The organism is Companilactobacillus nantensis DSM 16982, from assembly GCF_001435815.1.
GTDB lineage: Bacteria > Bacillota > Bacilli > Lactobacillales > Lactobacillaceae > Companilactobacillus > Companilactobacillus nantensis.
This window is the reverse complement of sequence record NZ_AZFV01000001.1, coordinates 57,672-115,342: the sequence shown is the minus strand read 5'-3', so window position 1 is coordinate 115,342 and position 57,671 is coordinate 57,672. Positions and strand designations below refer to the sequence as shown.

The window sequence follows — 57,671 nt, the reverse complement described above, 5'->3', positions numbered from 1 at the left end:
TCACCGTTTTAAAAGATTCAATTGGTGATTATTATATTTCTATGCAACTCGGTTCTGATACCCCATTCATTGATAATCAACCTAAGACTGGCAAACAACTTGGTATTGATCTTAATATCGATAACTTTCTAACTGATTCCGAAAATAACATTATCGGTAATCCAAGATATTATCGTAGAATCAAAGGTAAATTAGCTAAAGCACAACGTAAGCTGTCACGTAGACAATTGAGAGCAAAGAAGGAACATCGTTCACTTCGTAACTCTTCTAATTATCAAAAGCAACGTTTGCTGGTAGCTAAGATACATAAATCAGTCATGAATCAACGTTCAAACTTTCTAAGTATTCTTTCAACTGCACTTATCAAGAACCACGATTTGGTAGTTGCGGAGGACTTAGCAAGTAAGAATATGTTGAAGAATCATGCTTTAGCTATGAGTATTTCAGATGTTGGTTGGAGAACGTTTCTACAACAACTAGAATACAAAGCTGAAATGTATGATAGGACATTTATTAAAGTTAATCCTAGGAATACAACTCAAATGTGTTCCGATTGTGGCTATCTGATGAAAGGTGAAGAACACCTAACACTTTCAGATAGGGAATGGACGTGTCCAAACTGTAATAAATATCACATTCGAGATCATAATGCTGCTAAGAATATTCTTGCAAAAGGATTGAAGAAAATAGTTTAGTACATACAGTCCGTTGGGCAACTTGTGGACTATAAAGACCTTGGTAATTGCTATGTAAGTCCTGGAATACTTAGGTATATCTAGGCGACGGTGTATCTAGGTAAATTGTGATGTACATTACCTTAGGGTAATGTACTCTCACAAGCTCGGTACTTTAGTGCCGAGTAGTTGACCTTTACTATGATGGCGGAAAGCTTTCTGCAGAATCACTCTACATTGATATTAAAAAAGCGTATTCGACTTATCAAAATCGGTGGTATTTTGGAGCTGATAATGATGATCATAATCAAAATTTACGCGGAACGGTTCGAACGCTTGACCGTGCTAATGGCGCAATTCCATTAGATAAGGGGATCATGTCACGTGATGGTTACAGCTATTTGGATGATTCTCAGTCGTTTGTCTATTTAAAAAATTCAGATTCATTTGTTGCTCGGGGAAACCAGGTTGTTGATGGTTATTTGTTCTGTTATGGGCGTGATTATCAGAAGACATTACGTGATTTTTATCAATTAACAGGACCAACACCGCTATTACCCCGGTATGCATTAGGCAATTGGTGGAGTCGTTATTATCGTTATACTCAAGCGGAGTATCAGGCATTGATGGAAAAATTTGATCAAAAGAAGGTTCCTATTAATGTTTCCGTCTTAGATATGGATTGGCATAAAGTACAAATACCGCAAAAATATGGTTCTGGCTGGACTGGTTATTCTTGGAATAAAGAGTTGTTTCCTAATCATCAAAAATTACTTCAATGGCTTCATGATGATGGCAAAAAGGTGACTGTCAATGTTCATCCAGCGGCCGGAATTAGGGCCTATGAAGACAGTTATCCAACCGTTGCAAAAGACTTGGACTTAAATACAACAGCTGAGGAGCCAGCAGCTTTTGATTTAGAAAATAAAAAATTCCGTCAAGCATATTTTAACGATGTTCACCATCGACTAGAAGCTGAAGGTATTGATTTCTGGTGGTTAGATTGGCAACAAGGTTTAGCTAAGTCGGCACAAAAAATGGATCCACTTTGGCTATTGAATTATTATCACTATACTGATAATGATCGACGAACTAATGGTAATGGATTGATTTTAAGCCGTTATGCGGGTCCGGGTTCACATCGTTATCCATTGGGCTTTTCGGGTGATTCGGTCATCTCGTGGGAATCCTTAGCTTTTCAGCCATACTTTACAGCTACGGCAGCTAATATTGGTTATACCTGGTGGAGTCATGATATTGGGGGACATATGCGTGGTAGTTTTGATGGAGAATTGGCAACACGTTGGTTACAGTTTGGAGTCTTTAGTCCAATCAATCGGCTACATTCTTCCAACAATACTTTTGCTGGAAAAGAACCATGGAATTATCGCTTGGATTTGGAGCAATCACAAGAAAAGTTTCTACGTTTAAGGGCAAAATTGATTCCATACATTGATACTGCCAATTATCAAACACACGAACATAGTGTGCCAATTGTAAAGCCACTTTATTACGATTATCCAAATCAAGTTGAGGCATATAGCTTTAAAAATGAATATTTCTTTGGTTCTGAAATGTTGGTTGCGCCAATTACACAACCTCATGATGAACAAACGCAAACAGCATACAGTACTACATGGTTACCAGAGGGCAAATGGGTTGATTACTTCAGTCACCTTAAGTACAACGGTAATTCTGTGATAAAAACTTATCGTGATACTGATAAAATACCGGCTTTTGTACGCCAAGGAAGTTTAATTGTGACAAATCCGCAATATATGGAAAATATTTCTCATTTACCAACTAGGTTAGAAGTAGAAATTTTTAATGGACAAGATGGACAATTTGAAATGGTGGAACATCTGGGGGATAAATTAGCAAGAACTTTATTTGTTTGGGATGATAAACAACAGTCATTGACATGGCAAGTTAATGATCCAAATCATATAATTCCAAGCACACGTCAAATTGCGCAACACTTAATTCAATCAAATTATTCAGATGTACTGAATGAATTTCAAGCTAGATTGCAAAGAGCATATATTAGTTTTGATTTGAAACAACAGCTATATAATGCCTTTGTGGCAGACGATTATAGTTATCCTGCATTTAATAATCTATTGAATACATTAACAGATAGTAATTTGAGAAGTAGTTTAAGTGAAATGACGTACATTAGGGAATCATATTAAAAAAATTCGATGGTCCTTTTTGGGGATTATCGGATTTTTTTATCCATGAAATAAATATATTTTTGTTTTAATAGACTAGGAATCAATCTATCATTGACTTCTTATGATGATATTAATTTAAACTAATGCTTTCCATAATTATATTCATATGATATTATATTAAAAAGAAATGAGGTGTAGGACTATGACAGTACAAACAAGTCGATATCGTATATTAGAAACAAATGTGCTCTTAGAAAGATTTGTCACTTATAACGAGGTGTTCACAGAATATTTTAAGACGATGAAAATTATCGAACGGGGGGAAGCGTTGAGATATGAAACATACTCACGTTTGGCCGATAATTATATTTCAAATATCCATCGTTTTATGAAACTGTGTATTTCCTACCTTGAGAAATACAATCTTCAAAACAGTGTACTTGCTGAAAAATTAAATAACTATTTTGTTGATTTGATTGATGCATTGAATTGTATGGATACTAATAAAAATTTAATTAACCATTTAGGTTTAGAAGAAGCTCGTTCCAAAATTAAAGCCAGCCAAGCTGAATTCCTCAATTCGCTTAATATTTTCATTAAATAAAGACGGTAACGTCTTTTTTTTATGGCCTTTTTCTAGTAATCTAATAAATAACTAGGGTGCCGCCTCCGGTTGCGAGAAATTGAGGTTGCTGTGGGGACCGACTGGAGCCAAGGTCTCCAGTCTCGATTTTGAGCTTCGCAAAGTACGCGAATCTCAAAACTCGTCCCGTAGTGTAAGGGCTAACGCTACCTGCACTGCTACCTCAATTTCTCGCGCCCTCCGGTTATTACATTAATTGTGACCATTGTCACTGATAGAAATAATTAATGAAAATAAAAAAACTAGTCGGAAAATTTGAAAAATATTCTCTGGAGACGGCATCATCATAGATACAAGTGGAGGAACAATATAAATGCTTTGGAAAAAAATATCGGTTGCTATTCCTAATGACTTCGATCCTGAAATCGTTTCGGACGTCTTCATGCGAGTTGGTGCTAATGGTACTGAAATGGTTGACGATGAAAATGATGCCGTTAAAACAAAAATCAATTCTTATTTTGATGAAAATAGTTTTGATGAGAAAATTGTCAATAATTTACAAATGGAAATTAATAAATTACCTGAATTTGGTTTTAATATTAAAGGTGTTGAAATTTCAGTTAGTGAGTTGGACGATAGTAGTTGGGAAAATGAATGGAAACAATATTATCATCCAGTTAAAATCAGTCGTTATTTGACGGTCGTTCCTAATTGGGTCGACTATCAACCTAAGTACGCTGATGAACATATCATCGTAATGGATCCAGGTAAATCTTTTGGTACTGGGACTCATCCAACGACATATTCATGTATGCAAGCGTTAGAATTAATTTTGGGTGATGCTGATTCACTTTATGATGTTGGTACTGGCTCAGGGATTCTTTCAATTCAAGCACGTTTACTTGGCGTTAAGGATATCAAGGCTTATGACCTTGATCCTGAAGCTGTTCGGGCCGCTAAGGAAAATATTCAATTGAATCCGGGCTGTGAAGACATTGAAGTGTTTGAGAACTCATTACTAGATGGTGTTGAAGGTAAGGTTGATGTGATTGTTGCCAATATGTTAGCCGATGTCATTCAACAATTTATTCCAGATATTAATAATCATTTGAATGATAATGGTTTTGTTGTATTATCAGGTATTATTAATGAGAAAGAACAACTAATTACTGATCAAATGGCTGAGCAAGGTTTCATTGTTTTGGAATCTTTCCATTTAAAAGGTTGGTCAACATTGATTTGTAGAAGAAAAGAAGAGTTTGAGGCAGAAGATGGAGCAATACTTCGTTAAAGAAATTATAAATAGTAATAAATTTACGATTGATGAGACAGAAACTTTTAAGCATGTAGCAAAAGTGATGCGACATAAGGCAGGTGATGTCGTCTATCTTGTTGACCCTAGTGAGAAGTTATACGCGGCAACGATTGAAAAAATTGATTTGGACAACAACAATATTTTGACTAAAGTGTCGTTAGTTGACCGTCCTAGCACTGAAATGCCAGTTAAAGTGACGATTGCTTGTTCACTATCTAAAAAAGATAAAATCGAATGGATTACGCAAAAGTCGACGGAATTAGGTGCTACAACGATTATTTTCTTTGACTCTAAGTATTCTATTATGAAATGGAAACAAAATGTTGTTGCTAAAAAGTTGGACCGTTTGCAAGAAATTGCTAAGAATGCGGCTCAACAATCGAAACGACGGATCATTCCACAAGTTATTTACGTCAATAAATTACAAGATTTGTTAAACTATAAGGTAGAAGCCAACTTGGTTGCTTATGAAGAATCAGCAAAACAAGGTGAGATCAGTCTCTTAGCACAAACATTGAATCAAGATCCTAAGTCAGTTTTATGTGCATTCGGGCCTGAAGGTGGCTTTGCGCCAGATGAAATTGATTTTCTTAATCAAGCTGATTTTGCATCAGTCGGATTAGGACCACGAATTATGCGAGCAGAAACAGCACCCATGTACTTCTTATCAGTGCTATCATATAAATACGAACTAACAGTAAAATGAGGAACAAATCGTGAAAAACATTTGGAAAAAAGTTGAAAAATCAAAAACAACTTACATTGCTTTAATCTCAATCATTTTGGTATTTATTATGCCAATCTTGTTTAATCTCTTTCATTTAGGAAGAACCAACCGAATTATTTGGTTATTCTTTATTATCAATATTTTATTTGCTAGTTTTATTGGCTGGTTTTCGAAAAAATATGGCTTGTCATTTTATAACTTAGTTATTTTTCCAGTTATATTTGTGATAAGTGTTTTCGTTAAATATGGTCGTTATGGGTACTTTTTAGCCGGGATTTACTTAGTTTTAAGTATTTTGATTTATTTCTTGTTTGATAAAGAAAATTAATTGATATTTAGCATTAAAGCAATCATAATAATATGTAAACTTAAAAGCACTCGCTGAGTGCTTTTTATTGTAACGGGGTGAATATTTCCATGAAAAAAATAAAAGATTATACACCAGAAGAAGTTTTAGATATTTGTCGTAGTTATATGAATGATGAACACGTTGAGTTTGTCAATAAGTCTTATCAGTTTGCTGCTTACGTTCACAAGGAACAAAAGCGTGCTACTGGTGAGCCATACATTATTCACCCAACTCAAGTAGCAGAAATTCTAGCTTCATTGCACATGGACCCTTATACGGTAGCTGCTGGCTATTTGCATGATGTTGTTGAAGATACTAATGTGACATTAGGGGATGTCAGAGAATTATTTGGTGAGCAAGTTGAGACCATTGTTGATGGCGTTACCAAAATTAGTAAATATAAATATCACTCCCACCAAGAATTATTAGCTGAAAATCACCGCAAGATGTTGTTAGCAACAGCTAAAGATTTACGTGTCATTATGGTTAAGTTGGCTGATCGTTTGCACAATATGAGAACGTTGAAAGCTTTGCGCCCTGATAAACAACGTCGAATTGCAAATGAAACTTTGGAAATTTACGCTCCATTAGCTGATCGTTTAGGTATTAGTAAGATTAAATGGGAACTAGAGGATTTGTCCTTGCATTACATTAATCCTCAACAGTACTACCGAATTGTTCATTTAATGAATAGTAAACGTGATCAACGAGAGGCTTATATTGCTGAAGCCATTGACTATATCAAGACTAATGTTGACGCCCTAGGCATCAAATACGATATTTACGGTCGCCCTAAGCATATTTATTCCATCTATAAAAAGATGCGTGATAAGCACAAGCAATTTTCTGAACTATACGATTTGTTAGCTATCCGAATTGTCGTTGATTCAGTTAAAGATTGTTATGCTGTCCTAGGTTCAATTCACTCCAAGTGGAAGCCAATCCCTGGTCGTTTTAAGGATTATATTGCGGTTCCAAAAGCCAATGGTTATCAATCGTTACACACAACAATTATCGGACCCGGTGGCCAACCACTTGAGGTTCAAATTAGAACTTTTGAAATGCATCAAGTTGCTGAATATGGTGTTGCTGCTCACTGGGCTTATAAGGAAGGTAACTTTGAGGGTGTTAACTTAGACGATAACGAACAAAAAATCGATGTCTTCCGTGAAATTCTTGAATTACAGGAAAACTCTGACAACGCATCTGATTTTATGAAGTCAGTTAAGGGTGAAATTTTTAACGATCGTGTCTATGTTTTCACACCAGAAGGCGAAGTTATTGAATTGCCAAAGGGCGCTGTCACGTTGGATTTTGCCTATCAAGTTCATACCGAAGTTGGTAATCATTCCATCGGTGCCAAAATCAGTGGCAGAATGGTGCCATTAAATTATCAATTGAAGAATGGTGACATTGTTGAAATGTTGACGAACTCCAATTCTTCACCAAGTCGAGACTGGGTCAATGTCGTGTACACATCTCGGGCTCGGAACAAGATCAAACGTTATTTCAGAACCAAAGACCGTGAGGAAAATATTGTTCTTGGCCGGGAATCAATTGAAAACGAATTAAAGAATCGTTCTTTATCAAGTAAGAAGTATCTTGATAAAAAACATTTGGAAATTGCAATGAAAATTTTCAATTATACTGAGCCGGATGAACTCTTCAATGCGGTTGGTTATGGTGAACTTTCTCCAATTAACGTTGTTCACAAACTCGTTAGTGAAGATCCTGATCGGAAAAAAGAAGCTGAGAAAAAAGAGCTTGAAGAACAGGTCATCACTAATACTGATGATAAAGTTACGCAACCACAGACTGATAGTCCCAAACTCCAGAAGGAACGTAATAATGCCAATACTAGTATTTCTGTCCAAGGAATCGATAATTTATTGATTCGTTTGGCTAAATGTTGTAATCCAATTCCTGGGGATGAAATTGTTGGTTATATTACTAAAGGCCGTGGGTTGACGATTCATCGCGCTGACTGTCCAAATGTTCAGAGCGAGGAAGCTAAGAAACGCTTTATTGATGTCAGTTGGGATAATGTGACGAAAGAGAAGCGTTATACAGCCGAATTGGATGTTTATGCGTTCAATCGGAATGGTTTGATCAACGAAGTTTTACAAGTAATCAATTCCAATACTAATACCTTGAATAATGTGATTGGTCGTTTGGACAAAGAAAAAATGGCAATTATTCACGTAAGTATCGGTGTTAATAATAAGGAACATTTGGATAATATTATTTCGAAATTGAAGAATATCCCAAATGTCTATGAAATCAAGAGGACGGTAGCTTAATGAAAGTTGTAATTCAACGAGTATCTCAGGCAAAAGTAACTGTTGATGACAAAATCCTTGGTCAAATTGATCAAGGATTTTGTTTGTTAGTTGCCTTTGCTGATGAGGATACAGAAGAAACACTCGAATATATGGCACGAAAAGTAGCAAATATGCGTGTCTTTTCGGATGCTGATGATAAAATGAACTTAGCAATTAATGATGTCGATGGAAAAATTTTATCCATTTCCCAATTTACACTCTATGCGGATACGAAACATGGTAATCGCCCTAGTTTCACTGGGGCGGGGAATTTTGAAGCGTCAACGAAGAAATATGACCGCTTTAATGATTTATTGAGGGGATACGGTTTAACTGTTGAAACTGGTGAATTTGGGGCCGACATGCAAGTGTCACTAACTAATGATGGACCAGTAACTATTTTAATGGAGAGATAAATATGAAAAGCATTGTTTGGGACTTTGATGATACTATTGCCAATAGTTATCCCGGGATTGTCTCAGCGACACAAAAATCTCTGCGCGAAAACTTTGGTATTAGTCTATCGAAAGATACAATTTTTAAAGAAGCCAAGAAGAATTCCGTTCGCAAGTTTGTAACGGAACTATTGCAGGATCAAGATGACGTTGAACAAGCTGTGAAAGTCTTTTATGTCAGTTATTTTAGATATGAGAAAGATTATCATGATAAAATCACCTTGATTCCTCATATCAAAAATATTTTAAAATACTGTGATGAGAAACATTACATTCAGTTTATCGTTACACATCGTGACCAATCGATTTTTCCACTAGCTAAATCACTTGGAATTGAACATTACTTCAAAGAGATTATTAGTGTAGCTGACGGTTTCAAGCGTAAACCGAACCCAGATATGTTAAATTACTTGATTAACAAGTATGACTTGAAGAAGGAAGATCTTTGGGTCGTTGGTGATCGCCAAATTGACGTTGACTTCGGTAAAAATGCTGGTGCTAATACAATTTTATTGAACGCTGATAAAGTTGACTTTGATCGTGATTATCAAGTGAGCGACTTGCTTGAAATCGAAAAAATAATTTAATGGATGTAACTATGGAAAACAAACTTGAAAAATTAACTTACGACCAAATTGTAGCGATACATTTGGCAATTGAAGATAGTGAAGAAATCACCTTCAGTGAGAAACGACTTCAAAGTAACATCGAGTTTTTAAATCAATTTGATAATTTGAATGTTTATTTGACGCATTTATTCTGTACAATCATTTGTGATGATATTTTTGAAAAATACAATACACAAACAGCGATTGCCGCCATGGACTTCTTCTTACGTCGCAATGGTTACAGTTTGAATTTAGCTGATGAGTCTGAAAAAGAAACGATTATGGGATTAGTTCAAACAATTAAGGATACACGTGAATTGAAGAAGACTGAATTGAACTATATTCAATCTCGTTTGGCTGATTGTATTCATCCTTATAGTGAGTAATAAGAATGCCACCTCCAGGAACAAGAAAATTAGGTCGCTATGGGGACCGATTTGAGCCGAAGAGCGGTCTCAAATCTCGATTTTGAACCTCGCAAAATACGCGAGTTTCAAAACTCGTCCCGTGGTGTAAGGACTAAAGTCCTAACGCCACCTGCACAGCGACCTAATTTCTTGTTCCTTCCGGCTAGTTTATTCGTTACCTTTTTATGAGTTTAACGTTCAGCTTTAATCTAAATACGACAAAAACACCTATTTTATAGGTGCTTTTTAGTTTATCGGAGGAACCGAGCAATATGACGTACCGTTTAGTTAAGCAAGTCCGTGACAATGAAGTTTTACGACAAAGTTTTATTGAATTAGCAATTGAAACCTTCGATTTATCATTTGAGCAGTGGTTCCAAGATGGTTATTGGTCTGATAATTATATCCCATACTGTTTTGTTGCCGATGAAAGGGTAATTGCCAATGCTTCAGTTAATATTATGGATGTTAATTTTGCTGATGAAAAACGTCGTTATATTCAAATCGGAACAGTAATGACGGCTGAAAATTATCGCCATCAAGGTTTGTCACAACAATTAATTAATGAGATTTTACAAGATTATCAAGATGCTAGTGCTGTTTACTTGTTTGCTAATGAAACCGTTTTGGATTTTTATCCTAAATTTGGTTTTACGGCAATGTCTGAGTATCAAACGAGCCTGTCAATAGAACCGGTGGCGGGAGATTTTCAGAAGTTACCGATGGATCAAGCAAAAAATCGGCAACTCTTAAAGCAGCTATATCAAGTTTCTAATCCGTTTTCAAAGTTAAGCGTAACTGACAATTATGGATTATTGATGTTTTACTGTGGCAACTTTATGGAAGATTGCGTTTATTATTCCGCCAAACGTAATTTAGCCGTCGTTGCGATTCAAAGTTCGACTAACTTAGAATGTTTAGATATTTTTGGTGAAACCGAATTAACGTTAACGGAAGTTTTAAGTGAAGTTGCTAGTGAGACAACAGAGATGGTGCACTTAGGATTCACTCCGCCAAAGACTGTTGGGATGAGTTTGAAAAAAATTAATAGTGATGAACAATTATTTGTTTATTCTGCTAAAGAAAACATCTTTATTAATAATCAATTGATGTTTCCATTATTGTCACATGCCTAAAAAAGTCAGGTAATTCTGAATAATTGCAATGAATCCTAAATAGGGATGCAGTTATCAGAGTACCTGACTTTTTTATTAGTAAACTTTTTAGCTACGTTTGTATTTAGCAAATAATCGTTCGTTATATGCATCTCCACCATCGATATTGCTGCTACGAAAGACAGGAACATCTTGGCCAGTTTGAACTTCATTTTCGACAAAATCACTAACGATTAATTGCGCAATGAAACAACTCATAATCGTTGATGTGGGACCAGTTTTGATTTCCTTAGAATGGCTAATGCTAGCATCACCGTAAACTGAACGGTTATCTAAAACAACATCAGCAATTTCAAACAATCTTAGACCACTTTCGTGGCGACTAGTACTGTCTTTCGATGCTTCTAAAGCAGTGATTCCAATGATATGAACACCAATTTTTTTCAAGCGTAATCCAAGTTCGATTAATAGGGCATTACGACCGGAGTTAGAAGTCATTACGATAACATCATCTTTTTGGAAAGTATAAAGTCCCATCAAGACATCCGCATAAGCAGTAGTCCGCTCAATCAAAGTACTCTTGAACGCATGGTTCATACCTAATTCGTTTTCCAAAATAGGAATAAAGTCAGCGTAACCACCGGCACGGGCAAATACTTCTTGTCCGACGATGTAAGAATGACCAGTTCCAAAGAAATAGACTTTGTGACCGTGATGGATACTGTTACTAATCATTTGTGATGCTTGTTGGATAGCTGTTTTCTCTTTTGTAATGACATGGTTCATATCGTTATTGATTGTTTGATAATAGGATTCCATTAAATTTTTCATGATAATTCCTTCCATCCTTAAGATTGTATATACAATATTTATACATTGATTGTACTATATTTTTCGATTTATACAATAATCATGGACAAATTAATATATAATTGTCTTATCAAATGGTTAGGAAGTGTCTTAATTTGAATGCAAAACTCTCAACTAAACAAATTACACAGCTTTTACATGATGAAATTACTCAACTCAAGAATGCTGATAATAAAAAATTTGCGACTGAAAAGGAAATTAAGGAACGCTTTAACATTAGTCGCATGAGTGCACGTCAAGTTCTAGATAATTTGGTCGGTGATGGGTTGCTTTATCGTGAAAAGGACAAGGGTGTCTTTATTAACAAACGGATTCTACAACGAAGTCAGTACATTCACAGTTTTACTGAACTGATGAATGAGCGGGGATTACGACCAAGTAGTCAAGTATTGGACTTTCAAAAAATTCTACCTCCAGAAATTGTTCGATTGACATTAGGGATGGCTGAAGAAACTGAGTGTTACTGCATTACACGTTTACGTTTAGCTGATGAGCAGCCATTTGCAGTTGAAAAAATTTATACACCAGTTAAGTTGTTTCCTAATCTGGAACAATATGATTTTGCTAAGGATTCATTTTATCGGATTTTAGAACAAGAATATCAGCAAAATTTTTCTTACGACAAAGAGGTAGTTAGTGCCACTAAAGTTGACGGTGATATAGCTGAAAAACTATATGGTAAGAAGTCAGGTGTGGCGTTAAAAGTTATTGATACGCTATATGATACTGATCAAAATCCACTTGAGTACACTGAGTCTTGGTATCATGCCGAACGGTATTCTTATGTGTCAATTACTCAGAAACGATAGCAAAAAAAGGGGGGCTGTGGTATAACTGCTTTATTTCTAAACATGCAGCATAAACGTGCAACAAAACATAGCTTTTTCCGCTTAAAACAAATAGCGCTAGCAATCCAAAATCGGATTACTAGCGCTATTTGCCTTAATGCTCGAAAGCTAACCATGTTTTGTCACACTCTGCATTTTATATAGTTTTCGATAGTGCGTCCATTCATTACGTTCCATAAGAAAAGTTTCACCGGTCTGCATGTTTCTGACTTTGTAAACAGTTGAGAAGAAATACAGATCCATAAGTGAAGCAATTAAAAGTAAAACACCAATGCCTCGGAAAAAGAGAGTTGCTAAGCCAATCAACAATTCAATAAATTGCCGACGGTTATAAGTTCGAAAGAGTTTTGGTAATCGTTGTTGTTGGTCATAGAGCTGACGTGTATTTTTAGTTGGTAAAGATTTTTCGAAATTTTTGATAATGATTCCCCCAATCGAGCTAAAACTATATTAATAATCTAATTCATAAATACCGCAGTATGGAATTTGTGTCCGCATATCTAGTCCCATCATTCGACGAATAACTTGACCGTGAGTAACACAACCGATGCAATCATAATCATTTTTATATTTGTCCAAAACTGACTTAACACGAGTAACAATTTGTTCAGCAGTTTCATAATCCATACCTGAATTATGTGTATTGTGTAAATAATCATTGTAGGCAGCCTTAACTTGCGGATAACCAGTTAATTTTCGACCAGTTAAGTCAGGGCGCCATTCATGGAGCATCAATTCAACTTGTGTTGGTAATTCGGGATGTTGCTTGGTGATTTCCAAAGCGGTTTGCATGGTTCGTGTGTATGGTGAAATTAAGAGTAACTGCATTTGGTTAAAAATGGGATTTAAGGCCGTTTTTTGGGCCACTTTGATTCCGTATGGTGTTAAACGAGTTAAATCACGTCCGTATCCGACGTAACCGGCTTGGTCAACTTGCTTGAAATCTGGTTGAGAATGACGAATCAAATATACTTTCATTAGCTGAACCTCCGTTGGTTGGTCTAACTATAACAAAAAAGAGCTACCATTTAATAATTAAATAGTAGTTCTTTTGATTTACTTAAAGTATTCTTTTAAGCCATTAGCTACATCTTTAGCAACTTCAGCTTTATAGTTAGCAGAATTGATGTATTTATAATCTGACTTGGAATTAATGTATCCAAGTTCAATTAAGACTGATGGTTGACTGTTGTAATGTAAAACGTAAAGATCTTTTTGAGCAGTGCCACGATTACCAATTGAGAGATTCTTGAGTTGACTATTCAAATCGTCAGCTAAGGAACCATCTTTATCTTTATTGTAGTAGTAAGTTGTCACACCAGATCCAGCATTATCCTCGGCACTAGAGTCGAAGTGAAGACTGATAAAGGCATCAGCTTGAATTTTACTTGATAAGCGTGCACGTTCACCAAGTGACTTACTGTCATCACCAGAACGAGTTAATACTACTCTTGCACCAGTTTTCTCAAGTTCTTGTTTGATAGCTTTTGCATAGGCAAGGGTGAAGTTCTTTTCATAAGTGCTCTTCTTTGACTCAGCACCAGAATCATTTCCACCGTGACCAGGATCAATTACAATGGTAGCTTCAGAAATATTTGTGGCTGCTGATTTAACGGCACTCTTTGTTCCAGAAATAGTTACGACCCAGCTAGCAACGTAGCCGACAGATCCGTCAGAATCACGCACTTTGTACCATTTACCATCTTTACTCAAGTAGTCAAATTGTTTACCAACTTTGGCGGTTTTAACAACACGACCATTTTGATCAGGTTCAATTCGTAGTTTGGTATTTGGTTGCGTAACAGTGACCTTTTTGATGTCATTGTCAGAGGTATTTGAAGAATTGGATGAACCGGATGTTTCTTGAGTTCCTTGAATGAAACTTGATTTGACCCAACCGGCAGTGCCGTTATAAAGAATTTGAGTCCAATCTTGTTCCTGATACATGATTGTAACTTTTTGAGACTGTTCAATAGTTCCTAAAACATTACTGCCGGCATCAGCATTTTTGAATACCGTTGTGTTAGGTACTTTAACGATTCCAACTTTATTGGTTGCCGAACTAACATCAGTGTTATCGATCAACCAGCTGGCGACCCAGCCAATTTTATCTCCGGATAATCTGACTTGATACCATTTGTTTTTTTCGTCGAGGATGGCAAGTTTGTCACCTTTTTTAACTTGACCCATATTGGCATAGGATAAGCCAGGACCAATACGGACATTAACAGAGTCAGACTGAACAACAACGGCATTGGCACTTGCTAAAGCCACTGTGGACCAACTCGAAAGGGCGAGTAATAACAAAATAGCAACAAGAATCCGGTTTTTAATAAAAAATCGTATTGTCTTCTTCATTTAATTGATTCCTTTATTGTCAAATAAATGACATATAGTTAGTGAAAGTTAATTAAATATTGTCGCTTAAGGTCCCATAGTATGTGAAATTACTTGGGACCTCCGGTTAAGGTTTTTATTTTATAGTTTGATAAAATTTAACTCGAACTAATTGTTTTATAAATAGAAAATACGAAAACTTAACTATTAATTAATCTTACTTTAGCAACAATTAGAGTAGTTTTACAACTTTCAACTTTTAGGCACACATTCTATATGTATATCTTACTTAATATAGTAACAAGTTAAAAGAATAGATTGTAAATTTCCTAATAAAATTTGACATTTTAGAACTTTTGTTCGTATAAAATTGGCTAATTTAGAATATTTTGCTGTTTTGTTGATAGAAAAGGGGTTCTTATCTTTAAATATACTGTTTCTAGAACTTCAAAATATTCTCTGTTTGTATAAAAACAAAAGTTTCCATACTATTAGCACGATGATTTTATAACTAGTTATTGTTTTTTACGACTTATTTTTGATATTTAAGCTATTAGTGTGACTATTTAAAGAGATTTTTATACTCAAAAAAGAATCAGTATATATCAGTTAGTTTAGTCGGTCCTCACAGCAGACTTTGTCACGTGTATCCGGAGACGGCATTTTTTAAATAATTAAGCAGTTGAAACCGATAACATAACGAAACTGGCTTGACAACTTATTGGATTTTGGATAGTTTATAAGTATATTCGTAATCAAATAAATCGTTTTACAGAGAATCTGGTGGCTGAGAGCAGATAACGATTGGTTGTGTGACTTTTTATCGTCTGGCAGGCGTTAACTGCAGCAAAAAAACTAGGTGGTACCGTGCAGAATGCACCCTTGTCTTATTTGGACAAGGGTGTTTTTTATTTAAGGAGGATTTTTATGCGCTATCAAAAACCAAAAGGGACCATGGACATTTTGCCCGGAGAATCCCAAAAGTGGCAATATGTTGAATCAATTGCTCAAGATACCTTTAATAAATACCGTTTTTCCGAAATAAGAACCCCAATCTTTGAATCATACGAGGTCTTTGAAAGATCTTCAGGTGATACATCTGATATTGTTTCAAAGGAAATGTATGATTTTAAAGACAAGGGTGATAGACATTTAGCCTTGAGACCAGAAGGAACAGCCGGTGTTGTTCGTGCATATGTTGAAAATAAACTTTATGGACCAGAACACATCAAGCCTTACAAGGTTTGGTACAAGGGACCAATGTTTAGATATGAACGTCCTCAATCAGGTCGTCAACGTCAATTCCACCAAATCGGTGTTGAAGCGTTTGGTTCTGATTCTCCTGAATTAGATGCTGAAATCATTTCCGTTGGTTTGGAATTCTTAAACCGCTTAGGAATTAAAAATTTGAAAGTTGCTTTGAATACTTTAGGCGATCCTGAATCACGTGCCGCTTATCACAAGGCTTTGGTTGATTACTTTACACCATTTAAAGATCAATTGAGTGATGATTCGAAGATTCGTCTAGATAAGAATCCATTACGTATTCTTGATAGTAAAGATGTCAATGATAAGAAAATCGTTGCTAATGCACCATCAATTTTGGATTACTTGAATGATGCTTCAGCTCAACGTTTTGAATATCTTAAAGGCTTGTTGGATGACCTTGATATTAATTATGAAGTAGATTCAACAATGGTTCGTGGTCTTGATTACTATAACCACACAATTTTTGAATTTATGGTAACTGATCCAGCTTTCGGTAATAAAGAAATTACTGTTTTGGCTGGTGGCCGTTACAACGGTTTAGTTGAAGAACTTGGTGGACCAGAAACACCTGGTATTGGTTTTGGACTTGGTGTGGAACGTTTGATGTTGTTATTGAAGGATGAAGATCTTCCAAGTGCGAATGATCTTGATGTTTACTTAGTAACAATTGGTGAAAAAGCTGAACGTGCTTCAGTGAAAATTCTTTCCAACTTGCGTAGAGCTGGATTCTGTGCAGATAAAGACTATCTACAAAGAAAAATCAAAGCTCAATTCAAGACAGCTAATAATCTAAATGCTAAGTACACTGTAACAATCGGTGATACTGAATTAGAAAATGATACAGCCAACGTCAAAGATATGGCTACTGGGGAACAAGTCAGTGTGTCATTGGAAAACTTAGCTGCAGAATTGAAAAAAATCGAGGGATAAACATGGAAGAAAGAACAGATTATTGTGGCAACATTACTGAAGAGTATGTTGGTAAAAAAGTTTCTTTAGATGGATGGGTTCAACGACGTCGTGACTTAGGTGGTTTGATTTTCGTTGACCTTAGAGATTACAAGGGTATCGTGCAATTGGTATTTAATACTGATAACCAAACTGCACTTGATGCTGCTGAAAATCTTAGATCAGAATACGTAATTAACGTTATCGGTACTGTTAGACTTCGTGGCGAAGGTGCTACTAATGACGACATGAAGACTGGTAAAGTGGAAGTTGTTGTTGAAAAGGTTGAGATTCTTAACAAGTCATTGACACCACCATTCGAAATTAAAGATGGCATCGATTCATCAGAAGAAACTAAATTAAAGTATCGTTACCTTGATTTACGTAGACCTGAAATGCAAAAAGCAATCAGAACTCGTGCTCAAATTAAGCATTCAGTTAACGAATATCTTTATGAGAACGGCTTTATTGACATTGAAACACCTAACTTGACACCATCAACACCAGAAGGTGCTCGTGATTACCTTGTTCCTTCACGTGTTTACCCAGGTCGTTTCTTTGCTCTTCCACAATCACCACAATTGTTCAAGCAGTTATTGATGGTTGGTGGATTTGACCGTTACTTCCAACTAGCACACTGTTTCCGTGATGAAGACCTTCGTGGTGATCGTCAACCAGAATTTACACAAATCGATATCGAAACAAGTTTCATGAGCAAGGAAGAAATCCAAACAGCTACTGAAGGACTTATTGCTCGTGTTATGAAGGATGAAAAGGGTATCGAGGTTAAGACACCATTCCCAAGAATTGACTGGGATGACGCCATGGCTCGCTATGGTTCAGATAAGCCTGATGTACGTTTCGGTATGGAACTACAAGATTTGAACGATGTTTTCCAAGATACTGAATTTAAAGTGTTCAAGGGTACCATTGATAACGGCGGTCAAGTTAAAGCTATCGTTGTCAAGGGTGGCGCTGACAAGTATTCACGTAAGAATATTGAAGCTTATCAAGAATACATCAAACGTTTCGGTGCTAAAGGTTTAGCATGGACGAAATTTAATGACAACGAATTAGCTGGTGGTGTTGCTAAATTTATCAAGCCTCAAGAAGCTGCTTTGGTAGAACGTCTTGGCCTTGAAAATGATGACCTATTACTATTTGTTGCTGACAAGAAAAAGGTTGTTGCAGACGCTTTAGGATACTTGAGAAAAGCTATTGCTAAGGAACAACACTTGTATGATCCTAATGAATTTGCCTTTATCTGGGTTGTTAACTGGCCATTGTTCGAATATGACGAAGGTATCCAACGCTGGACTGCTGCTCACCATCCATTCACAATGCCTAATGAAGAAGATGTTCACTATCTAAACGATGGCGAAGATCCTCACAAGGCATATGCACAAAGTTATGATATCGTTCTAAACGGTTATGAACTTGGTGGTGGCTCAATTCGTATCCATGATTACAAGATTCAAGAAAAGATGTTGAAGGCTTTGGACTTCACTAAAGAAAAAGCTTACGAACAATTTGGTTTCCTATTGGATGCTTTACAATACGGTTGTCCTCCACACGGTGGTTTGGCAATTGGTTTGGATCGTTTCGCAATGTTGCTTTCTGGTAAAGACAATATTCGTGACGTGATCGCATTCCCTAAGAACTCAAATGCTACAGAACCAATGACACATGCTCCACTTGAAGTTGCAAAACAACAATTGGACGATTTGGGAATTGAAGTAAGCAAGAAGGACTAGGGTTTCCGCCTCCAGTTGTGCGGGATTATATCTGCTGTGGGACCGGTCTGAGCCAAGGTCTCAGACCTCGATTTTGAGCTTCGCAAAGAACGCAAATCTCAAAATACGTCCGTTTTGTAAGAACAACTGCGTTGTCCTAACAAAACTATCACTGCTGATAAATCCCGCACAACTTCCGGCTAATTCATTCACTAGTTGAGAATTTATTTAATACTCTAATTAAAATTAAATGATTATGAAAAAAGACTATTTTGGGATTTTACATTCCAGAAATGGTCTTTTTTTGATTTATCTCTAAAATACCAGATTAATAGAATAGTAGAGTACGAATTGTATTTTAGAAAACTTATGATTTGTGACGCGGTGGGTATATTTTTGAATATTTAAAATTATTATAAATACTTTTGTAACAATGCTTATAGACGTCTGTTAGTTGTATGAATAGCACAAATATTTCAGTAGTCTTGTAATCAATTGCATTACATTGTAAGTAAGCAAATAGCTAGAATTAATTGGGTGAAAGCATATACTATTTTGTATATAGAGAAGGAGTGATTTGATGTCAGAGGAGTACAAAAAAGACTTAACTGGTCTTACTGATGAGGAATATCAAGTAACTCAACATGCTGCCACGGAACGTCCTTTTAGTGGAAAATATGATGATTTTTACAAAAAGGGTATTTATGTTGATGTTGCTAGTGGCGAACCGCTGTTTTCATCAGCTAAAAAATATGACGCTGGTTGTGGTTGGCCGTCATTTACAGAACCAATCGCCAAGTTGAAAGAACATCGTGATAGTTCCTTCGGTATGGAGCGGACGGAAGTTACTAGTAAAGCTGCTGGATCACATTTGGGTCATGTTTTTACGGATGGCCCTTTAGCTCAAGGTGGGTTACGTTATTGTATCAATTCAGCATCTTTGAAATTTATTCCCTATGAAGAAATGACTGAAAAAGGTTATGCTGATTACATAAAATATGTTGAAGATGGGGATGCTGAATAAATGAAGAAAGAAACTGCAATTTTTGCTGGAGGTTGTTTCTGGTGTATGGTTCAACCTTTTGACGAACAACCAGGAATTATTTCAGTAGTATCAGGTTACTGTGGTGGACATGTTGCTAATCCAACATACGAACAAGTCTGTACAGAAACAACTGGTCACGCTGAATCAGTTGAGATAACTTACGATGCTGATATCGTGTCATATCAAGATTTAGTTGAATTGTATTGGCAAATTGCTGATCCAACTGATGCTATGGGTCAGTTTCAGGACCGTGGCGATAGCTATCGACCAGTTATTTTTTACCAAAATGAATCACAAAAAGAAATTGCTGAAGCTTCTAAAAAAGTTTTGAGTGAATCGGGAGAATTTAGTGATCCAATCGTTACGAAAATCCAACCAGCAACAACTTTTTATCCAGCTGAAGACTATCATCAAGACTTTTATAAGAAGAATCCTGAGCGCTTTGAACTTGAAGAGAGTGCCGGTCGAGCTGATTTCATGAAAAAACATCGGAAATAGGCTGAAAATACTGCTATTTGTGCTAATATGTTTAGGTAACTTATGACGACTAGGAGAATTTTTTAGTATGGGTGAATTAGATAAGCTGATTGAAAGACATCAGAACTTATCCAAAATTTCAATAGCATTTTTATATTCAATTGCTGTTTCGATTGCGGTTAATATGTTCTGGACACCGGGCGGTATTTATGGTTCTGGTGTAACTGGTGCTGCGCAATTGATTTCAACGATTTCGCATCGCTGGCTGCCATTTAATTTATCGACTGCTGTGATGTATTTTGCATTAAACGCACCATTATTCGTTTTGTCTTGGCGAAAGATTGATCACAAATTTACGATTTTTACCATAATTGCGGTTGCTCTAGCCAGTATGATGATGCATTTATTACCACCAGTTAAAATTACGGCTGATCCGTTGGTCTGTGCCATTTTTGGTGCGGTTGCCAATGGGTTTGGTACCGGGATGGCTCTGAGAAACGGGATATCTACTGGTGGTATCGATATTTTGGGAATTATTTTACGTAAGAAGACTGGTAAAAGTGTTGGAACAATTAACATTATGTTCAATATTTTTATCGTTGCTTGTGCAGGTTTTCTGTTCGGCTGGGTCCATGCGCTTTATAGTGCGGTCAGTATCTTCATCAATGGTCAAGTTATTGATATGATTTATAACAAGGATCAAAAACTTCAAGTTATGATTGTTACTTCTAAACCTAAAAACGTTATTACACAAATTCAAAATGAAATGCGCCGTGGTATTACGATTGTTCATGATGCTGAAGGTGCTTATAAGCACGAAGAAAAAACAATTCTATTTACCGTTATCTCACGTTCAGAACTACATGATTTGGAAAATGCGATGGCATTGTCTGATCAACATGCGTTCGTAAGTGTTACGGATACGATTACAATCATGGGAAGGTTTTATCAAGCACACATATATTAATTACAAAAGTGAAATCAATTTGGTTTCACTTTTTTTGTTGCCGTTTTTTGGTATGCTAGCGCGTGGTGCTAGTTAAATATGCCACCTCCAGGAACAAGAAATTTAGGTCGCTATGGGGACCGAGTCGAGCCAAGGTCTCGCCTCTCGATTTTGAACCTCGCAAAATACGCGAGTTTCAAAACTCGTCCCGTGGTGTAAGCACTAAAGTGCTAACGCCACCTTCACAGCGACCTAAATTCTTGTTCCTTCCGGCTAGTTATTCGTTGTTTTTTATTTTGAAGTGTAGAATAACATTTTTTATAGATTATTTCTCGATTCTGGAGACGGTATAACTAGCACAACGCGTTATGCTATAATTTTGGTAGTTAAATTCAGGGAGGTTTTTTGATGATAATTGGATCACATGTTGCAATGAAAGCACCCAAAATGTTAGTTGGTTCAGCTGAAGAAGCACACAGCTATGGAGCTAACGCAATGATGATTTTTACTGGTGCACCTCAAAACACACGTCGTAAGGACGTTTCTGAAATGAAAATTCCAGAAGGTCAAAAACTTTTAAAAGAGTATGGCATTGATCACATAATTGGTCACGCACCATATATCGTTAACCTTGGTAATACTGTTAAACCTGACAAATTACCATTTGGTATTTCCTTTATGCACGATGAATTTATGCGCGCTGATGCTTTAGGTATCGAAGCAATTAGTTTTCATCCTGGTGCCCATTTGAAGGCTGGTCCCGAAGTTGCTTTAAAACAAATTGGTCAAGCGTTGAATGAAGCTATCATGCCAGATCAAAAAGTTAGTGTTGCGATTGAAACGATGGCTGGTAAGGGAACTGAAGTCGGAATAACTTTTGAACAAATTGCTGAAATTTTTGATAACTGCCAACAAAATGATAAATTATCAGTCACGATGGACACTTGTCATATGAGCGATGCTGGTTACGATGTAAAAAATGATTTCGATGGTGTTTTGAATGAATTTGATCATATTATCGGTTTAGACAAATTATCAGTAATTCATTTGAATGATTCCAAGAATGAAATGGGATCTCATAAAGATCGTCACACCAATATCGGTTTCGGTACAATTGGATTTGATGCTTTGAGTTATGTAGCTAATCACCCACAGTTGGAAAATATCCCTAAGATTATGGAAACACCCTATGTTAAGAAAGATGAGAATGACAAAAAGGGGGTTGCTCCATATAAGGCTGAAATTGAAATGCTAAGAAATAATAAGTTTGATCCAGAAATGAGGGAGAATTTGTTGGCTGGCAAGTATTAAACAGGTTTTACTGTCTCCAGAATCGAGAAATATTTGCTAGATGTGCAGACTAGTTTTTGGAATTTTAACAAAAAAGATTCAGACAATTGTAAAAAAATGTCTGAATCTTTTTAATTTTGATTAGTTATGTCTCAACTAGCTATTTTGATAGCCATTAAAGTGGAGCTTTTCCATAATAATGGCAGCTGTCTCTTCAATTGAACGGTCAGCTACGTTGATTACAGGGCAACCGAGTTCGTTATAAATTTCGTTTGAATAGTCTAATTCTTTTTTGATTTCGTCACTGTCAGAATAAGTTGTATCTGGATCTAATCCGTAAGCAATCATTCTTTGACGGCGAATTTTAAGTAAAACGTTCGTATCATTTGTCAAGCCGATGATTTTTTTCTTGTCAACGCTCCATAATTGCTCTGGGAGGTTTGTTGTAGGGCCAAGTGGTAGATTAGCTACCTTAATGTTTTTATTGGCTAGATAGAGCGAGAGGGGTGTTTTAGAAGTTCTAGAGATTCCAAGTAAGACTAAATCTGCTTCTAGGAGACCCTTTGGATTTTGACCATCGTCATTAGTGATTGTAAATTCCATGGCTGAGATCATATCAAAGTAATTTTTATCAAGTTCGTGTAACAAACCTTTTTTACGTAAAGGTGTTTGGTGAGTCATCTGGGAGAAAGTTCCGATAATGGGGTTTAAAATATCGTAATAAACGATTCCATTATCTTGGCAAAATTCATTGATCTTTTCACAGATTTCTTTTGAGACAATTGTATGCAAAACCACTGCATGCTTGTCTTTTGCCATCGCTAGGATGTTATCTAGCTGAATATCTTTTTTTATAAATGGATATTTTGTAAATGTGGTATCCATCTCGGGAAATTGGATAAATGCTGCTCTAGCAACTCTCAAAGCAGTTTCTCCGACACCGTCAGAGAGAACAAAAACGTCTAATTTCTGTTTCATAATAAATTCCTCCAAAAAAATGTAAAAAAATATTTGAACATTAGCTTCTTTTTGTTATAATAACATATGAACTGCTAGAGCAATAGTACAGTTACGTTAAAAATCGGAAGGAGGGATTATCATATGGCAAAAACCGTCGTTCGTGAAAACGAGTCGCTTGATGATGCTCTTCGTCGATTCAAACGTTCCGTTTCAAAGAGTGGTACTCTTCAAGAATATAGAAAACGTGAGTTTTACGAAAAGCCAAGTGTCAAGAGAAAGCTTAAGTCAGAGGCTGCTCGTAAGCGCAATAAGAAACGTCGTTAAATCGATAGTTAAACTTAAAAAGTCCAAACAAGCAATTTGCTTGCTGGGCTTTTTTTATGTTTAAATTCAATTTTATATGAAAAATGATGATAATGAAATAAAGAAAGCAAATTTCGGTAGTTTTAAAATCAATTTTTTTGCTCCCAATAAATTAATAAAACTCATTTGAATTAATTGGCTTTAATGAGTTGGAAATTGCTTATCTGAAAGGTTGTTTGACTGGCTCAGTTATATTTCACTAGCATAATTAGAGTGGTAAAATAATAATAATCGGGATAAAGCTTTTGTAGGTATATTGAAAGCTATGAGTGGGGCGTTAATTTATTTTTTAGTAAATTACTATTTTGAGCCCATTCAACAGTTGTAATAACATAGATATGCTATCATTCATAGTAATACACGGGAGGGTCGAACTTTATTGACAGAAAACGTTGAACAAATTAAAAAGAGCATTCAAATCAAAAATCCTCAAAATGCGGTTAACCTCTTTGGCGTTAATGACAGTAACTTGCATTTGATCGAGGAAGGTTTAGATGTCCAGATTCACGCATTTGGCGATCAACTAGATGTAACTGGCGTTGAGGCTAATGTCAACAGCGCTACAGCATTACTTAGAAAATTAATGGAATTAGTTCAAACTGGAGTAAGTCTCGGTGCAGCTGATGTTGTCAGTGGCTTAAAGATGGTTGAACGTGGTACCTTAGATTACTTTGGCGATCTTTATAAAGATGAGCTGATTAAAGATTTTAGTGGTAAACCTGTTCGAGTAAGAAACTTTGGACAAAGACAGTATGTTAATGCTATCAATCATAATGATATTACTTTCGGAATTGGACCTGCTGGTACAGGTAAAACTTATTTAGCTGTCGTTATGGCAGTTGCCGCTTTGAAACAAGGTACTGTTCAAAGAATTATTTTGACTCGTCCAGCTGTTGAAGCAGGTGAAAGCTTAGGTTTCCTACCGGGTGACTTGAAAGAAAAAGTTGATCCATACATGAGACCAATTTACGATGCTTTGTATGCTATTATGGGTTCAGACCATACAAGCCGTCTACTTGAACGTGGCGTGATCGAAGTTGCTCCTCTAGCTTATATGAGAGGTCGGACTTTGGATGAAGCCTTTGTCATTTTGGATGAGGCTCAAAACACGACTCGTGAACAAATGAAGATGTTTTTGACACGTTTAGGCTTTGGTTCAAAAATGATTGTTAACGGTGATATTTCACAAATTGATTTGCCTGGACACACTCGTAGTGGGTTAGTTCAAGCACAACACATTTTGACGAATTTACCACATGTTGAATTTGTTAACTTTAGTTCAGCTGATGTTGTTAGACATCCAGTTGTTGCTGAAATTATCGATGCTTATGAAGATTCAGACAAAATTGAAAAATAATTACTGGGGATTATTATGGACTTAGAAATTTATAATGATGATAATTTAATTGATCAAACACGTGAAAATTGGGTTAAGGATATTGTCCAATTCACATTCAATAAATTAGATTTAAAAGACAATACACAATTGTCGATTCACTTTGTAACAAAAGACAAGATTCACGAAATCAACAAGGAATATCGTGATACTGACCGCGCAACCGATGTAATCAGTTTTGCTATCAACGATGGTGAAGATTCATTGGATTACTTGGAAGCACAAATTCCTGATTTGCCAGTTGATTTAGGTGATTTGTTTATCAGCGTCGAAATAGTTGATGAACATGCTAAGGATTACGAGCATTCATTTGATCGCGAACTAGGTTACACAATCGTTCATGGTATTTTACACTTGAATGGCTATGACCACATTAAACCTGAAGAAGAGAAGGTTATGATTGGTTTGCAAGAAAAAATTCTAAGTGCTTATGGTTTAGAAAAATAAATCGAACAGAGGGGATTGTGATCCCTAGTTCAAAAAGAAATCCGTAAAACTGGGTTTCTTTTTTTATGCCTCATTAATTGGAGTGTTGTTTTTTTACTAAAATTGAATTTCAATACGAGTAGTTGGTAGAGAGGAAAACTAATGAAAATTCTAAACGTAATTGACCATATCTTGGACAAGGATTCTGGCAACGTGGTGTTGTCGCAAAAGAAGATTTCTCAGAGCAATCTTGAAGTTTCTAAGTATGTTGAAAAAGTAATCGATAAATTTGAAAATAGTGAATATGTGGAGCTAGATTTATCACGAGTTCCGATGCTTGAGCAGTTTTGGAATGGCCGTGAAGAATTTCAACAACTAACGGAAAAGTTTGCCTTGGATTACTTTGAAGCTATTAAGGCAAATGAAAAAATTCCTGGCGGCGACTTATTATTCTTTAATGTTGAACTTGATGATTTGGGCCCAGTGATTGGGATTGCCAAGTTGGACTATACTAAGCGTTATATTCATAACGTTGAGTATGACGAGGATGTTTTGGTGAATAACATCATTCAAAACAACAGTATTTTGCCCTCGCCTGGACAAGGCGTCAAAAATATGATTTTGATTGACGCCAAAAAAGTAAAAATTCGTGAGCAACAATATACTGGTGAAAGCGGTAAATGGTTGATGTCAAGGGATTTTCTTGAAGTTAAAGCAATACCAAGTAAGGTATCAACCAATGTTAAACAGATTAAGAAATCAATTCAAAAAATTTCTGAAAAATATGATGACGCAGATGACTTTGTGATTACTTCTAAAACGCAGCAGGCAATCCATGATAGTCTCGAGACAGATGGTGTGATTGACAATGATTACATTGCTGATGTGGTGTTTGAGCAAAAAGAAGACGCTAAAGCAGAGTTCAAGGATCAACTGTCCAAGAAAGCTATTGATCCAGTTGTGACAGTGCCAAATATCAATTATTTTGAAAAAAAATATGAGCGACAAAAGATTAAGCTAGACAATGGTATCGAAATCAATATACCAATAAGTTTATTGAAAAATAGGGATGCAATTGAATTTGAAACGAATCCGGATGGCAGTAACTCAGTTGTGATTAAGAATGTGGGAAGTTTGAAGAACAATTTTTAGAGATTTTACTGGAGAAGTTGATTCGTCAGTGCATGTTTCTGAGTTTTATTTCAAATTCTTTTTTTTAAACAATCATCTGTATTATAATTATTAACTGAGATACACAAAAAAGGAGACTGATCTAGTGGAAATTACTGAAAAGCAATTATTTGATGTCGCAAGCCAAGCTATGGAAAATGCCTATGCCCCTTATTCACATTACACGGTTGGAGCAGCCGTTCTCTGTGACGATGGAAAGATTTATTCTGGTGTTAACGTTGAAAATGCCTCATATGGATTAACGAACTGTGCTGAACGAACGGCTATTTTTAAGGCTGTTTCTGAAGGTGCTAAGCACGTTTCAAAGATTGTGATAACTAATGGGACTCAAGAACTATCAAAGCCCTGTGGCGCTTGTCGTCAAGTTATGAGCGAATTTATGGATTCAGACGATATCGTCTTTTTAGCAAACAAAACAAATGATTTCAAAGAATATACTTTTAAAGAAATTTTGCCACTAGCATTCAGTGATAAGGACATGGATTAATTATGGATAATAAAAATTACAAATCAGGTTTCGTTGCCATTATTGGACGCCCCAATGTTGGTAAATCAACTTTTATGAACCGGATTATTAAAGAACAAATTGCCATCACATCACCAAAGGCACAAACAACTAGAAATAAGATTCAAGGAATTTATACTGACAATGAACGTCAAATTATTTTCTTGGATACACCTGGTATTCACAAACCTCACAATGATTTGGATCAATATATGGATAAAGCTGCCATTTCAGCTCTAAAAGAAGTTGATGCAGTTCTATTTATGACTGAAGCCGGTGAACAAGCAGGACCTGGTGATAAATTCATCATTGAAGAATTAAAGAAAGTTAAAGCACCAGTCTTTCTAGTTCTAAACAAAATTGATTTGATCAACCCAGATGAAATGGCTCCACAAATTGATGAATACAAAGATTTGATGGATTTTGCCGAAATTATTCCTATTTCGGCAACAAACGGTAATAATATTGATGATTTGATCGATACTTTGACAAAACATTTACCAGTTGGACCACAATATTATGCTGATGACCAAATTACTGATCACCCCGAATACTTTATCGTCGGAGAATTGATCCGTGAAAAGATATTGGAAGATACTCGTGATGAAATTCCTCACTCAATTGCGGTCGTTGTTGAATCAATGAATCAACGTAGCGAGGCTGGAAAACTTCAAATTGAGGCTAATATTTACGTTGAACGTGAGAGCCAAAAGCCAATCGTTATTGGTCGTGGTGGAGCAATGTTGAAGAATATTGGTATTGGCTCACGTATTAAGATTGAACATTTGCTTGGTGAAAAAATCAACTTGAAACTTTGGGTTCGTGTTAAGAAGAATTGGCGTGATGACAAGGCCTTCTTGGCAAGTGCAGGATATTCAATGAAAGACATTAAAGATTAATGGCAAACACGCCAACTAATTTTTTTGGTATTGTCGTACGTCGTCAACGCTATAAGGAACGGGATGCACTGGTAACTATTTTGACACGAGAGTATGGCTTTAAAACATTTCTTGTTCGCAGTACGCAAACGGCTAAGTCAAAAATATCAGGCTCCGTTATTACGTTCTCGTATGGTGAATATTCCGGAATTGTTAAAAATGACGGTTTATCGTATTTAAATTCTGCAAGTAACATCAAACAGTTCAATGAAATCATGCAAGACATCGAATTAAATGCTTATGCGACATTTTTATTCGATTTGTATCACGAAGCATTTGTCGATGATCCAGTTCCAGATCGATGGTATCGGCAGTTGTTTAAGGCTTTGTTGTATATCGAAAATGGTTATGATGCTCAAATTATTGTCAATATTATGCAAATGAAATTGCTCGAAGCATTTGGGGTTGAACCAAACATGGACGCTTGTGTTGTCGGTGGGGAAACAGAAGGCAATTTTGACTTCTCAGTTCTTCTAGGTGGTTTGTTGTGTTCAAAACATTTTGATAGTGATATTCATCGACTACATATACCCAAACGAATCGTTTATTTTTTACGACTATTCAGTAAAATCGGCTTAGATCAAGTTGGTAAGATTGAAATCAAAGAAAATAATAAAGACCTAATTCAGCATGCAATCGATGCAATTTATTTAGGAACAGTCGGATATTATCCTAAAAGTAAAACGTTCATAGATAAAATGAAACGCTGGCACTTGTAATTGACAATCGTTACAAAAATGGTTATATTGATGTATGTTGAAACAGCGACGGAGAATAGTGAAAGCTTCGATTAGATTTATGGCGTACAATTAAATCGAATATAAAAGTGCAGGACTTCGGTCCTGAATTAGGGTGGAACCGCGAATACTCGTCCCTTGCAGAAAGTGCCTAAGTGTACACTGCAAGGGATTTTTTTGTGTTCTGCCTGAAGGGAGAAAAAATGGTAAAGAAGTTAAATGTTCAAAATATGATTCTCACACTTCAAAAATTTTGGGGTGATAAAGGTTGTATGTTGATGCAAGCATACGATACAGAAAAAGGTGCCGGAACAATGAGTCCTTACACATTTTTACGTGCAATCGGACCAGAACCTTGGAATGCAGCTTACGTTGAACCTTCAAGACGTCCTGCTGATGGTCGTTATGGTGAAAACCCTAATCGTTTGTATCAACACCACCAATTCCAAGTTGTTATGAAGCCAGCTCCAGAAAATATCCAAGAATATTACCTAGATTCATTACGTGCTTTAGGTATTGAACCTTTGGAACATGATATTCGTTTCGTTGAAGATAACTGGGAGAACCCATCAATGGGTTGTGCCGGTGTTGGTTGGGAAGTTTGGCTAGATGGTATGGAAGTTTCTCAATTTACATACTTCCAACAAGTTGGTGGACTACAATGTCACCCAACAACTAGTGAAATTACTTATGGTGTTGAACGTTTGGCTTCATACATCCAAGACGTAAACTCAGTTTATGATTTGGAATGGGGTGATGGTGTTCTTTATGGAGATATCTTCAAAGAACCTGAATACGAACACTCAAAATACTCATTTGAAGAAAGTAATCAAGATATGTTATTCACATTCTTTGATGCTTATGAAAAAGAAGCAAATCGCTTGATGGATCTAGGTTTGGTTCACCCAGCTTACGATTACATCTTGAAATGTTCACATACATTTAACTTACTTGACGCTCGTGGAGCTGTTTCAGTTACTGAACGTGCTGCATTCTTGTCACGTATTAGAAAGATGGCTCACAAGGTAGCTAAAGCCTTCGTTGAAGAAAGAAAGAAACGTGGCTTCCCACTTTTGGCAAATAGCGAAGCAGCAAAGGAGATCAAAAATGACTAAAAATTACTTACTAGAAATCGGTTTGGAAGAAATGCCAGCCCATGTTGTCACAAAGAGTGTTAATCAATTTGCTCAAAGAGCTGAAAAATTTCTCAAGGAAAACCGTATTTCATTTGACTCCGTTGAAAAGTTCTCAACTCCAAGACGTTTAACAATTTTGGTTAAGGGTATTGCTGAAAAGCAAACTGATATTGATGTTAAGGCTAAAGGCCCTTCAAAGAAAATTGCTCAAGATGCTGATGGTAACTGGACTAAGGCTGCCCAAGGATTTGCCCGTGGACAGGGAATGACACCAGATGATATCTTCTTTGAAGAATTAAAGGGCGTTGAATATGCTTATATTCAAAAACACGAAGACGGTCAAAAAGTTGAAACTGTTTTAAGCCATATGGATGAAGTTATCAAGGCTATCACTTTCCCAACTAGAATGCGCTGGGGTTCATATGATTTCGAATATATTCGTCCAATTCACTGGTTAGTTTCACTACTTGGTACTGAAGAAGTTCCTGTTAAAATTCTTGATATCACATCAGGCCGCATGACACGTGGACACAGATTCCTTGGTGAGGACGTTGAAATTGACGATGCTGATAATTATGTCGCAAAACTTAAGTCACAATTTGTAATTGTTGATGCTAAAGAACGTAAACAAATTATTTCTGACCAAATTGCTAAAATCGCAGCAGATCATGATTGGGATATCGATGTAGATCCTGATTTGCTTGAAGAAGTTAACAATCTAGTTGAGTTCCCAACAACTTTTGCCGGTTCATTTGATAAGAAGTATTTGGAAATCCCCGAAGAAGTTCTAATTACTTCAATGAAGGATAACCAAAGATACTTCTACGTTCGTGATCAAGCTGGCAAACTTGCACCATACTTTATTGGTGTAAGAAATGGTAATACTGAACATATCGAAAATGTTATTCGTGGTAACGAAAAAGTGCTTGTGGCTCGTCTTGAAGATGCTGATTTCTTCTTTAAAGAAGACCAAAAGAAGACGATTGCTGATTATGTTGAAAAGCTTAAGTCAGTTAACTTCCACGTTAAGATCGGTACTATGTATGAAAAAATGGCTCGTGTTCACCAAATTGCAGAACATTTAGCTAAATTATTCAAACTTGATGCAACTGAAACAAAAGATTTACTACGTGCCAGTGATATTTACAAGTTTGATCTTGTTACAAGTATGGTTGAAGAATTCCCTGAACTACAAGGTGTTATGGGTGAGAAGTATGCCGAAATCATGGGTGAAACTAAGGCAGTTGCCCAAGCCGTTCGTGAACACTACATGCCAATCTCAGCTGAGGGAGCATTACCTGCAAGTAAAGTTGGTGCTGCTTTAGCCATTGCTGATAAGATTGATTCATTAGTAACATTTTATGCAGTTGACCTAATTCCTAGTGGTTCAAATGATCCATATGCTTTGCGTCGTCAAGCTTATGGTATTGTTAGAATTCTTGATAATTATCAATGGTCAATGAATCTTGAAGACTTACAAGACTTCTTGAAGGCCAACTTAACAGTTCCTGCTAAACTAGATCTTGGCAAGAATGAAAAAGCAATCAACGAATTCATGATTGATCGTGTTCGTCAATTGTTGAACCAAAAAGATATTCGAAATGACATCGTTGACGCCGTAGCTTCAGGTTCAAATGTTGATCCAATCGCGATGATCGATGTTGCTGAAGTACTACAAAACCACGTTAAAGATGATGACTTCAAGGTTGTCATGGAAGCACTTGGTAGAATCGTTAACTTATCTAAGAAAGCTACGTTTGGTTACTCAGATGATTTAACAGTTGATGATAGCCTGTTCGAAAATCCTTCAGAATCACAATTGAAAGAAAAAGTAGCCAAAGTCAACGACGATAATGCTGAAGACTTATTCAAACAATTGGCAGCTTTACGTCCAGTTATCGATTCATACTTCGATGAAAATATGATCATGGCTAAAGATGAAAAAGTTAAGAACAACCGTTTGACACAATTAGTTATTGCTAACCATTTGATTGCTAACTTGGGTGATTTGTCTAAGATTGTTACCAAATAATTTAGATAATTGTGGTAATGACGGGTTCATCATCATGCTGCGAACCCATGATTTAAAAATGCTAATTTAATTTATAGGTTTTTATATGATTACCGAAAAAAGAACCATCACAGAAATTAAAAATTTCTTGTGATGGTTCTTTTTGTCTAAGACTTTGCTCAAGATTACCTAAAGCTATTTATGTTTGAGTGTTAAATTTATTTCAGTTAAGTTTAGTTCCATCTCTGAATTCAAAAAGCTTAAATCCAAAGGATAAAGGTTTAAATACTCGTTGATGTGAACCGTTAACCATGACAGTAGAGAATAGTAGCAATCAGAGTTTTCTACTATTTTTAAGCAGCACAACAATGTACCAATGCTACTTCTCCCCAGACCATGATTAAAATCGTCGTGAGATTCCTTTATAATATTGGGATATAATAATTTTGAATATCTGAGACCAAATTTATTACTTTTTTGATTGTACACACGATCACCATGTGATGCATGATTTCTGTAAAAAAGTGCTAATGATAGTAAATCTCCAAATGCTTGTCTGACGTGAAAATCATTATCTATAACTGGTATTAATTGATAATCTAGTGAAAATATTTTTGAGACTACCTTATCTCTAACATTTTGTTTACTTAATTTGTATAAAAAAATACTTTGTCCAAAGGACAGGCCTTTAACAGTAATCCAAGGTGGAACATTTCCATGTTCTTCCCGATAATGTTTATAAGGTTCGTACTCATTATATTTGATAATAAAATTTAATTTCCAAAGTAAACGGTCTCTGTCTGTTTCTGAACCGCCATTTCTCTTTCTATGTGCTTCGCCCACATCATAATGTGAAATTTGAGTATACTTAGAATCGTTATCAGAATATTCTTCAGAGATAGCGTAGGCCAGAGCTTGTTTGAATGATAGCTCGAAATCCTCTAGAGAATTTTTAATATCTCCACGGATGTTTTTGTCTAATTTGTATAGAGCATATATATGTTCAAAAGTAGTGTTTGGCAAGAATCCCTCATTATCATTAGAACTATTGACGAGAAATTTGTCTTTATAACCATTGATTATTTCGTAATACCCATACCGAAACAACATGGATTTTGCTGTGTCCTCATTTTCGAAAACAAGATTTCTGGATTTAAGTAGTGATATCTGTTCTTCAATCGTTTTAAATGGTTTATCGTTACTCAATATTATTCTCCAAAAATAAAAGGACGAACATAGAGATTAGTCTATATTCGTCCAGTGGCGTACTAGGTACGCGTTCATTTGTATGACAATATTATAGCAGATAAATAGTCTAGAGCAAAATCATTAACATCAAAAAATTCTAAAATTAATGTACTAACTGAGGAACAAAGTGAAAAAGTCATGTGTACAGAGAAGGGCTCATTGTAAATATTAGGTAAACATTTAGCTAGACTTTTACATACAACCGAGTATAATTAATATTTGACAAGCGGCTAGTGGTCCCAGTTTGCACTTTTTGTGGGAGCACTTTTTTATTTCTACGTCGCTGGTGGAATGATGCAACATGTTTGTTTTCCCAAAATGAATGTGTTAGATTATGTTTCTCTGTATTGATAAACATATGAGGAGGTGACGGCCATGGCAACGAGAATTCCGCAGGAATTCATTGATGAGGTTACCTCGAAGACGAATATTGTCGATGTTATTAGTAAGTATGTACAATTAAAGAAGTCAGGTAAGAATTTGTTTGGACTTTGCCCGTTTCATGAAGAACGAACTCCATCGTTTTCAGTCGCAGAGGACAAGCAAATTTTTCATTGCTTTAGTTGTGGTCGTGGTGGCAATGTTTATAAGTTCATCATGGAAATGGAGAACAAAACTTTCCCCGAAGCAGTAATTGAAGTAGCGCAGATGGGAAATATCTCTGTTCCTGATCAATACGAAGCTAGCAACACGCAATATCAGAATTCTGACAGTCAAACATTGTTAAAGATGTACGCCGATGCGGCTAAGCTTTACAGTCACATTTTGACTAAGACTGAAAATGGTACTCCAGCAATGAAGTATCTCAAGAATCGTGAGCTTTCGGATGACTTGATTCAAACCTTTGGTATCGGCTATGCACCGAATAACAATAACTTGCTTTTACAGTTCTTCAAAGACCGGGATATTAATGAAGATATCTTGAGAAAATCAGGACTCTTTGCTGAAAATCAGGAGGGTGAATTGTTCGACCGTTTTCGTGATCGAGTGATGATTCCAATAACTGATGAATCCGGTAATATCATTGCTTTTTCAGGACGTATTTTAGACAAGGCGGCTTCGACAGCCAAGTACATGAATAGTCCGGAAACGGAAATCTTTAATAAGGGTAAAACATTGTTCAATTTGAATAATGCCAAAAAAGAAATCCGTGAAAAGGGTAATGTGATTTTGTTTGAAGGCTTTATGGATGTTATTAGTGCGTATAAAGCCGGTGTTACCAATGGTGTTGCATCAATGGGTACTAGTTTAACGGATCAGCAGCTTTACGTGTTGAGTCGTTTAACTGATAAGATCAATGTTTGTTACGATGGCGATGATCCCGGTGTTGAGGCTACTTATCGGGCTTTGACCCAGTTGACTGATGAACGGTTCACATATGGTGTCATTAGTATCCCTGATAAAAAGGATCCTGATGAATATATCAGAAGTGAGGGTTTTGAGAAGTTTCAAAATTTAGCTAATAATGGTGTGCAGACACCGATTGCCTTTATTTTGAATTACTTTAAGCGTAACTATAACCTGAATAATGAGCATGATCAGTTAGAGTTTCTGAATCAATCGTTACACGAAATAGTAAAATTACAATCACCTGTTGAAATCGATATGTATGTTGGCAAGGTCGCTGACGAAATGCACGTGTCTAAGGAAGCTATCAACAAAGAATTAGATGCTTTGCGACGTCAGATCAAGATTCAAGAGCTGGCTAATAATTATAAAGATGTTCAGCAAAAAGCTGTCGCAGCGGTAACTTCAACCGTTAAGCCAAAATATAATCGTTTGGAAAAATCTGAACGCTACTTATTGTATTGGGCAATTAATTTCCCCGAAGTTAGGATTAACTTGAAAGGTGAAGGATTCAAGTTTGTTCATCAAAATTACCAACGGATTTTTGATGCGTTATTGTCATATGTGGAACAAGATGACATTGATGACGATGAAATCAATGTTTCCGATTTCATGAACGTTTTGGATAATGATGATAAAAATCTTTTAGCGGAATTAGAAATGATGAATATGCCTGATGAATATAATGATCAAGAAATTGATGATTATATTAATAACATCAAGAATTCTGACTTGGAAACACAGTTGGCGGAAATCAATGAGCAACTCAAAAAGGCGGCGATGGTTGGTGACAACAAATTGCAGATGGAGTTAGTGAAGCAATTGGTTGATGTAAGAAGAATCCTTAGCAATTAAGCATACTGGAGGAATAAATATATATGGCTACTACTAAAAAACCAGCAGTATCGAAAGAATTAAAAGCAGCAACAAAGAAACTTATCAAAGACCTTAAGAAAACTGGTAAGATCACGGAAGATGACCTTCAAGAAAAGATTATCAAGCCTTACAAGCTTAAGGGCGAAGCTTTAACAAACTTCGTTAGTGAACTTGAAGATGTTGGTATCGGTGTTGTTGATGAAAAGGGCAATCCTAGTAAGTTAGCACTTCTTAAAGAAAAGAAGGAAGCTAGCAAGAGTAAAAAAGAAGCAACAGCTGCCGCTACTGATATTAAAGTTAACGATCCTGTTCGTATGTATCTAAAGGAAATTGGTCGTGTTCCTTTGCTTAATGCTCAACAAGAAGTTGATTTAGCTTTGAAGATTGAACAAGGTGATGAAGAAGCTAAACAAGCATTAGCTGAAGCTAACTTACGTTTGGTTGTTTCAATTGCTAAACGTTATGTTGGACGTGGGATGCAATTCTTGGATTTGATTCAAGAAGGTAACATGGGTCTAATGAAGGCCGTTGAAAAGTTTGATTACCGTCTAGGTTTCAAGTTCTCAACTTATGCAACCTGGTGGATCAGACAGGCCATTACTCGTGCTATTGCTGACCAAGCTAGAACAATCCGTATTCCTGTTCACATGGTTGAAACTATCAACAAGTTGATCAGAATCCAACGTCAATTACTTCAAGATTTAGGTCGTGAACCACTTCCTGAAGAAATTGGTGCTGAAATGGATATGCCTACTGGTAAAGTTCGTGATATCTTGAAGATTGCTCAAGAACCAGTTTCATTGGAAACACCTATTGGTGAAGAGGATGATTCACACCTTGGTGACTTCATTGAAGATTCAGACGCAACAAGTCCAGAAGATCACGCTTCATATGAACTTTTGAAGGAACAATTGGAAAATGTCCTTGATACTTTAACAGACCGTGAAGAAAACGTCTTACGTCTTCGTTTCGGTTTGGATGACGGTCGGACAAGAACACTTGAAGAAGTAGGTAAAGTCTTCGGTGTTACTCGTGAAAGAATTCGTCAAATTGAAGCCAAAGCATTAAGAAAATTACGTCACCCTTCAAGATCAAAACAATTGAAGGATTTCTTGGAATAATAAGCAACTAAAGACTGCCAAAAGGCGGTCTTTTTTTATGCCGCCTTCAGGAACAAAAAAATTAGGTCGCTATGGGGACCTAATTTCTTGTTCCTTCTAGGTGAATATTTAAAATTTCCTTTTCCAGAATGTAGTCTAATGATGTCTCCGCTCTGGAGATGGCAAATATAAATAACATGTTAGATAAAAGACACTTAAAAAAAGGACACTTTGAGATTTGTTTCTGAAAAATAAACTTTTATGTTTATATTTTTTCATAATTTGATTTACAATTAATATATCTATTTTTTTGGAGGATGTTATGTTAGATAAAAAGATTTACGACGAAATATTTTCACGTTCATTTACTATTCCTATTAAGGTTGTCTTTTGGGATGGTAAAGAGAAACTTTATGGACCAGAGGGAAAATCTGATATAACTATCAAGTTTAATGAAAAAGTTCCAATTTCGGAAGTTGTTAAACATGCTACTTTGACATTAGGTGAAGCCTACATGGATAAGAAGATTGAGATTGACGGTTCAATTCAAAAATTGATTACCTCCGCCTATACGCAATCAGATAGTTTCATGTCCAGTTTGAAATTAAAGAAATACATTCCTAAGTTCAGTCACACTGAAGAGGGAAATAAAAAAGAAATTCAAGAACACTATGATATCGGTAATGATTTCTACAAGTTATGGCTTGATGATACAATGACTTACTCATGTGCTTATTTCAGAACACCAGAAGATACTTTGGAACAAGCCCAAATGAACAAAGTACACCACATTTTGAATAAATTGAATACTAAGCCTGGTGAAACAATTCTTGATATTGGCTGTGGTTGGGGAACAATGATGTTTACTGCTGCTAAAGAATATGGTTTGAAGGCCAAGGGTGTTACGCTTAGTCAAGAACAATATGATTTTGTTAACCAAAAGATTCAAGATGAAAATCTTGGTGACCAAATGGAAGTTATGCTCGAAGATTACCGTGAAGTTAACGAAAAATTTGATCACGTTGTTTCTGTTGGTATGTTCGAACACGTTGGTAAGGAAAACTTGCCTGGTTACTTTGAAATGGTTAAGAAGCTTTTGAAGCCAGATGGAAATGCCTTGATTCATGGTATTACTGGTCAACATTACGGTGTTGGTGTCGATGCTTGGTTAGTTAAGTATATCTTCCCAGGTGGCTACATTCCTGATGTCAAGGAAAATGTTGGTCATATTTTAGATGCTGGTCTACAAATTGATGACCTTGAACCATTACGTCGTCATTACCAAAAGACAGTTGAAATTTGGGACCGCAATTTTGATAAAGTTAAAGATCAAGTTAATGAAATGTATGGTGAAAGATTTGTAAGAATGTGGGACTTGTATCTTCAAGCCTGTGCTGCTTCATTTGAAAGTGGTAATATTGATGTTATCCAATTCTTATTAACAAATGGACCTAGTGGAACTGCTATGCCAATGACACGTGAATACATGACAGACTTAGACAAAAAGACTGCAGAATAGAGGTTAAAGTGACTTTACTTTCAAAGAGATTACAAGCCGTTTATCAAATGGTTGACGCAAATACAAGAGTGGCTGATATTGGATCAGATCACGCCTATTTACCAGTAGAATTAATTGAAGAAAAAGTGGCAAATTATGCCATTGCTGGTGAGGTTGCCAAGGGACCAATGTCACGTTCAAAAGAGGACGTTGACAAGTTTGGTCTTAGTGACAAAATCGACGTACGTTTAGGTGACGGATTAGCCGTTATCAAAGCAGATGATTTAATCGATACCGTAGTAATTGCTGGTATGGGTGGAATATTGATTCAAAATATTCTTACTAATGCGACTGCAGAGCAATTATCACACGTAAAAACTTTAGTATTACAACCTAACATTGGTGAACCGCTGGTACGTCGCTGGTTAGTAGAAAATGGTTTCAAAATCGTTGATGAAGATATCGTTGAAGAAGATCGTCACGTTTATGAAATCATTAAAGCTGAAAAAGTCACTGAACCTATTACCCTGACCGATGCCGAGTTATTAATGGGACCTGTTTTGATGCAAAAGAAGACACCAACTTTTGTTGCTAAGTGGGAACACAAGTTGAATGGCTATCACAAAGCAGTTGCAAATATGGGCTATGCTAAGAAAATTGATCAAGCAAAAATTGATGTTATGAACCAAAATATTCAATATATTGAGGGGATACTATAAATGGTTAAAGTTCAAGATATTATTAATCGCATAGAAGAATTTGCTCCATTATCAATTAAAATGGACGGTGATCCAACTGGTTTTCAAATGGGTGACCGTCAACAAACAGTAAATCGTGTAATGACAACACTCGATGTTCGTCCAAACGTTGTTGCTGAAGCAATTGACAAGAAAGTTGACCTAATCGTGGCTCATCATCCAGTGATGTTTCATGCAGCTCACAATCTTGATTTAGCTTCACCACAAAATAAGATGTATCGTGATTTGTTGACACATAACATTTCTGTTTATGCTAGTCATACTAACTTAGATAAGGCTCATAATGGTATGAATGACTGGTTGATGGAAGAGCTTGGCTTACAAAATGTTCGTTTCTTAGACGAAAACGATGACTATTCAATAGGCCGAATGGGTGAAACAAAAGAACCAATGGATCTAGTTGATTTTGCCAAAATGGTGCGTGATGCTTATCATTTATCAAATTTGCGTTATGTAAAATCTGATTTAGGTCAAAAAGTACACAAAGTTGCAATTATCGGTGGAGACGCTGGTAAATTCTATCCTGAGGTTTTAAAAGCTGGTGCCGATACCTTTATTACGGGTGATGTTTATTATCATACAGCCCACGATATGATGGCTAATGGCTTAAATGTTGTCGATCCTGGACATCACGTTGAAGCTGTCTTTATAAAAGAAATGGCAAATATCCTAAATGATTGGAAAAGGTCTAATAAATTAGATTTAGATATAGTACAATCAGAGGTAGATACAGAACCATATAATTTTTTATAGGGAGCGTATAAAAATGGCAATAAAATATGAAAAATTGATTCCACGTTTTTTGGAATATGCAAAACAGAATACTCGTTCAGATGAGAATTCCACAACAATTCCTTCAACTGAGAGACAAACAGAGTTTCTCAAGAAGTTGGCTGAAGAATTGATGGAAATCGGTTTGAGTGATGTTAAGATTCGCAAAGTTGATTCATATTTGACCGCTGAATTGCCTTCAAATCTTGATTATGATGTTCCAGTCTTGGGATTACTTTCTCACGTTGATACTGCTGATTTTAATTCAGAGGATATTAAGCCAAAAATCGTTGAAAATTACGATGGCAAGAGTGTTATCAAGCTTGATGAGGCAGGTAAGTATACACTCGATCCAGCAGTCTTTGCTTCATTGAAGAACTATGCTGGTCAAACACTTATCACTACTAGTGGTGACACATTATTAGGCTCAGATGATAAATCAGGTGTATCTGAAATTATCACAGCAATGGAATATTTGATCAATCATCCTGAAATCAAACATGGTAAGATCAAGATTGGTTTTGGACCCGATGAGGAAATTGGTACTGGGGCAACACACTTTGATGTTAAAGATTTCGGTGCAGACTTTGCTTATACTGTTGACGGAGGACCACTTGGTCAACTTGAATACGAAACATTTAGCGCTGCTGGTTTGAAAGTTCACATTACTGGTAAAGATGTTCACCCTTCAGGTGCTAAGGGAATCATGGTCAACTCAATGTTGATTGCTAATGAATTCCAAAGCATGCTGCCAGCTGATGAAGTGCCGGAAAAGACTGAAGGTCGCGAAGGTTTCTTCTTGTTGACAGATGAAACAGGAACAATCGATCACACCGATATGGCTTATATTATCCGTGACTTTGAACGCGACGGTCTTGAAGCTCGTAAGAACAAGATTACTGAGATCGTTAAAGCCTTGAATGATAAGTATGGGGCTGATACAGTTAAGATTGATATGAAAGATCAATACTACAACATGTATGAGATCATGAAGGATCACATGGAAGTTGTTAAGATTGCTGAAGAGGCAATGAAGAACTTGAACATTGAATCAGATGAAGCACCAGTTCGTGGTGGGACAGATGGTTCAACAATTTCTTTCATGGGTTTACCAACACCAAACTTATTTGCTGGTGGCGAGAACATGCATGGACGCTTTGAATATGTTTCTGAAGAAGCAATGGAAAAAGCCGTTGATGTAGTACTTGAAATTATTAAATTAAATAGTCAAAAGAAATAATAAATAATTTACGAAAGAGAAGTTGATAATCACCAAATTATCAACTCCTCTTTTTTTGTGCAATTTACTACATAAAAAAAATCTTATGTAACCTTAAACGAATTCATAACTATACTAATTAAAATATATGTTTTACGAAAACATATAAATAAGAAAAAAAACAGCATACCAAGACCGATGAGTAAAAGTACAAAATTAAGCACCTTTTTATTACAAAACGATTTATACTATCTGTATAAACATTATTTATAAGGGGGATGCTTCTTTATGAAAAAGTTAATTACTCTTGTATTTGTGAGCGGTGCGGCGGGATTATTAATATCTAGTACGCTAATGAATGTTCCCATTCAAGCAGCAACTACTGTTGAGGAACCAAGTAGTAGTGTTAGTGGTGAAGATGATATTGATTCATGGATGCCAGACAAAAATTTACAAACCGTTGTATCTTATGAGGTAAATTCTTGGTATGGCTTACCTTTGACTAAACACAATGTGGGATTATTACATGATGATGATACTGGACGTTTTCAGGGACAGTTTTCTCTGAACTATTTAATAGAATCGAATGCTCCGGGATCAATAAAATCCATTGAAGGAATTCAGTATGCTACAAATTTATCTAAGTTAACATTTAGCGGAAATAAAGCTTATTCGAATCTAATTCTAAAAAAAGATAGTGATGGTATTGTTGACATTTCACCTATTAAAAATTTAAAAAATTTGACTAGTTTAGATTTTACTTCTAATTCCATTAAGGATATTTCTCCCATTCAAAATCTTATTAATTTAGAGGAGTTATCTTTAGGAACAAACAGTATTACAAATTTCGATGTTTTAACTAAATTACCAAAAATAAAATACTTGAACATTGGCTACCAAAGTTTAGTTGAACCAACTAAAAGTATAACTGACCAATCATTTTCAATTGATCCAAAGTCGTACATCGGGACATCTGGTAATGAAACTATTTCGAATGTTAAAGGAACAGTTACAAATAATACGGCTGATGTAAAGGTTGAAAACAATGTAGTGAAAGTATCTAATGCTAAGTCCGCTGACACATTAGTAATTACATATGACGGTATAGTAACTTATAATGGTAAGACTTATACCGCCGACACAACAATTACTCAACCATATACGCTAACTGCAATCAAAACAAAAAATGTTTCATTAACAGTTGGAGACAAGTGGGATAACTCACAAGGATTAGTTTCTGTGACTAATAATAAGGGAAATCCCGGAACAATTGACGATGTAGATATCAGTGGTGATACAGTAGATACTTCAAAGCCTGGGGTTTACAAGGTGACATATACTTCTAAAGAAAATAAAGATATAAGTGAAACAGCTACTATCACTGTTAGTGCAAAAAGTGTACCTAAACATAACTCAAGCGATTCTGAGAAGTCTAATATTTCGTCCATTAGTCCATTCACCATTACTCTTGGTAGTGAACCGATTTCAATGTACAGTGCCACGGGAGTTTATCTTGATACATTAAACTTATCAGACTTTACTAATTACACGATAACTAAGAAAAATGTTATCGACGGTGTTACTTACTATCAATTGTCAGATGGTAATTGGATAAAGGCTAATGATGTTCAAAAAACAGCGGATTATCTCACAACTATTCAAACACACTCCAATTCGAATAAAAATTTGTATAAATTAGATGGATCTTTAATTACTGATCGTGGCTTAGCTAAAGCTACTGACTGGAAGGTTGATAAACTTTCATTTATTAATGGTACAAAATATTATCGTGTAGCTACCAATGAGTGGGTCAAAGCTGATGATGGTATTGAAATATTACCTTTAAGAGGTGCTGTTCAGCCAAGTGAAACAGCACAATTGTATACAGATTTTGGTAAAAAGAGTGATCGTGCATTGGCTAAAAACTCTAGATTTGTAACTGACAAGCAGGCTAAAATTAATGGAGAGACTATGTATCGTGTTTCTACTAATGAGTGGGTCATGGCTAGTCAAGTAACATTCAAATAAGTGGAACCGATATTTCTAGAGTAAATATTTTCGAATTTTAAATACAAAAAGCTCTATACTTCCAAGCGTTATGCTGAAGTATAGAGCTTTTTCGTATCTACCTTGAAGAATCAGTATATTGTTAAAAATAGGAATTTATCCCGATTTTTTTGCTGATAGCTATTCTTTTTTGAAATACTCTGATGTTATACTTATCATATTAAAGTATTGATAAAATTAATCGCGAATGAGTGAGTGTCAAAATTTACACAGTTGTGATTTTTTATCATGCAGATGATGTAGGGGGGCGTGCTCATAAACGATATATATGTTTTTGATTTACAGTCAAATATGAAGGGTAATAGAAGTATATGGGGTTAAAAAGAAAACTACTTTACGCAACTTTGTTTGCGTCTAGCTGTCTGCTTTCAACAAATATTGTTAAAGCCGACACCGTAAATAACAATATTGAAGGAAATGTCAGTCAAAGTATTGCCACAGCCGATACACAGACCGCTTCTGAACAAACCAAATCAGCTGCTCCTGACGTGAATACTGCAACGCCAAAAACAGAAACAACTGATCAAGCTCCTGTTCAAACACAGACTCAAGATGCTCAACAAACTACGAATACTACAGCAACAACAACGACACCAACTCAAGTTCAAACGACGACCATTGTTAGAACTAAACCAGTTGATGGAGTTTATACTGTCGGTGGTCAATTGACATATTTACATCGCGCCGATGGTTCACAAATTACTGACCGTGCCTTGGGTCCAAACACTGCTTGGTATACTGACACTTATAATTCAATGAGTGACGGTAGCAATTATTATCGAGTAGCAACTAATGAATTTGCCAATAGCAATAACGGAACATTTACTTCAAATGTTCAAGCATATCAAGGTAATGCAACCGTTGTTTACCAAAAGGGTTCCAGCGCGCATACTTTCCAAAACTACGGTAATAAAGCTACTTATGTAGGTAATAATTTGCCAACTGGTAGTACATGGAAGATTAGTAATCATACTAAGGTCAATGGTAAAGAATGGTACGAAATTGGTGATGATACTTGGATTCCACAAGACTACGTTGTTGTTAATGGTGGTCAATATAAGGATTCTGACTGGATCTCTGGTGTACCTTTGATTGCACAACGTCCAGAATTACCAAATGGTTGTGAAATTACTGCTGTTACGATGATGTTGCAATACGCGGGAGCCAAAGTCGATAAGATGCAAATGGCTCGTGAAATGCCACGTAGCAGTGATCCAAATTATGGTTATATCGGTCAACCTTGGGATCAAACAGGAATTACTATTTTCCCATCAGCTTTGATGAACTTGGTTGAAAAATATGCTGGAACTGCTAAAGATTTGACTGGCCAAAACTTTGACGCTATTAAATATCAAATCAATATCGGTCACCCAGTTGTTACATGGCACACCTTGTATGGCTTCCCATACCATGCTTTAGTAGTCACTGGTTATGATTCAAATTACGTTTATTACAACGATTGTTGGACAGACCAAACACTTCAAATGGGGATTAATCAATTTATTAACAATTGGAACACGCAAAAACGGCGTGCAATAAGTTATTAGGGGATAAAAAGATGAATAAAAAGGCAAAACTATCTTTTGTTTGTGGTTTAGCACTAACAATGTTGGCTGTTACAACTCAACAAACTGTTAAAGCTGACACAACAACAGACAACAACCAAGTTACAACAACTAACGACTCACAAACACAAGCCGTTTCTCAAGCAACCGCCGCTGTTTCTGAAGCAGTTGCAACTGATCAACAAGCTGACCAAGCTGTAACACCTGCTACAGCCACAGCTGATACGACTGACCAAACTAACACTGCTGCAACAACTGACGACAACACAACAAGTGCTGATCAAACAGCTACTACACAAGCTGATGCCAGTGCAGCTAACGTTACTAAAATTAAGGGTATTGTTACAACTAAAGGTCAAGCAACACAACTTTACAAACAAGATGGTACATTGATTACTGACCGTCAACTTGGACCTAACACTCCTTGGTTTACTGATGAAAACTTAAGCTACAATGGTAAGAGCTATTATCGTGTTGCTACAAACGAATATACCGATGGTAATGATGTTATTTTAACTTATGGTAACGCTGCTGATGGTATCGTTCGTGTTAAGCAATCAGGTGCTGTAAATTATTCACGTACAGCACAAGGTTTTGTTAAGAGTGGTCAACCAAATCTTGGTGCCAATTCAGTTTGGAAATACAATCGTACTGATAGTGCCAATGGTTTAACTTACTACCAAATTGCTAACAACGTTTGGTTAAACAGTGATGATGCTACAACAGCCGCTGCTTACCAAAATCCAAATGGCTGGCTACAAATTTCCAACAGTCAAATTCAACCTAGTGGTGGTAACGTTGGTTACGATCTATACAACGGTGTTGAAGGTATCAAGACTTACTTAGTTAGAAAATATTTCGGTTACTCAAACGTTCACACAATCTACGATGGTTCAGTAACTGCTAGTGTTCGTGCACTTCAAGCTAGAAAAGGTTTGCCTGTAACTGGTGTTGTTGATTTGAAGACTTGGGAAGCAATGGGCTTTGTTGAAAGCACATGGTATGGTATTGATTCATACGTTGCTCCATTACAAACAAACATCACAAGTACACGTTCAGATCACATCGAAGCTATGATTAACCAAGCATACAAATACTTAGGTCAACCATGGATCACAGGTGCAGCTAGTTCACCAGATTATGGTGTTGATTGTTCTGGTCTTGTGACACAAGCACTTTATGCTTCAGGTGTTGATTCAGCCCCAATTACTGCTATTCAACACGCTCAACCAGGTCATGAATGGAACAGTCGTGACTACTGGGCAGATGATAGAATGCCACATGTAAACTTCAATGATCGTCAACGTGGAGATCTAATTTTCTTCACTGACCCTTCAACTGGAATTATTTGGCACGTCGGTATTCTTTTGGACAAAAATACTATGATTGAATCATGGCCATTTGCTGTTCAAGTACATTCAATTTACGGTGGTCGTGGTAACATTGCCGGCGTTAAACGTGTATTCCATTAATTAGTTATTATTTAAGTCCTGACGGAAAAGTTGGGGCTTTTTTTGATACGATATTTTAATTAATATTTCGTTCCATTAAACTTGTTTCAAAAATAATCTTGTACTAAGATAAAATCATATAATTCGACAGACGTCACGGAATCCTTAGTCCTTACTAGGTTATGGAGTTCGTGGCGTTTTTTTTAGGAAGTGATTCTTTTGTTTCGAATCGTGATGCAGCATACACATGGTAAAGCCAGATGGAGCTTTTTTCTTGCACCAATAATCATGTTAGGTGAGGTTTTTTGTGATTTACAACAACCAACTCTAATGTCGCAAATAATTGATCAAGGCCTTGCTAAAGGTGATCTAACTTTCGTTATTCAGCATGCGTTATTAATGTTAATGTTTGCTATTTTAGGATTAAGTTTCGGTGGGACTTGCGGTGCTTTAGGAAGCTATGCCTCATTAAAAATGGGTGAATCTTTAAGAAGTCACATGTTAGAAATTGCTTTGAAAAACCGTCAGCCTAATGGCTTAGCTCCAGCCACATTGATTACTCGAATTACTAATGATGTAACGCAAATGCAAAATTTAGTTATGATGGTAACTCGTGGTCTAGTTAGAGCTCCAATGTTGTTATTGGGTGGGGTAGTTATGTCAATTATCGTTTGTCCCGATTTAGCACCTATCTTGTTGATTATCATGCCATTTTTAGTAGTTTTCTTATTAATTATTGTTCGAAAAAGTATTCCCAAATATACACAAATGCAACAGTCCGTCGATCGTGTTAATCAGGTTATGCGTGAGAATTTACAAGGTGCTAAGACAATAAAGGCTTACGTTTTGGAGAATCATCAGTTACAACAATTTTCCGAACAAAACCAACAATTGCAAAATAATTCTCAAATTGCAGCAATGGTAACAGTCATTTTGTCACCAGTAATTCAGCTAATGCTTAATTTAGGTGTTGTCATTGCCTTAGCTTATGGTGGCAGTTTGGCGATTAGTCATACGATAAGTGACGGACAAATCATTGCCTTCGTTAATTACATGATTCAAATTACTAGTGCCATGATTATGACAGTCAATATTATTACCGCCTTTTCACGAGCAATTACTAGTGCAACTAGGGTTCAGGCTGTATTGGATGAAGCAAAATCTGAACAACAAGTAACGACGGTTGATATGCGACCAAGCAATGATCAGATTGACTTTGAAAATGTCTCATTTGGCTATCAAACTAGCAAACCAATTCTAGATAACATTAGCTTTCACGTTAAGTCTGGCCAATGGTTGGGTATTATTGGAGCTACTGGTTCCGGAAAAAGTTCATTGATTAATTTGTTGACGCGACAGTATGATCAATACTCGGGTCAGATTAAACTTGGTGGTATTGATATTCAGAAGATGAGTCTAGCTACTGTACATCAAGAAATAGCGGTTGCATTACAAGATTCGTTACTATTTTCTGGGACCATAAAAAGCAACTTAACGTATGGTGCTATCAAAGCGACTGATGTTGAATTAAATCAAGCAACAAAAGTTACACAAGCATTTACGTTTATTGACCGTTTATCAAAAAAATATTTAGCTCCTGTTGAACAAGCGGGGAAAAACTTTTCTGGTGGTCAGAGGCAACGTTTAAACTTAGCACGAGCAATTGTCCCTGACAGTAATATTTTGGTCTTAGACGATGCGACAAGTGCCGTAGATCAAGCCACAAATGCTCAAATTAAGAAAAATCTACAAAAACTGCGACACAATAAAACTACGTTGATTATTTCGCAAAGGGTAACTAATGTGATGAATTGTGACGAGATTATTGTCTTGGAAGACGGTAAATTAACCGCTCAAGGTACTCATGCAGAGTTACTTCAAAAATCAAACTTTTATCGTGACTTGATTCAAACACAGTTAGGGGATGTTGATTTTGATGCGTAGAAGAGTCCCTCGTAATATTCATCGTGAAAAAGTTTCTTTAACTAATTGGAAAAAAACAATTTTTCGAGTCGGTAGTTATTTGAAAGATTACCGTTCTAAGTTAATGCTCGTTTTTACATTTACCATAGTGACTACTTTGACAACTGTAATCGGCAATCGTATTAACGGAATCGTCATTGATAAGTACATTAGCCAAAATAAGTTACATATACTGTTAATAGTTTGTGCATTGTTGGCCACAATGTATGTTATTGCTAGTATTTTTACCTATTTTCAAAATTCAGTCACAATTAAAGTCGCACAAGCAGTTAGTACAAAAATTCGGCAAGATGTTTTTAGTAACCTTCAACGTTTACCAATGAAATATTTTGATACGCATAATAATGGAGATGTCATGAGTCGTTTGACAAATGATGTTGACAATATTAATACGGCATTAATGCAGACGTTCGTCCAGTTGTTTACCGGGGTAATTAGTGTTATCGGTATGGGATTGGCAATGATTATTTTGTCACCACTACTAACAGGAGTTACATTGCTCAGTACGGTTGCGACTTACTTATTTTCTAAGGCTATCGCCAAATTGACGCAAAAGGCTTTTGTTAATCAGCAGAATCGATTGGGTGAATTAAATACCCAGATTGAAGAATCTGTTAGTGGCAAACAATTAGTTCAACTATTCAATCACACTGATTCCACAATGTCAGAATTTAATAAAGTAAATCGTCAATATACTAAGGCAGCCTATAAAGCACAGGCATTATCATCCGTTATTGGTCCATTTAATAATATGACCAACAACGTTGCCTATGTATTGATCACGGCGATTGGAGCTGTTTCCATCATTGGTCATTACGGCAATATCACAGTCGGAGTTATTTTTACTTTTTTAATTTACTTAAGAAATTTCACTGGTCCCATCAATAACGTCTTAGATTTGATCAACACCTTACAACTATCATTAGCTAGTGCTGAACGAGTTTTTGAATTGATTGATGAATCACAAGAAAAAGATAATCCTGAAGCGATTTCCTTGAAGAAAGCTCAAGGCCATATTATCTTTGATCATGTTTCATTTGCTTATGATAAACGGATGATTTTAAATGATATCAATTTGGTGGCAGATCCAGGAGAAGTTGTGGCGTTAGTTGGTCCAACTGGAGCTGGCAAAACAACTATCATGAATTTATTGACGAATCTTTATCCACTTAAAAAAGGACATGTATTGTTAGATGGTCATGATATGACAAAGATTCGACGTGCCGATTTACGAAAAAATGTAGCGATAGTCCAACAAGAGTCATTTCTATTTACAATGAGTATTCGTGAAAATATTCGTTTAGGGCGCCCTGATGCATCTAATAGTGACGTTGAAAGGGCGGCAATTGAGGCCAATGCTGATACATTCATTAGACAGTTACCAGATGGTTACGATACATTACTGAGTGAAAATGCCTCTCAATTATCACAAGGGCAAAGGCAATTGTTGAGTATTGCTAGGGCATTTATTACTGAAGCACCGGTTTTGATTTTGGACGAGGCGACAGCATCAATTGATAGTCAAACTGAAGCTGATGTTCAAAAAGCAATGGCCAACCTTATGAAGAATAAAACTAGTTTTGTCATTGCTCACCGTTTATCAACGATTCAAAAGGCTAATCAGATCTTGGTTATTAAATATGGTCAGGTTATTGAACAAGGGAATCATCAGAGCTTGTTAAATAAAAACGGCTTTTATGCCAAGTTATATAACAGTCAGTTTGATTAAATATCATCTTTTATCAGCCTTTAAGGTTGTTTTTGGTATAATGAAATTATCTTAAAATTACTGAGGAGAATTATTATGCCATTAGTACACATTGATTTAATTGCTGGCCGTTCTGAAGAACAACTTAGAGGTATGGTCAAAGACGTAACTGCAGCTATTGTTAAAAACACAGGTGCACCTGCAGAACACGTTCACGTTGTTTTAAATGAAATGGAAAAGGAACACTATGCTGTTGGTGGCGTTCTAAAGAGTGACGAATAGTTATTTTGGCACACCTTAGGGTGTGCTATTTTTGTTAGGAGATATTTTTTATGTTAGATTCTGTTTTACCTGATAAACATCTGACGGAGGAACAACAAGATGTTTTTAATGAAATATTAGATTTTTGTCAAAATAATTTATCAGCCCAGACCCAAGGCCTGTTTCAATTGAACGGGGATGCCGGCACTGGTAAAAGCGTTATTTTGACCCAATTGTTTTTACAATTAGAAAAAGCTGCTAAGAAGAATGGAACCGATAATTATTTTTTGGTTAACCATCCCGAATTATTAAAGGTCTATCAAGAGAATGCGGGAGGTTATCAAGAACTACGCAAAAATCGTTTCCTACGTCCAACTACTTTTATAAATCGGATGAATAAGGAACACAAAAATCCGGATGTAGTCGTGATTGACGAGGCTCATTTATTACTAAGTGAAGCCGATCGATACAACAATTTTGAGCAAAATAATCAATTAGAAGAAATTATTAAACTGAGCAAGGTTGTCATTATTGTTTATGATGAACGGCAAGTTTTGAAATTAAAGAGTTTTTGGTCTCAAAAAGTTATTGATAATTTGGTTAAGAGATTCCAACTCCACTATCAACTCGCCACACTGCATGTACAAATGCGTATGCAGGCTTCTCACAGTGTTTTAAAGTGGGTTGACACTCTGACTAATGATTTGACAGTAAAGCAAGTGACAAAGAAAAATAAGAGCTTTTTAGGTGGAAGTTATCAAGGATACGATTTTAGAATTTACCCTGATGCCGAAAAAATGTATCAACAATTAAGATTAGACAATGAAACTTATCAAAAATCACGAATTGTTGCCACGGCTGACTATCCTTCCACTTTGGATGGCAAAAAGCATTTTGTGAACGAAGGTAATTTTCACTTACCTTGGGATCAATATAATTATTCTAATGTTACTTGGGCACAGAAAGAATCGACGATTGATGAAATTGGTTCAATTTATACTGTACAGGGATTTGATTTGAATTACGTGGCAGTTATCATCGGACCATCAATTGTTTATGCTGGAGATGGCAAGATAAAAATCGACATTGATAAATATGAAGATCAGGAAGCATTCAAGAAACGTCATCAAGCTGATTTGAAAGATGTTTCGGAAGCTAAAAAAGCGATTATCCGTAATTCGATGAATGTTTTGTTAAAACGTGGTGTTAAAGGTGTTTATGTTTATTTCCATGACAGTCGTATTTATGATTACTTAGAAGAAAATTCAAAATAAAAACACCACTTACTGCAGGCATTTTAGGGCCAGTAGTAAGTGGTGTTTTCTATTTAGTCGACGGATTTTAGTGCTCCAAGCATATCGACATTTTTAATTTTACGTGCCATGAAAATCATTACAACAATTGAGAAAATAATAGTCATTAATCCAGAAATGGTAAAGTTTGACCATAGTAACGTTAAGTCAGCCATTGCTGTTTCTGGAGGTAGAGTTTGCATAATATAATTATGTAGCCAACCACCGCCAACGTAGCCTAATAGTATACCAATAATCGTTAGGATGAATGTATCGCGATAAATATACATGACAACTTCCATTGGATAGAAACCAAGGACTTTGATAGTCGATAATTCACGGATTCGTTCAGATACATTGATGTTGGTTAATGTGAACAGAACGACAAATGCTAATAATGAAGCAGCAATGATGATAATCAAAACTAAATTATTTAATCCATTGAGAATATTGTTAATAGTCTGTTTAGCATCATCTGATTGAATAACTGTTTTTGAAGCTGCCTGCTTTGTCAATTTACGTGAAATACTATCAATATTTGATTCAGATCGATTTGTTAAACGCATCATAAGCGAATTATATGAGACCGATTTGTTAAATACTTTTTTGTAGTAGCTTGAACTCATGTAAATATCATGACCGGCATACATTTCCGTAATGGAAGCGACTTTTATTTTATGTTTTTTGCCAGTAGAATCTTTAATGGTCATTTTGTCACCAACATTTACGTTCATAACTTTAGCCAATTTTTGCGTAATCGTAGCACCATTGGAACTCAAAGTAATTTTTTTATGTGCTGAAGGTGTTTGCAATGTTACGTATTTTGAGAATTTGTCATTCGACTTAGGAATAATCATAGAAATCTGCTGATTATTTACCATATCCGATGATTTAGCAGTGACTCCTTCGTAATAAATGGAAGTTTGTGATTTAACACCTTTAAGATTTTTAACATAGTTTTTATAGTTATCAATATTATCGCCTGAATCAGAAGTATTATACATGCCAATGATGTCATAGTGAATAATATCTTTGTATTGTGTGTTAACAATTCCACTCAATGAATCTTTAATTCCAAAACCAGTAATTAACAGTGCCGTACAGCCCAGAATACCAACGATGGTCATTAAGGATTTAAATTTATATCTAAATAAGTTTCTTAACGTAACTTTATAGTTAAATGAGAATCTCTTCCACAAAAAGGGAATGTGTTCTAATAAAATTTTAGAACCCTTTTTAGGAGGTTTGGGCAACATCAACGTGGCTGGTTTTTCTCTAAGTGAATTACCAGCTACATATACAGCAGGTAAGACTGTACATAGAATAGTGATAGCAAATGATAAGCCTATCCACGACCAAGAAATAGGTGTAATGAAATTAGGGATAACGAAATTAGCTGTATAGGCAGCAAAGATTTTTCTTGGCAAGAAGGTTGTTCCTAACCAAGCGCCAATCGTAGTGCCTAGGGCACTAGCTAAGAAACCATAAAGCAAAAAGACTTTCATTGCTGAGAATTTTGAATAGCCAAGTGCTCGTAAGGTTCCTAGTTCCAGACGTTTTTCTTCACCCATACGAGACATGGTAATTAAGACAACTAGAATAGCTACGGCAAAAAAGATTAGAGGGAAGGTATTTGAAAGTACATCAATTCTCTTAGCATCTTCACCATATTGGTTGTAGCCTTGATTGTAATCATTACGAGATTGAATGGTGTAAGTTAAAGCTTGAGATTTCTTAGCTACTTGTTTTTTCTCCTTAGCAATAACTTGGTTTGTTTTACTACCGTAGGCTTTTGTTAAGGCTGGCATTTGAGCAGCTAGTTGTTTGTCAAATTGAGAAATGATTGATTTTTGTCGATTTTGGGACAGATTTCTTACATCTGATTCGGTTTGAGAAACATTTTTTTCAACTCGTTTTTCATATTTATTTGAATAGCTGGTGCCTATCAAATTATCGTAGCTAATTAAGGCTATGGATGGGGTAGTAGACTTAAAAGCTTCTTTAGTAACAACACCATAAGTATCAATTTGTCCGGTACCAACATTAGTAGCACCGAGGTTTTGCTTGAGTAGGTAATCAGCTGATGTTACAAAACCAACTATCTTATATTTAGAATGTTTCAAACTTGATAACTCATTATGGCTTTTGTTATTTAGGGTAATATAATCGCCTATTTTATACTTAGTTTTTGCACGACTGCTTAATGCAATTTCGTTATCTTTTTTTGGTAAACGTCCTGATGCTAACTTATTAATTGATAATTTAGTTGTTTTGGCTTGAACTCGAATACTTTGGTTACTGCCAGAAATCAGGCCATCAGTATTGTTTGTAAATTCTATCGTTTTGATATGATTGAATTTTTTGATTTTATCTTGATCAGATTTAGAAATGTCTGAGGTACTTTTAATTACTGCATCGGCCATTTTATGACTGGTGTAATAGTTATTGGCCGTCTGTCTCATATCATTGCCAGTAACTTTTAGGCCGATTAAAATGAAAACTCCTAAAGCGAGTAGGGTAGCTATTGAAATAAAACGAGCAAGCGAAAACTTGAATTCACGTAAGATATTTTTATTTAATATTTTCAATTCCAAACACCTACCATTCAATTTGTTCTACTGGCGTGGGAGTAGTATTCAATTTGTCTAATTTAACTTTACCGTCGCCAATTTCAATTACGTGATCTGCCATAGGTTTAATCATTCCGTTATGAGTGACGATGATGACATTTTTATGTGAATTATGACAAAAATCTTGTAACATTTTCAAAATACTTTTCCCGGTTTTATAATCCAGTGCTCCCGTGGGTTCATCGCACAGGAGTAAATCAGGATTTTTAGCAATTGCTCGTGCAATCGAAACTCGTTGTTGTTCACCACCAGATAGTTCGGCTGGAAAATTATTGATTCGTTCTTTTAAACCAACTTCTTGCATAACTTCAAGTGGATCTAAAGCATCTGACACAATTTGTGAAGCTAATTCTACATTTTCGATCGATGTTAGGTTAGGGATGAGGTTGTAAAATTGAAAAACAAATCCAACGTTTTTACGGCGATATGTAGTCATTTGGCGATCAGAGTAATTGGAAATCTCTTTTCCGTTAACAATGACTTGTCCTTTAGAATTTGAGTCCATTCCACCTAAAATATTAAGCAAGGTAGATTTACCAGCACCTGAAGCACCAACAATTACCGTTAGTTCACCTTTTTCTAATTCGAAACTTATATCATTATTGGCGTAAAAATCTTTACCAGCCATATTATAAATTTTGGAACTATGTTTGACTTCAATGTATGACATGTTATTATCTCCTTATATAAACACTGTGTTGCATTAACGAAAGATTAATTCATCCCGAGGTACATAACAACCAGCAATAATGACAAAAGTGTTGGATTAAGGTGGAATCAATATGCAAAGAAAAACTAAAACGAATGAAAAAATAAAAAAAGCCTTCATCGATTTGATGAAGACTAAGGGATTTGAACATTTGAGTATTCGCGATATTACTTCAATAGCAAATATTAATCGCAGTACTTTTTATGCCCATTATGAAGATAAATATGCCTTGGTAGCACATTTTGAGGATACGATTTTAGAAGAGTTAAATATCAAGTTAAAAGATAATCTAGATACGACAATGCAATATCAAGATGTTACACAGGGCGTGGAACCATATACAGTTCTAACAACAATAATGGAATATGTTGCATCAGAATTTGATCTGGTCAAAGTTTTAATGGCAAGTAACGGAACTTCATTTGAAAAACGAGTTAAAAAAATTCTTCGGCACGTAATAGATCAAGGTTTATATCTCAAAAAAGGTAATGATAAAATGGCTTCACAAATTCCCAACGATTATGCGTATGAAATAATTGTTTCTGGCTTGATGGATACAATAAAATATTGGCTTTCAAAAGATGAACCAGAGGATGTCAATACAATCGTTGATATAATCATGAAGACCCGTTACTTGAGTCCATATGATTTATTGGGCGTAGGTGATAAAAACTAAGATTTGATTTTCAACTCCGTAATTTGGTTTTGATGCATCAATTCAGTAATCTTTTGCATTAAAGTATCATTTTGATTATATTCCGCAAAGGCAATCGCTGAAATTAGAAAATGACTGGACTGATTACGATTACTACTAGTATCGATAAGCGTATTGACGGCTGCTAAATAGTAAAACTCATCAGTATACTGTGCTACAACCAATTCATCGTGGTTATTATTCAAGACTAAATTAATTAACTTATTACTTTGTCCAAACTCTTTGCATTCTGAGAAATACTTACTGAGACGTAATAACGATTCACGATAATAAAGTGTCTCAGTTAATGTGGAAGTTGAAACATTAATTCCAGTAGCAACTTTAAAATAGTGTTGAGCAATTTCAATCTGCTGTTTTTCTTGGTAAATTTGTCCAAGTTCGACATTAGCCAAAAAATTCCACAAGGCATTATGTTGATTAGGAGCCATCGTCAAAATGGAATTAAATTGAAAGACTGCTAGATCACCTTCCTGGGTAGATAAAGCAATCCTGCCACGAAGAAATGCTAACTGAGCTTGTTGGTAGGAACCTAAATCATTTGTTTTTAAAGATAATAATAATTTATTAGCTTGATTAAATTCATTTTGCTGAACTAAATTAGTAATTTGTATTAATTTATCATTCAATAAATTGGAAGATGGTAATGCCTGAAACTCAGAATAAACATCGTTTAAAGTAAGATCAAGCCGTCGACATATTTGAATCAGGACATCAACAGAAGGTGAGATATTCTGATTTTCCATTCGACTAATAACAGTTTGCGTACAAATACCTGTGGCAAGCTGTTGTTGATTTAGATGTAACTGTTTCCTATGGTCACGAATGACATTTCCTAAAAACATCCAAGCACCTCATTAAATAAAACTATAAGTTATATTAATAAACAATCTATCTGTATTATATGACATATGGTTTTATTTCCAATTGAAATGGTTTCTATTTTCCAAACTAAATGAAACATAGTTTATTAATCTCAAAAATCATAAAAAAGATATTTAGCCACCGGTTATAAGATATTGTGGCGGAAGTGAGAGAAAAACAAAAAAACGATAACCTATTGGCTATCGTTATCAGGGTAAACTACAAATATTACATTTTATTGATGTAGCTTAATGTATTCCAAGATTGTCTTCTTTTCGTCTGCTGTGGGTTCATAGTCACCTGATTTTAGATTATGAACACGTTCAACTGAGATGTGACTCTCAAATGCAAATTGTGTATCAGTCATATCTTTATCTTTTTCGTACTGAATAATCATTTCAGCAATATTTGGTTTATCCATGAAAATACCTCCAATAAGTTATCTTTAACTTCGATTTAAAAGATTGTCCATCTGTTCAATGGCCAGTAACGCCACTTGACCTCACCGATAACACTCTTCTTATCGATGAAACCAATGATTCGACTGTCTTTGGAAACTGTTCTGTGATCTCCCATTACAAAATAGGTACCAGCAGGAACTTTGTTATTCTGTTCGATCTTCTTTAGGTAAGAACTGCTGTAACGTTGTTGCCATTCAGGCGAATTCTTAGCTAAAGTGCTCAAAGTGAAATTATACGTGTAGCTGTAAGGCTTGCCTGCATAGAGACTAGTATCAGGTTCCTTAACCTTATTACCAGCCTTGAGGAAGTCTTCCTTGTATAGTTTACCATTAACATAGATCTTGTTGTTCTTAGAAACAACGGTATCACCGGGTAGACCGATGACTCTCTTAATATAAAATGATCCTGGTTCGTCCGGAGCCTTTAAAACAATGACATCGCCACGACTGATGTTTGAATGTCTTGTCGCAATGACTTTATCACCGTTTTCAAAGGTCGGTTGCATGGAAGGTCCAGAAACTTTATCGTTTGAGAGAATGAACTTAAACCCGAGAAAGAAAACTGCATAGATGGCAATCGTTAAGGCAATGGTTTGTAACCAGAACTGCCAACCGCTTTCTTCTTCCTTTTGAGGCCGTCGTCTTCTATTATTTTCTGCCATATTTCACCTCGTACATGTACTAACTAAGATATTACACTTTTTCGTTATTATTGGAAATAATTGTGGCAGTTTCATCATCAAAATTTAACTGAATGTTAATAAACAGTGGTTTCTAGGGAATCTAAGTAGTAATAACTTTAAGTCTGATTAAAATTCTAGTAAGATAATTCTCGAATATACCAAGTGTATTATCGGTAAATTAATTCTGGGGGAAAAACATGAATTATATTGATGGATTACGAGAAGATACAGCAGTTTTACCAAATGGAATGATGTTCAATGCCCGTATCAAATTTATGGAACGAATTTGTCAGGCTTTGCTTAATAATGAATTAC

51 protein-coding genes and 1 pseudogene (2 of these 52 cut by a window edge) are annotated in these 57,671 nt (G+C 35.8%); 42 read left to right on the top strand and 10 right to left on the bottom strand.

Annotated features, from left to right (window positions below; all coding sequences use genetic code 11):
- The 11 genes and pseudogenes from FD31_RS00495 to FD31_RS00445 form a co-directional block, all read left to right on the top strand.
- Positions 1-695, top strand: the 3' portion of a protein-coding gene (locus FD31_RS00495) for an RNA-guided endonuclease InsQ/TnpB family protein (RefSeq protein ID WP_147007273.1). 541 nt of this gene lie to the left of the window's left edge; 695 of the gene's 1,236 nt are visible here — the last part of the coding sequence; its start codon lies off the left edge, out of view; its stop codon occupies positions 693-695.
- Between the two features lie 173 nt (positions 696-868).
- Positions 869-2,866 (top strand): annotated as a pseudogene (locus FD31_RS00490) (glycoside hydrolase family 31 protein); the annotation flags it as partial.
- Between the two features lie 184 nt (positions 2,867-3,050).
- Positions 3,051-3,452, top strand: coding sequence for a hypothetical protein (locus tag FD31_RS00485; protein WP_057890799.1), 402 nt, complete (start codon positions 3,051-3,053; stop codon positions 3,450-3,452).
- A 352-nt stretch (positions 3,453-3,804) separates the two neighbouring features.
- Positions 3,805-4,722, top strand: coding sequence for a 50S ribosomal protein L11 methyltransferase (gene prmA / locus FD31_RS00480; protein ID WP_057890798.1), 918 nt, complete (start codon positions 3,805-3,807; stop codon positions 4,720-4,722).
- Positions 4,703-5,452, top strand: coding sequence for an RsmE family RNA methyltransferase (locus FD31_RS00475; protein WP_057890797.1), 750 nt, complete (start codon positions 4,703-4,705; stop codon positions 5,450-5,452). Before prmA ends, FD31_RS00475 begins: the two co-directional genes overlap by 20 nt.
- A 10-nt stretch (positions 5,453-5,462) precedes the next feature.
- Positions 5,463-5,801, top strand: coding sequence for a hypothetical protein (locus tag FD31_RS00470; RefSeq protein ID WP_057890796.1), 339 nt, complete (start codon positions 5,463-5,465; stop codon positions 5,799-5,801).
- Positions 5,802-5,890: 89 nt separating this feature from the next.
- A complete protein-coding gene (locus FD31_RS00465) occupies positions 5,891-8,122 on the top strand; it encodes a RelA/SpoT family protein (protein WP_057890795.1) in 2,232 nt (743 codons plus the stop codon).
- On the top strand, positions 8,122-8,559 hold the full coding sequence (dtd, locus tag FD31_RS00460; RefSeq protein ID WP_057890794.1) for a D-aminoacyl-tRNA deacylase: 438 nt from the start codon (positions 8,122-8,124) through the stop codon (positions 8,557-8,559). Before FD31_RS00465 ends, dtd begins: the two co-directional genes overlap by 1 nt.
- 2 nt (positions 8,560-8,561) lie before the next feature.
- Positions 8,562-9,185, top strand: coding sequence for an HAD-IA family hydrolase (locus tag FD31_RS00455; RefSeq protein WP_057890793.1), 624 nt, complete (start codon positions 8,562-8,564; stop codon positions 9,183-9,185).
- A gap of 11 nt (positions 9,186-9,196) precedes the next feature.
- Positions 9,197-9,592 carry a hypothetical protein gene (locus tag FD31_RS00450; protein WP_057890792.1) on the top strand — a complete coding sequence of 132 codons (396 nt, stop codon included), beginning with the start codon at positions 9,197-9,199 and terminating at the stop codon, positions 9,590-9,592.
- A gap of 293 nt (positions 9,593-9,885) precedes the next feature.
- Positions 9,886-10,749, top strand: coding sequence for a GNAT family N-acetyltransferase (locus tag FD31_RS00445; RefSeq protein ID WP_057890791.1), 864 nt, complete (start codon positions 9,886-9,888; stop codon positions 10,747-10,749).
- Positions 10,750-10,836: 87 nt separating this feature from the next.
- Here FD31_RS00445 and FD31_RS00440 read toward each other — a convergent pair whose 3' ends face one another.
- Entirely contained in the window at positions 10,837-11,559 is a 723-nt protein-coding gene (locus FD31_RS00440; protein ID WP_057890790.1) for a sugar isomerase domain-containing protein, read from the bottom strand.
- A 134-nt stretch (positions 11,560-11,693) separates the two neighbouring features.
- Here FD31_RS00440 and FD31_RS00435 point away from each other — a divergent pair, with 134 nt between their 5' ends.
- Positions 11,694-12,407 (top strand): GntR family transcriptional regulator, encoded by a 714-nt coding sequence (locus FD31_RS00435; protein WP_057890789.1) that lies wholly within the window; start codon positions 11,694-11,696, stop codon positions 12,405-12,407.
- Positions 12,408-12,896: 489 nt separating this feature from the next.
- Here FD31_RS00435 and FD31_RS13835 read toward each other — a convergent pair whose 3' ends face one another.
- Positions 12,897-13,424: a histidine phosphatase family protein gene (locus FD31_RS13835; RefSeq protein ID WP_083483535.1), complete on the bottom strand. Its 528-nt coding sequence runs from the start codon at positions 13,422-13,424 to the stop codon at positions 12,897-12,899.
- A 78-nt stretch (positions 13,425-13,502) separates the two neighbouring features.
- Entirely contained in the window at positions 13,503-14,804 is a 1,302-nt protein-coding gene (locus FD31_RS00425) for an N-acetylmuramoyl-L-alanine amidase (RefSeq protein ID WP_057890788.1), read from the bottom strand.
- Positions 14,805-15,710: 906 nt separating this feature from the next.
- Here FD31_RS00425 and hisS point away from each other — a divergent pair.
- The 6 genes from hisS to FD31_RS00395 all read left to right on the top strand — a co-directional run bounded on the left by hisS (position 15,711) and on the right by FD31_RS00395 (position 22,512).
- Positions 15,711-16,982 carry a histidine--tRNA ligase gene (gene hisS, locus FD31_RS00420; RefSeq protein ID WP_057890787.1) on the top strand — a complete coding sequence of 424 codons (1,272 nt, stop codon included), beginning with the start codon at positions 15,711-15,713 and terminating at the stop codon, positions 16,980-16,982.
- 2 nt (positions 16,983-16,984) lie between these two features.
- Positions 16,985-18,754: an aspartate--tRNA ligase gene (gene aspS / locus FD31_RS00415; protein ID WP_057890786.1), complete on the top strand. Its 1,770-nt coding sequence runs from the start codon at positions 16,985-16,987 to the stop codon at positions 18,752-18,754.
- Between the two features lie 559 nt (positions 18,755-19,313).
- Complete coding sequence (gene msrB / locus FD31_RS00410) at positions 19,314-19,757, top strand: peptide-methionine (R)-S-oxide reductase MsrB (protein WP_057890785.1); 444 nt, start codon at positions 19,314-19,316, stop codon at positions 19,755-19,757.
- Positions 19,758-20,276 (top strand): peptide-methionine (S)-S-oxide reductase MsrA, encoded by a 519-nt coding sequence (msrA, locus tag FD31_RS00405; protein ID WP_057890784.1) that lies wholly within the window; start codon positions 19,758-19,760, stop codon positions 20,274-20,276.
- Between the two features lie 67 nt (positions 20,277-20,343).
- Positions 20,344-21,222 carry a YitT family protein gene (locus FD31_RS00400; protein WP_057890783.1) on the top strand — a complete coding sequence of 293 codons (879 nt, stop codon included), beginning with the start codon at positions 20,344-20,346 and terminating at the stop codon, positions 21,220-21,222.
- Between the two features lie 387 nt (positions 21,223-21,609).
- Positions 21,610-22,512 (top strand): deoxyribonuclease IV, encoded by a 903-nt coding sequence (locus tag FD31_RS00395; protein WP_057890782.1) that lies wholly within the window; start codon positions 21,610-21,612, stop codon positions 22,510-22,512.
- 135 nt (positions 22,513-22,647) lie between these two features.
- On the opposite strand, the gene FD31_RS00390 is transcribed toward FD31_RS00395, so the two are convergent.
- Positions 22,648-23,469, bottom strand: a complete 822-nt coding sequence (locus FD31_RS00390) for a pyruvate, water dikinase regulatory protein (protein ID WP_057890781.1) — start codon at positions 23,467-23,469, stop codon at positions 22,648-22,650.
- Between the two features lie 123 nt (positions 23,470-23,592).
- Between FD31_RS00390 and rpsU the strand changes: the two genes are divergently transcribed.
- The 9 genes from rpsU to glyS all read left to right on the top strand — a co-directional run bounded on the left by rpsU (position 23,593) and on the right by glyS (position 32,175).
- Positions 23,593-23,775, top strand: a complete 183-nt coding sequence (gene rpsU / locus FD31_RS00385; RefSeq protein WP_010019742.1) for a 30S ribosomal protein S21 — start codon at positions 23,593-23,595, stop codon at positions 23,773-23,775.
- Positions 23,776-24,193: 418 nt separating this feature from the next.
- Positions 24,194-25,171 carry a PhoH family protein gene (locus FD31_RS00380; RefSeq protein WP_057890780.1) on the top strand — a complete coding sequence of 326 codons (978 nt, stop codon included), beginning with the start codon at positions 24,194-24,196 and terminating at the stop codon, positions 25,169-25,171.
- A 15-nt stretch (positions 25,172-25,186) separates the two neighbouring features.
- Positions 25,187-25,657, top strand: a complete 471-nt coding sequence (gene ybeY, locus FD31_RS00375; RefSeq protein ID WP_057890779.1) for an rRNA maturation RNase YbeY — start codon at positions 25,187-25,189, stop codon at positions 25,655-25,657.
- 141 nt (positions 25,658-25,798) lie between these two features.
- Positions 25,799-26,788 (top strand): nucleoid-associated protein, encoded by a 990-nt coding sequence (locus FD31_RS00370; protein WP_057890778.1) that lies wholly within the window; start codon positions 25,799-25,801, stop codon positions 26,786-26,788.
- A gap of 124 nt (positions 26,789-26,912) precedes the next feature.
- Positions 26,913-27,314, top strand: coding sequence for a cytidine deaminase (locus FD31_RS00365; RefSeq protein WP_083483534.1), 402 nt, complete (start codon positions 26,913-26,915; stop codon positions 27,312-27,314).
- A 2-nt stretch (positions 27,315-27,316) separates the two neighbouring features.
- Entirely contained in the window at positions 27,317-28,231 is a 915-nt protein-coding gene (era, locus tag FD31_RS00360; protein WP_057890777.1) for a GTPase Era, read from the top strand.
- Complete coding sequence (gene recO, locus FD31_RS00355) at positions 28,231-28,989, top strand: DNA repair protein RecO (RefSeq protein WP_057890776.1); 759 nt, start codon at positions 28,231-28,233, stop codon at positions 28,987-28,989. Before era ends, recO begins: the two co-directional genes overlap by 1 nt.
- 221 nt (positions 28,990-29,210) lie before the next feature.
- Positions 29,211-30,122, top strand: coding sequence for a glycine--tRNA ligase subunit alpha (gene glyQ, locus FD31_RS00350; protein ID WP_057890775.1), 912 nt, complete (start codon positions 29,211-29,213; stop codon positions 30,120-30,122).
- Positions 30,115-32,175: a glycine--tRNA ligase subunit beta gene (gene glyS / locus FD31_RS00345; protein WP_057890774.1), complete on the top strand. Its 2,061-nt coding sequence runs from the start codon at positions 30,115-30,117 to the stop codon at positions 32,173-32,175. Before glyQ ends, glyS begins: the two co-directional genes overlap by 8 nt.
- A 174-nt stretch (positions 32,176-32,349) precedes the next feature.
- Here the strand turns inward: glyS and FD31_RS00340 are convergent, their stop codons facing one another.
- Complete coding sequence (locus FD31_RS00340) at positions 32,350-33,360, bottom strand: Abi family protein (protein WP_057890773.1); 1,011 nt, start codon at positions 33,358-33,360, stop codon at positions 32,350-32,352.
- Between the two features lie 417 nt (positions 33,361-33,777).
- Here FD31_RS00340 and dnaG point away from each other — a divergent pair, with 417 nt between their 5' ends.
- The 13 genes from dnaG to FD31_RS00275 all read left to right on the top strand — a co-directional run bounded on the left by dnaG (position 33,778) and on the right by FD31_RS00275 (position 51,280).
- The gene (gene dnaG, locus FD31_RS00335) at positions 33,778-35,604 is read left to right on the top strand and encodes a DNA primase (protein WP_057890772.1); all 1,827 of its coding nucleotides are present in this window, start codon (positions 33,778-33,780) and stop codon (positions 35,602-35,604) included.
- A 23-nt stretch (positions 35,605-35,627) separates the two neighbouring features.
- The gene (gene rpoD / locus FD31_RS00330; protein ID WP_057890771.1) at positions 35,628-36,746 is read left to right on the top strand and encodes an RNA polymerase sigma factor RpoD; all 1,119 of its coding nucleotides are present in this window, start codon (positions 35,628-35,630) and stop codon (positions 36,744-36,746) included.
- Positions 36,747-37,047: 301 nt separating this feature from the next.
- Complete coding sequence (locus tag FD31_RS00325) at positions 37,048-38,244, top strand: SAM-dependent methyltransferase (RefSeq protein WP_057890770.1); 1,197 nt, start codon at positions 37,048-37,050, stop codon at positions 38,242-38,244.
- A gap of 8 nt (positions 38,245-38,252) precedes the next feature.
- Entirely contained in the window at positions 38,253-38,942 is a 690-nt protein-coding gene (locus FD31_RS00320) for a tRNA (adenine(22)-N(1))-methyltransferase (RefSeq protein WP_057890769.1), read from the top strand.
- Entirely contained in the window at positions 38,943-39,734 is a 792-nt protein-coding gene (locus tag FD31_RS00315) for a Nif3-like dinuclear metal center hexameric protein (protein WP_057890768.1), read from the top strand. It begins immediately after the preceding gene.
- Between the two features lie 13 nt (positions 39,735-39,747).
- Entirely contained in the window at positions 39,748-40,992 is a 1,245-nt protein-coding gene (gene pepT / locus FD31_RS00310) for a peptidase T (RefSeq protein ID WP_057890767.1), read from the top strand.
- Between the two features lie 267 nt (positions 40,993-41,259).
- The gene (locus tag FD31_RS00305; RefSeq protein WP_057890766.1) at positions 41,260-42,999 is read left to right on the top strand and encodes an SLAP domain-containing protein; all 1,740 of its coding nucleotides are present in this window, start codon (positions 41,260-41,262) and stop codon (positions 42,997-42,999) included.
- Positions 43,000-43,349: 350 nt separating this feature from the next.
- Entirely contained in the window at positions 43,350-44,585 is a 1,236-nt protein-coding gene (locus FD31_RS00300) for a C39 family peptidase (protein WP_057890765.1), read from the top strand.
- Positions 44,586-44,596: 11 nt separating this feature from the next.
- Complete coding sequence (locus tag FD31_RS00295; RefSeq protein ID WP_057890764.1) at positions 44,597-46,075, top strand: peptidoglycan-binding protein; 1,479 nt, start codon at positions 44,597-44,599, stop codon at positions 46,073-46,075.
- Between the two features lie 198 nt (positions 46,076-46,273).
- Positions 46,274-47,998 carry an ABC transporter ATP-binding protein gene (locus FD31_RS00290; RefSeq protein ID WP_057890763.1) on the top strand — a complete coding sequence of 575 codons (1,725 nt, stop codon included), beginning with the start codon at positions 46,274-46,276 and terminating at the stop codon, positions 47,996-47,998.
- Complete coding sequence (locus FD31_RS00285; protein WP_057890762.1) at positions 47,979-49,766, top strand: ABC transporter ATP-binding protein; 1,788 nt, start codon at positions 47,979-47,981, stop codon at positions 49,764-49,766. Before FD31_RS00290 ends, FD31_RS00285 begins: the two co-directional genes overlap by 20 nt.
- A 69-nt stretch (positions 49,767-49,835) precedes the next feature.
- Positions 49,836-50,027, top strand: coding sequence for a 2-hydroxymuconate tautomerase (locus FD31_RS00280; RefSeq protein WP_371862659.1), 192 nt, complete (start codon positions 49,836-49,838; stop codon positions 50,025-50,027).
- Between the two features lie 50 nt (positions 50,028-50,077).
- Positions 50,078-51,280 carry a DUF2075 domain-containing protein gene (locus tag FD31_RS00275; protein ID WP_057890760.1) on the top strand — a complete coding sequence of 401 codons (1,203 nt, stop codon included), beginning with the start codon at positions 50,078-50,080 and terminating at the stop codon, positions 51,278-51,280.
- 53 nt (positions 51,281-51,333) lie between these two features.
- On the opposite strand, the gene FD31_RS00270 is transcribed toward FD31_RS00275, so the two are convergent.
- Entirely contained in the window at positions 51,334-53,886 is a 2,553-nt protein-coding gene (locus FD31_RS00270; protein WP_057890897.1) for an ABC transporter permease, read from the bottom strand.
- 10 nt (positions 53,887-53,896) lie between these two features.
- Positions 53,897-54,598, bottom strand: coding sequence for an ABC transporter ATP-binding protein (locus tag FD31_RS00265; RefSeq protein WP_057890759.1), 702 nt, complete (start codon positions 54,596-54,598; stop codon positions 53,897-53,899).
- Positions 54,599-54,710: 112 nt separating this feature from the next.
- Here FD31_RS00265 and FD31_RS00260 point away from each other — a divergent pair, with 112 nt between their 5' ends.
- On the top strand, positions 54,711-55,313 hold the full coding sequence (locus FD31_RS00260) for a TetR/AcrR family transcriptional regulator (protein ID WP_057890758.1): 603 nt from the start codon (positions 54,711-54,713) through the stop codon (positions 55,311-55,313).
- Here the strand turns inward: FD31_RS00260 and FD31_RS00255 are convergent.
- The 3 genes from FD31_RS00255 to lepB form a co-directional block, all read right to left on the bottom strand.
- On the bottom strand, positions 55,310-56,194 hold the full coding sequence (locus FD31_RS00255; protein ID WP_057890757.1) for a helix-turn-helix domain-containing protein: 885 nt from the start codon (positions 56,192-56,194) through the stop codon (positions 55,310-55,312). The two genes, FD31_RS00260 and FD31_RS00255, sit on opposite strands and share 4 nt — an antisense overlap.
- A gap of 254 nt (positions 56,195-56,448) precedes the next feature.
- Positions 56,449-56,634, bottom strand: a complete 186-nt coding sequence (locus tag FD31_RS00250; protein WP_057890756.1) for an LBP_cg2779 family protein — start codon at positions 56,632-56,634, stop codon at positions 56,449-56,451.
- 35 nt (positions 56,635-56,669) lie between these two features.
- Positions 56,670-57,335, bottom strand: coding sequence for a signal peptidase I (gene lepB / locus FD31_RS00245; protein ID WP_057890755.1), 666 nt, complete (start codon positions 57,333-57,335; stop codon positions 56,670-56,672).
- Between the two features lie 218 nt (positions 57,336-57,553).
- On the opposite strand from lepB, the gene FD31_RS00240 reads away from it, so the two are divergent.
- Positions 57,554-57,671, top strand: the start of a protein-coding gene (locus FD31_RS00240; RefSeq protein ID WP_057890754.1) for a hypothetical protein. It continues 644 nt past the right edge of the window; the window shows 118 of its 762 coding nt (coding positions 1-118); it begins with the start codon at positions 57,554-57,556; the stop codon falls past the right edge of the window.

Excerpts from the sequence above, each read along its gene's own strand:
- FD31_RS00485 (WP_057890799.1), top strand. The coding sequence starts at position 3,051 with ATGACAGTACAAACAAGTCGATATCGTATATTAGAAACAAATGTGCTC.
- prmA (WP_057890798.1), top strand. The coding sequence starts at position 3,805 with ATGCTTTGGAAAAAAATATCGGTTGCTATTCCTAATGACTTCGATCCT.
- FD31_RS00475 (WP_057890797.1), top strand. The coding sequence starts at position 4,703 with ATGGAGCAATACTTCGTTAAAGAAATTATAAATAGTAATAAATTTACG.
- FD31_RS00465 (WP_057890795.1), top strand. The coding sequence starts at position 5,891 with ATGAAAAAAATAAAAGATTATACACCAGAAGAAGTTTTAGATATTTGT.
- dtd (WP_057890794.1), top strand. The coding sequence starts at position 8,122 with ATGAAAGTTGTAATTCAACGAGTATCTCAGGCAAAAGTAACTGTTGAT.
- FD31_RS00455 (WP_057890793.1), top strand. The coding sequence starts at position 8,562 with ATGAAAAGCATTGTTTGGGACTTTGATGATACTATTGCCAATAGTTAT.
- FD31_RS00450 (WP_057890792.1), top strand. The coding sequence starts at position 9,197 with ATGGAAAACAAACTTGAAAAATTAACTTACGACCAAATTGTAGCGATA.
- FD31_RS00445 (WP_057890791.1), top strand. The coding sequence starts at position 9,886 with ATGACGTACCGTTTAGTTAAGCAAGTCCGTGACAATGAAGTTTTACGA.
- FD31_RS00440 (WP_057890790.1), bottom strand. The coding sequence starts at position 11,559 with ATGAAAAATTTAATGGAATCCTATTATCAAACAATCAATAACGATATG.
- FD31_RS13835 (WP_083483535.1), bottom strand. The coding sequence starts at position 13,424 with ATGAAAGTATATTTGATTCGTCATTCTCAACCAGATTTCAAGCAAGTT.
- FD31_RS00425 (WP_057890788.1), bottom strand. The coding sequence starts at position 14,804 with ATGAAGAAGACAATACGATTTTTTATTAAAAACCGGATTCTTGTTGCT.
- hisS (WP_057890787.1), top strand. The coding sequence starts at position 15,711 with ATGCGCTATCAAAAACCAAAAGGGACCATGGACATTTTGCCCGGAGAA.
- aspS (WP_057890786.1), top strand. The coding sequence starts at position 16,985 with ATGGAAGAAAGAACAGATTATTGTGGCAACATTACTGAAGAGTATGTT.
- msrB (WP_057890785.1), top strand. The coding sequence starts at position 19,314 with ATGTCAGAGGAGTACAAAAAAGACTTAACTGGTCTTACTGATGAGGAA.
- msrA (WP_057890784.1), top strand. The coding sequence starts at position 19,758 with ATGAAGAAAGAAACTGCAATTTTTGCTGGAGGTTGTTTCTGGTGTATG.
- FD31_RS00400 (WP_057890783.1), top strand. The coding sequence starts at position 20,344 with ATGGGTGAATTAGATAAGCTGATTGAAAGACATCAGAACTTATCCAAA.
- FD31_RS00395 (WP_057890782.1), top strand. The coding sequence starts at position 21,610 with ATGATAATTGGATCACATGTTGCAATGAAAGCACCCAAAATGTTAGTT.
- FD31_RS00390 (WP_057890781.1), bottom strand. The coding sequence starts at position 23,469 with ATGAAACAGAAATTAGACGTTTTTGTTCTCTCTGACGGTGTCGGAGAA.
- rpsU (WP_010019742.1), top strand. The coding sequence starts at position 23,593 with ATGGCAAAAACCGTCGTTCGTGAAAACGAGTCGCTTGATGATGCTCTT.
- ybeY (WP_057890779.1), top strand. The coding sequence starts at position 25,187 with ATGGACTTAGAAATTTATAATGATGATAATTTAATTGATCAAACACGT.
- FD31_RS00370 (WP_057890778.1), top strand. The coding sequence starts at position 25,799 with ATGAAAATTCTAAACGTAATTGACCATATCTTGGACAAGGATTCTGGC.
- era (WP_057890777.1), top strand. The coding sequence starts at position 27,317 with ATGGATAATAAAAATTACAAATCAGGTTTCGTTGCCATTATTGGACGC.
- recO (WP_057890776.1), top strand. The coding sequence starts at position 28,231 with ATGGCAAACACGCCAACTAATTTTTTTGGTATTGTCGTACGTCGTCAA.
- glyQ (WP_057890775.1), top strand. The coding sequence starts at position 29,211 with ATGGTAAAGAAGTTAAATGTTCAAAATATGATTCTCACACTTCAAAAA.
- glyS (WP_057890774.1), top strand. The coding sequence starts at position 30,115 with ATGACTAAAAATTACTTACTAGAAATCGGTTTGGAAGAAATGCCAGCC.
- dnaG (WP_057890772.1), top strand. The coding sequence starts at position 33,778 with ATGGCAACGAGAATTCCGCAGGAATTCATTGATGAGGTTACCTCGAAG.
- rpoD (WP_057890771.1), top strand. The coding sequence starts at position 35,628 with ATGGCTACTACTAAAAAACCAGCAGTATCGAAAGAATTAAAAGCAGCA.
- FD31_RS00325 (WP_057890770.1), top strand. The coding sequence starts at position 37,048 with ATGTTAGATAAAAAGATTTACGACGAAATATTTTCACGTTCATTTACT.
- FD31_RS00315 (WP_057890768.1), top strand. The coding sequence starts at position 38,943 with ATGGTTAAAGTTCAAGATATTATTAATCGCATAGAAGAATTTGCTCCA.
- pepT (WP_057890767.1), top strand. The coding sequence starts at position 39,748 with ATGGCAATAAAATATGAAAAATTGATTCCACGTTTTTTGGAATATGCA.
- FD31_RS00305 (WP_057890766.1), top strand. The coding sequence starts at position 41,260 with ATGAAAAAGTTAATTACTCTTGTATTTGTGAGCGGTGCGGCGGGATTA.
- FD31_RS00300 (WP_057890765.1), top strand. The coding sequence starts at position 43,350 with ATGGGGTTAAAAAGAAAACTACTTTACGCAACTTTGTTTGCGTCTAGC.
- FD31_RS00295 (WP_057890764.1), top strand. The coding sequence starts at position 44,597 with ATGAATAAAAAGGCAAAACTATCTTTTGTTTGTGGTTTAGCACTAACA.
- FD31_RS00285 (WP_057890762.1), top strand. The coding sequence starts at position 47,979 with ATGTTGATTTTGATGCGTAGAAGAGTCCCTCGTAATATTCATCGTGAA.
- FD31_RS00275 (WP_057890760.1), top strand. The coding sequence starts at position 50,078 with ATGTTAGATTCTGTTTTACCTGATAAACATCTGACGGAGGAACAACAA.
- FD31_RS00265 (WP_057890759.1), bottom strand. The coding sequence starts at position 54,598 with ATGTCATACATTGAAGTCAAACATAGTTCCAAAATTTATAATATGGCT.
- FD31_RS00260 (WP_057890758.1), top strand. The coding sequence starts at position 54,711 with ATGCAAAGAAAAACTAAAACGAATGAAAAAATAAAAAAAGCCTTCATC.
- FD31_RS00255 (WP_057890757.1), bottom strand. The coding sequence starts at position 56,194 with ATGTTTTTAGGAAATGTCATTCGTGACCATAGGAAACAGTTACATCTA.
- FD31_RS00250 (WP_057890756.1), bottom strand. The coding sequence starts at position 56,634 with ATGGATAAACCAAATATTGCTGAAATGATTATTCAGTACGAAAAAGAT.
- lepB (WP_057890755.1), bottom strand. The coding sequence starts at position 57,335 with ATGGCAGAAAATAATAGAAGACGACGGCCTCAAAAGGAAGAAGAAAGC.